This window comes from Paenibacillus sp. ISL-20 (assembly GCF_018613005.1).
Taxonomy (GTDB): domain Bacteria; phylum Bacillota; class Bacilli; order Paenibacillales; family Paenibacillaceae; genus Paenibacillus_AQ.
In genome coordinates, this window is the sequence record NZ_JAGGRD010000018.1 from 173,014 (window position 1) to 217,964 (window position 44,951).

Here is a 44,951-nt window from a genome sequence, read left to right on the forward strand (position 1 = left end):
AGTGAAAGCGGGGGATTTGTTCATTTGTCTGCCGGGCCATACGGTAGATGGACACCAGTTTGCAGCCCAGGCCGCCGACCAAGGCGCTGCGGCATTGGTCGTTGAGCGTAAGCTTGAGGTAGACCTTCCGCAAGTCATCGTGAAGGACAGCCGCTTTGCGATGGCGGGTTTGGCGAATGCCTTTTTTAATCAGCCAAGCTCCCGCATGAAGATGATCGGTGTAACCGGAACGAACGGCAAGACCACGATAACGTATTTGATTGAGTCGATCATGAACGATTACGGTCTGAAGACCGGACTCATCGGCACGATTCAGCTGAAATATGACGGCCGGTCGTTCCCGATGCCGAGAACAACACCCGAGGCGTTGGAGCTTCAGCGTTACTTGAACGATATGGCGAACGCAGGCACTGAGTGCTGCGTGATGGAGGTATCCTCGCATGCGCTCGAACAGGGGCGGGTGAAGGGAACGGATTTCCGGACGGCCATATTCACAAACCTGACGCAGGATCATCTGGACTATCATCATACGATGGAAGAATACCGCGGGGCAAAAGGGTTATTTTTCTCCCGGCTGGGCAACGCTTTTGCCAAGGATGAATCATCGCGCAAATATGCTGTCCTGAATGCGGATGATGAGGCTTCAGCTTATTTTGCCAAGCAGACGGCAGCGGAAGTGATTACCTATGGTTTGGGAGACAATGCGGATATACGGGCAAGCAACATCTCAATCACCGCTCAAGGCACCTCGTTCCATGTGGATACATTCCGCGGCAGTGCAGATATTTCAATTCGAATGGTAGGGAAATTCAACGTGTATAACGCCATGGCCGCGATTGCTGCCGCGCTTCTTGAGGGAATCCCGCTCGAGGATATCAAGAACAGCCTGGAGTCCGTACCCGGAGTCGACGGCCGCGTTGAGGTCGTGGATGAGGGGCAGCTGTACGCCGTGATTGTGGATTATGCACATACGCCGGACGGACTCGAAAATGTGCTGCGTACCGTTAATGAATTTGCTGAAGGCCGGGTGCTCACGGTATTCGGCTGCGGCGGCGACCGGGATCGGACCAAACGGCCGATCATGGGTAAAATTGCCGCGAAATATAGCGATGTTGTATTGGTGACTTCCGATAATCCCCGTACCGAAGATCCGGATTTGATCCTGAAGGATATCGAAGCCGGCTTGATTGAGGACGGAGTGGCAACAGAAAGCTACAAACTCATCGTTGATCGCCGGAAAGCGATCGAAAAGGCTATTGAAATGGCAAGCCCGGGCGATGTAGTATTGATTGCGGGGAAAGGTCATGAGACCTACCAGCTGATTGCGGGCGAAGTGCTAGATTTTGACGACCGCATCGTAGCCAAAGACGCGATAAGGGGCAGACAATAGTGATCCATAAATCATTAAAGAGCATCGCCGACATGTGCGGCGGGACGCTCTCACGTAACCAAGATGACAGCATTATCATTCAAGGGGTCGGTACCGACTCCCGAACCATACAGCCGGGTAATCTGTTTGTTCCGATTGTCGGCGAGAAATTTGACGGGCATGCGTTCGCCGAGAGTGTGCTCGCCAGCGGAGCTGGTGCAGTGCTCTGGCAGAGAGATCATCAACCGATTCCCGATGACCTGCCACTCATTCTCGTTGAGGATACGTTAACGGCACTCCAGTCGCTTGCTGCGGCCTATTTGTCCGAGAGCCGAGCAAAGGTGATCGGCATTACCGGCAGCAACGGGAAAACGACAGTGAAGGACATGGTGTCCGCACTGCTTGAAACCACGTTTAAGGTTCACAAGACGCAAGGCAATTACAACAATCATATCGGTCTTCCGTTAACCGTACTCGCGATGAAGGAAGATACCGATGTGATCGTGCTTGAGATGGGCATGAGCGGACGTCGCGAGATTGAACTGCTTTCGACCATTGCGCGTCCGGATATGACGGTGATTACTAACGTAGGGGAAGCGCATATGCTTCAGCTCGGTTCGCGCGAAGAAATCGCCCGCGCCAAGCTTGAAATTATCAGTGGCATGAAGCCAGGCGGCTTGCTGATCTATCACGGGGACGAACCGTTGATCCGTCAGGTGCTTGCTGAAGAAGCTACGGTGAAACCCGAGGGACTGCGAACGTTTACGTTCGGCAATCAAGAAACCAATGATGATTATCCGACGGGACTCATGTTCCATGCAAGAGGTATCATATTCACTTCGAACCGGCATGCGGGCGAAGGCTTCAGCTTGCCGCTTCTCGGTCGTCATAATGTAGTCAACGCGCTGGCGGCGATGGCAGCAGCGGCCCATTTGGGAATCGGCGATGAAGCCATTCGCAGTGGCTTTGCCAATCTGAAGCTGTCGAGTATGCGGATCGAAGCCGTGGAGACTGCGTTCGGGGTCACCGTGCTGAATGATGCTTACAATTCCAGTCCTACCGCGGTTAAGGCGGCAGTGGACGTGCTTGGAGATATGAAAGGCTACCACCGACGGATTGCCGTTCTCGGGGACATGCTGGAACTTGGTCAGCGGGAAGAGGAATTCCATGCCGAGATTGGAGATTATTTATCTCCGGACAATGCGGATCTTGTGTTCACCTTCGGCCCATTGTCGCTTCATACGGCGAAGAAAGCGAAAGATCGCTTCCCTGAAGGGGCTGTGCTTCCGTTTACGGATAAAGAGCAGCTGATCGAGGCTCTGCTGGAGCGGGTAACGGAGAAGGATATCGTAATGGTGAAAGCCTCGCGCGGCATGAGGCTGGAACAGGTTGTTGACGCCTTGAAGGCCCTGCCTGGCGGCAACAATGGAGTGAGGGGGTGAGCTGATGGACTTTCAATTGCTGTTATTGACAATCGGTGTAGCGTTTGTGCTTGCGGTGATATCGGCTCCGCTGCTCATTCCGCTGCTGCGGCGGATGAAGTTCGGCCAGCAGGTCAGGAGTGACGGTCCGCAGAGCCACTTGAAAAAAGCCGGGACGCCAACGATGGGCGGCGTTGTAATTCTGCTTGCTTTTACACTGACTTATATTAAATTTTCACCTGTCGATACTGATTTCTATGTAATGATCGTAGCCACGCTCGGTTTCGGGTTGATCGGCTTTCTTGACGACTATATTAAGATCGTATTTCGCAGATCATTAGGACTCACGGCTAGACAGAAGCTGTTTGGACAGCTTCTGTTTTCCGGTATTATGTGCTGGCTGTTGATCTCCAACGGGCATAGCACGGCGATAAGCGTTCCAGGGATGGATTGGTCCTTTGATTGGGGGCCTTGGTTCTATTATCCGTTCATCGTGGTCATGATGCTTGCGATCAGCAACGCGGTCAATTTCACCGATGGAGTGGATGGTCTTCTGTCCGGTGTCAGCGCGATTGCCTTTGGTGCTTATGCCATTGTGGCGATCCAGTCTACCTCGTTCGCGGCGGCATTCTGCGCAGCGGCGATGATCGGTGCGGTTCTCGGTTTTCTGGTATTTAACGCTCACCCTGCCAAGGTATTCATGGGAGACACGGGATCATTAGGAATCGGGGGCGCTATTGGTGCCATTGCGATCGTTACCAAGAGTGAGCTGCTGTTCCTCATTATTGGCGGGGTATTCGTCATTGAGATGCTATCCGTAGTGCTTCAGGTGGCCTCCTTCAAAACCCGGGGCAAACGAATATTCAAAATGAGCCCGATCCATCACCATTATGAATTATCCGGGTGGTCGGAGTGGCGCGTTGTCTTTACATTTTGGGCCGTGGGACTGATACTTGCGGGACTCGGACTTTATATCAACAAGGGGTTGTAACATATGAAGCAGCTAGATGATTATCGGGATAAGCATATCGTAGTATTGGGTCTTGCCAAAAGTGGGGTACAGGTAGCAAAAGTGCTGCATCAAGCTGGGGCCTTCGTCATTGTAAATGATAGAAAGGAAAGAGAACAGTGTCCTGAAGCTTCGGAGCTCGAGGCTTTGGGTATTTCTGTTATTTGCGGTGGACATCCCGATGATCTTATTCATCCCGGTGTGACGCTTCTTGTCAAAAATCCCGGAATTCCGTATTCCGTCCCGCCTGTTCAAAAAGCGCTTGAGCTTGAGATTCCTGTCGTGACCGAAGTTGAAATTGCCTATCACCTGTGTGAAGCTCCGATAATCGGCATTACGGGCTCGAATGGCAAAACAACGACGACAACCTGGGTGGGCAAGCTGCTGGATAGCGCAGGTCTTTCCCCGATTGTAGCCGGTAATATCGGCACGCCTCTATCCGAGGCTGCAGCAGAAGCAACTGAAAACGACTGGATGGTCGTTGAGCTGAGCAGCTTTCAGTTAAAAGGAACACAGGCGTTCAGACCGCGTATTGCCTGCCTTCTCAACGTTGCGGAAACCCATCTTGATTACCATGGCGGAATGGATGATTATATTGCATCCAAAGCCAAGCTGTTCGCCAACCAGACTGCGGATGATACCGCTGTGCTCAATTGGGATGATCCCGTGTGCAGAAACCTTGTTCCATATATCAAGGCGCGCATCGTGCCTTTTTCGATGAGTGAGAGCCTTCGTGAGGGGGTTCACGTCATGCCGCCGTATGCTGCCGGTGCCCAGGACTCGGACGAAGACGATCAAGGGCGTACCGTGATTTATACAGATGGCGAAGGGTTTACGCATGAGATCATCCGTGTGGAGAACATCGGACTGCCCGGAAGATTTAATGTAGCGAATGCATTGGCAGCCTGTGCAATTGCCATAGCGGCCGGCGTTGCCCCCGATAAGCTGGAAGAAGCTTTGTCCAGCTTCCGCAGCGTTGAGCACCGCCTGGAATACGTTGCCGAACTTAAGGGCGTATCCTATTACAATAACTCGAAGGCAACGAACTCCAAGGCGACGCATATGGCGTTGACTTCGTTTAAGAAGCCTATCGTATTAATCGCTGGCGGGCTTGATCGTGGGTCGGATTACGAGGATTTGATTCCTTCCATGCAAGGAAGGGTAAAAGCCATCGTGCTTCTTGGCGAAACCAAGGAGAAAATCGCGAATGCTGCTGCCAAAGCCGGATTAAAGGACATCTTCCTCGTCGATAATGGAAAGGACGCCGCCGCGACTTTGACCTCGGCTGTCCAAAAGGCTGCCGGGCTGGCAGAGAGTGGGGATATTGTTCTACTATCTCCCGCATGTGCGAGCTGGGACATGTTTCCTTCCTTTGAGGTACGAGGACGCATTTTTAAAGAGGCGGTGCATAACCTTTAAGTAGGGGGGTGGATAAGCCCCTACTTAGGATGTACGAGGTGGCCTTTCCATGAACAAGAACCGCCAGGCGCCCGATCTGTGGCTGCTTATCTGTATTTTGGCCCTACTGGCCATCGGAATCGTCATGGTATACAGTGCAGGATCTGTCCTCGCATTTCATGACTATGGCGATAAGTTTTATTTTGTGAAGCGTCAGCTGTTTTTTGCCTGTCTGGGGCTTGCCGCAATGTATTTCACATCGAAGACCGACTATCGGGTTTGGAAGAAATACAGCAAGCTTGCACTGCTGGTCTGCTTTTTTATGCTGATTATCGTACTTATTCCAGGGGTTGGCGTTGTTCGCGGCGGGGCCAGAAGCTGGCTCGGCATCAGCTCGTTCGGTATTCAGCCCTCCGAGTTTATGAAGCTGGGGATGATTCTGTTTCTATCACGCTGGCTTAGTAAGCAAGATTATGATATTACGTCTTTTACGAGGGGGCTTTTGCCGCCGCTTGGTTTGATTGGACTGGCATTCGGATTGATTATGTTACAGCCTGATTTGGGTACGGGAGCCGTTATGCTGGGTGCTGCGATGATGATCGTTTTTACCGCAGGGGCACAGATGAAGCATCTGGGCTTTCTCGCATTAGGCGGGGTAGCCGGTTTCATTGGCTTGATTCTAACGGCCCCCTACCGGCTGAAGCGGATAACTGGATTTCTCGATCCATGGTCCGACCCGCTTGGCGCAGGCTATCAGATCATCCAATCCCTCTATGCTATAGGGCCGGGGGGACTTGGCGGACTCGGACTCGGCATGAGCCGTCAGAAGTACGCTTATGTACCTGAACCGCAGACAGATTTTATTTTTTCGATTTTGGCCGAAGAGCTTGGGTTCATTGGCGGTTTGATTGTCCTGCTCTTGTTCGCTGCCTTGGTGTGGCGGGGCATGAGAGTGGCCATGACCGTATCCGATGGCTTTGGAAGTCTGCTGGCTGTTGGTATCGTAGGCATGGTCGCCATACAGGTCGTTATCAATATCGGTGTCGTTATCGGTTTAATGCCGGTGACAGGGATTACGCTGCCGCTCATCAGTTACGGAGGCAGCTCACTGACGCTGATGCTGACGGCGCTGGGCATTCTATTAAATATTTCCCGTTATGCGAGGTGAAGGGTATGCGTGTCGTATTGACCGGCGGCGGAACGGGGGGGCATATTTACCCCGCCGTTGCCATTGCAAGACAATGTGAAAAAGAAGATCCGAAAACGGAGTTTTTATATATCGGAGGTAAGCGGGGTCTCGAAAGCAAGCTGGTACCCCAAGAGAAGCTGCCGTTTGAGAGCATCGATATCACAGGGTTCCGGCGCAAGCTGTCGCTGGATAACGTGAAAACGATCATGCGTTTTTTCAAAGGCGTGAAGCGATCGAAGGCCCTCCTGAAGGAGTTTAAACCCGATGTCGTGATCGGTACCGGAGGTTACGTGTGCGGTCCGGTGGTTTATGCAGCGGCCAAGCTTGGAATACCGACGATGATTCATGAGCAGAATGCGATCCCGGGCCTCACCAACCAGTTCCTCAGCCGATATGCGGATACGGTTGCCGTCAGCTTTGAGGGATCGGAGTCCTCTTTTCCTAAAGCCAAAAGAACGGTTTATACAGGAAATCCACGTGCGACAACGGTATTATCCGCCAATCGTGAACGTGGATTTGCTACGCTCGGCATTCCGATGGACAGCCAGGTCGTACTGATCGTCGGCGGAAGCCGGGGGGCCAAGGCGATCAATAACGCGATGATCGGGATGGCGCCGTTCATACAGAAGCACTCAGGCGTACATTTTGTGTTTGTTACGGGCGATACTTATTTTGAGAACACACGGGAATCCATCCTGTCGCAGCTCGGTACTATGCCGAATCATCTTCATATCGTACCTTACGTTCATAATATGCCGGAAGTGCTTGCGGCTACTTCGTTGATTGTAAATCGTGCTGGAGCTTCATTCCTGGCGGAGATTACATCGCTGGGCATTCCATCCGTACTTATACCTTCACCTAACGTCACCAATAACCATCAGGAGGCGAATGCGAGGCAATTGGAGGAAGCAGGCGCATCCAGCATGATTCTTGAAAAGGATTTGACGGCTGAAACGCTGTTTCGAAAGCTTGAGGAGATCATGACCAGTCGCTCTACCAGAGAGGCGATGTCTGCGGCTTCGAAAAAACTCGGCAAACCGGATTCGGCTACCGTCATTGTTCAAGAAATCCGCCGGTTAACCGGTAAACGCTAAAACGGCAGGGCGATTGTCACACACCTATGGAGCCTGACATAAGATACTCTATAATCGTGACACACCCATGAGGCCGGCATTACTGACAGCGGCCATCTCTTCATCTTGTTGAAGGAATGGCCTTTTGGTTTTGAAAGTCAAGGGGAGGTTTATTTAAAATGCAGCAGTGGAAATCGCTACTATCAGAGGCCAATGTCGGAACCGTATTATGGAACGAACCGCTGGCAAAATACACGACGTGGAAAATAGGCGGACCAGCCGATTGCCTGATTATTCCTGAGAACAAGGAGCAGCTCAGGGAACTGGTCACTCTTCTCCATGCCCATCACATACCATGGACACAATTGGGCCGCGGTTCAAACATGTTGGTTGCCGATAAAGGCATTCGGGGAGCGGTCATCAAGCTGGGCCAGGGATTTGAGGAGCTTCATTTTGACGGAGAGACGGTAACTGCAGGCGGCAGTCTGTCTTTTGTCAAGCTCAGTGTTCTGGCCGGAAAAGAAGGATTATCCGGTCTTGAATTTGCCGGAGGCATTCCTGGATCGGTCGGAGGGGCCGTCTACATGAATGCAGGTGCCCATGGGTCAGATGTGTCACGCATATTCAAGTCCGCTGACATTGTACTGGAAACAGGGGAATTGGTTACGTATGCTGCGAAAGATATGGCGTTTGATTACCGACACTCCATTCTGCATGAACGAAAAGGGATTGTGACTGAAGCGGTATTTGGGCTCCGTCAAGGAGACCGCAAAGAAATTTCAGCTGTTATGGCCTCCTACAAGGACCGTCGCCGACGTACACAGCCGCTCCAATCCGCAACGGCAGGCAGTGTATTTCGCAACCCGCCCGGCGACCATGCCGCGAGGTTGATCGAGGCTGCCGGTCTTAAGGGCCTACGGATCGGGGGAGCAGAAGTTTCTTTACAGCATGCCAATTTCATTGAGAACACCGGTCAAGCGACAGCAGAGGACGTGCTCGCTTTGATGGAACGCATCAAGGAAACCATCTCGGAAAAGAACGGAATTCATATGGTGCCTGAGGTGTACGTTCTGGGCGAGCGGTAAACTCGGAGGTGATACATTGGACAAATTGGTGATTGAGGGTGGAAGGCCCCTATCAGGAACCATTCGTATCCATGGCGCAAAAAATGCAGCTTTACCTATTCTAGCAGCAAGTCTTCTGGCAGAAGGGACGGTAAGATTAAGCAATGTCCCGCATCTGCTGGATATTGAAGTGATGCTCAGCATTCTCAGCCGTCTTGGCTCCAAATGCAAGCATGAGCTGGAGACGGTTACTGTGGATACCTCGTCTGCCAATTCGTTTCATGTCCCGGAAGATTTAATGAAGCAGATGCGATCCTCCATCTTTTTGATGGGACCTCTGCTGGCCCGTTTTGGTGAAGTGACGATCTATCAGCCCGGAGGCTGCGCGATCGGAGAACGTAAGATCGACCTCCATCTTCAGGGATTGCAGGCGCTTGGTGCGGAAATCGAAGAGAGTAATGATAAGATCCATTGCAGGGCAAGCCGGCTGGTCGGAACGGATATTCATCTGGATTTTGCCAGCGTAGGGGCAACGGAGAATATCATGATGGCAGCAGCAACAGCGCTTGGCACAACGGTGCTCACCAATGCCGCCAGAGAGCCTGAAATTCAGGACCTTCAGCATTTCCTGAACAAGATGGGAGCGAACATTATCGGCGCAGGAACGGATACCATCACGATCCATGGCGTGGAGCGTCTGGAGTCTTGCGAATACGAGATCATACCGGACCGGATCGTAGCGGGCACCGTCATGATCGCAGCGGCCGTCACCCGCGGTAGTGTAACGCTTACAAAGACCAATCCATCTCATTTAACTTCCCTTATACATGTGCTAAAGCGCGCCGGTGTTCAAACCAGTATATGCAATGATATAATAAACATAAGCTGTATGAGCCGTCCTAAAGCGGTGGAACGTATTGTGACTTCACCGTATCCTTCGTTCCCGACTGATTTGCAATCCCAGGTCATGGTCTTGTTGTCCTTGGCGGACGGATTTAGCGTGATGAAAGAGACGGTATTCGAAGGACGGTTCAAGCATGTGGAGGAACTCTCCCGTATGGGGGCGGACATTTCCACAGATCTGAACTATGCGTTTATACGCGGTGTTCAGAGAATTTATGGAGCTACTGTGGAGGCAACCGATCTTCGGGCTGGAGCGGCGCTCGTCATTGCCGGTTTGGCCGCGCAGGGAACAACCGTGGTGGAGCAAGTTCACCATATTGATCGCGGTTATGATCGTATTGAAAACATGTTCCAAGGTTTAGGCGCACGGATCTATCGTCAATCTCCGGTGCCAAAACCGCTTGATTTAGCCAATTGAGGTCCTGTGCTTCCCCTCCGCGCAAAGGAGGGGATAACAGGTCTTTATGGAGAGAGTGGATATGTCCAAGACACATATGCCTGTCCTTAAGCAGGACAAGCCCAAACCGAAAACAGCCAAAAAAATCATAGGGATACTTTTGCTGCTATTCGTAGCCCTGCTGACGATTCTATTTTTCCGGTCGTCAGTCAGCCAAGTTACCGAGATTCATTTTACAGGCAATACGTTTAATACAAATGAGCAGCTTATCAAGCAAAGCGGACTCCACATCGGAGACCAGTACTTTGGCGTTGAGCCGAAAGATGTGCAGGAACGCCTGATGAAGCTGGGAACGATTAAGTCGGCTGAAGTGGTCAAGAGCTTTCCGGGCGAAGTCAGCATCGTGGTGACGGAGCATCCTACGGTGGCCTACGAGCTATCCCAAAGCGGGGAACTTCAAGCCATACTGGCCAGCGGTACCTCAGTTCCTGTTACAGCGAGCGGTATTGCCGTTGAGAAGCCGATTTTGACCAATTGGGCTCCAGACGATCCCAACAAAGCCGAGCTTAGCGAAGTGCTTGCGGAGATTTCGGGCAGCCTGACCTCCGATATCTCGGAAATCATGCCGTCACCGACGCTATCTTTTCCGGATCGGATCAAGATGTATACACGTTCCAAGTTCGAAGTCATTACTTCGGTTTCCTTGCTCCGCGACAAAGTAGAGTACCTGAACCAGGTGACCGAAATGGAGCGGCCGGGTGTGATTACGATGCTGGAAGCGGACGCTTATGTGCCGTTTGTAGAAGAAGTTGGAGAAGACGCTGAAGAAGGGCAATAACCCCCTACTCAGGGATTGGAATAAATGGTACAATTGAATGTATTGACAACTTGGTTCGGCTCTTCTTTTTTGAATGACTTTTACGGCCTGTCATAGCAAATGTTGGCAGTAAAAAAAATGTTGAAAAAAGAGGGAAAGACCTGCGAGTGTTGAATAAGTAGAAATGTATTCTTTATTATCAAAATTAATTTGCTAAAAACAGGAGGTGCCAGGGCTTGAGCAACAATGACATCATTGTTAGTTTGGACATCGGTACATCCAAAGTTCGTGCTATTATTGGGGAAGTTAATAATGGAACCTTTAATATTATTGGAGTTGGATCTGCCGACTCGGAGGGAATTCGCAAAGGTGCAATTGTAGATATCGACCAGACCGTACAATCCATTCGCAGCGCTGTTGATCATGCGGAGCGTATGGTCGGTATTCAAATATCCGAAGTATATGTCGGCATTTCTGGAAATCATATCGGACTTCAATCCAGCCATGGAGTTGTGGCAGTATCGAACGAGGATCGCGAAATTGGTGAAGAGGACATCGACCGCGTGCTGAAAGCAGCGGAAGTCGTGGCGCTTCCTCCGGATCGTGAAATTATCGATGTGGTTGCTAAACAGTTTGTAGTTGACGGTTTGGAAGGAATCTCTGATCCGCGAGGAATGATCGGCGTAAGGCTAGAAGTTGAAGCGACGATTATTACTGGCGCCAAAACGGCAATACATAACCTGTTACGTTGTGTGGAGAAATCAGGTCTGAAAGTGAAGGATCTGGTGCTGATTCCGCTTGGTGCCGGACAGCTAGCCTTATCCAAGGATGAGAAAACGATGGGTTCGGTGCTGGTTGACGTCGGGGCGGGCTCAACCACGTTGGCTGTGTTCGAGGGAGGCAGTATTGCCGCAACTTCGACGCTCCCGGTTGGTGGAGATTTCGTTACGAATGATATCGCTTATGGCCTGCGAACGCTAACGGATCAAGCAGAGAAGGTTAAGCTGAAGTACGGATGCGCGCTGATCGAGAGTGCCGCACACGAAGTAACGTTTAAAGTAACGAGAATTGGAAGCAATGTGGACAAGGAGTTCACCCAAGAAGATCTGGCAGCTATAATAGAACCTCGCGTTCAGGAAATTTTCCAATTGGTGCGCCAAGAAATTAAGCGCTTGGGTTACAGTGAGCTTCCTGGTGGTTATATACTTACTGGGGGCACTATGTCCATGCCTGGTGTGCTGCAGGTGGCACAAAATGAGCTGGCGACTTCCGTACGGATTGCGGTTCCCGATTTCATCGGTGTTCGTGATCCGGGATACTGCAGCGGAGTCGGCATCCTCCATAATGCAATCCGGAACGTACGTGTACGCAATACAGGAGGAAGCAACAACAGCAGCGGAAATAGCAAGAAACCGGTGAACCGCGCTAAGCAGCAAAATCCTGTCGCAGCAACTCAGGAGACCAGCCAGAAGCCGGGATTTATTGAACGCTTGAAAAAGATGTTCAGCGAGTTTATATAGCGGATTCATTCGACTGTGGACGTGCCATCCACGCACATTGAGGGGGAGATGGATTAGATGTTGGAATTTGATTTTGAAATGGAGAGCTTAGCTCAAATAAAAGTAATCGGAGTAGGTGGCGGCGGAAGCAACGCCGTTAACCGAATGATTGAGAATGGTGTGCAGGGTGTTGAATTTATTACAGTCAATACGGATGCTCAGGCACTCCACCTTGCCAAATCCGAACATAAACTGCAAATCGGGGACAAGCTGACTCGCGGTCTTGGTGCCGGCGCCAATCCTGACGTAGGCAAGAAGGCTGCGGAAGAATCCCGCGATTTGATCATGAACACCCTGAAGGGTGCCGATATGGTATTCGTTACGGCCGGTATGGGTGGCGGAACCGGAACGGGTGCTGCACCTGTCATTGCTGAAATCGCAAAGGAATGCGGCGCACTGACCGTAGGCGTGGTGACTCGACCGTTTACCTTCGAAGGCCGCAAGCGTGCTTCCCAAGCGGAGCTTGGCATTGAAGCATTGAAAGAGAAAGTGGATACACTCATCGTCATTCCGAATGATCGCTTGCTGGAGATCGTGGATAAGAAGACACCGATGCTGGAAGCGTTCCGAGAAGCTGATAACGTATTGCGCCAGGCCGTTCAGGGCATTTCTGATCTGATCCAAGTGCCGGGTCTGATCAACCTTGACTTTGCCGACGTGAAAACGATCATGACAGAACGTGGCTCGGCCCTGATGGGTATTGGACTGGCTACTGGTGAGAACCGTGCCTCCGAGGCTGCCCGCAAGGCCATCATGAGCCCACTGCTGGAAACCTCTATCGAAGGTGCGCGTGGTGTGATCATGAACATTACGGGAGGAACCAATCTCTCCTTGTATGAAGTAAATGAAGCGGCCGAGATCGTAACTTCAGCTTCCGATCCGGAAGTGAACATGATCTTCGGTGCGATTATTGAGGAAAACATGAAGGATGAAATCAAAGTAACGGTTATCGCTACCGGCTTTGAAGGCAAGCCTGCTCCAATCCCTCCTGGACGTCGTCCTGTGCCTCAAGAGGAACAGCAGCAACAACAACAGCAGTCGGCAACGGACAAGAGTAATGTGAATCTAAAGCCATTTGGCAACCAGAACAGCAATGATCAGCTTGATATTCCTACTTTCCTCCGCAATCGTTCCCGCAATAATGATTAATATAAATAAGCCTGGGCTTCGTCATCATGATGAAGACAGGCTTATTTTTGTATTCAAACCTCGCCATTTTCCCTTTGCTTCATTTGCAGGACTATTCAGCTAATGCTGTCACACTTTCACGAATAAGAACCCGCCAATGGGTAAATATCGTAGAATTTAAGGATATTCTCCAAGCTTTCCTTCCAAGATAGAGATTGCTGATAACGCCAAGTGGCTGCTCTTGGTTCGGGTCTTTTAAAAACTGCCCTTCATCGACAAAAAAAGTCTATAAACCGCCCACAGGTTTAGACAGACTTTGAATTCTATTCTTCTTATACTAGTAACATCTCCCATTGCCCAGCAAACAACAGAAGGATAACCGAAGTGATTCTTCGACTAGGCAGGTGAACAACCTGGTTGTTTATATTGATCTCATATTTTTGGCAAACCTCGTCATTGACGGCATTTTGCTGGCTTTGACCGCCTGGATGCGCAGGGTTAGGCCAAGGTGGTGGAGACTTGCATTATCCTCTGTGGTAGGCGCACTGTATGTCGTCATGATGTTTGTCCCGCAGCTGTCATTTTTGTTTACCTTTCTCATCAAATTTGGACTTTCGTTGATCATGTTATGGATAGCTTTCGGCTTTGCAAGTTTACAGAGTTATCTGCGGAATTTGGGAGCATTTTATATGGTGAATTTTGCCGCGGCCGGAGGCATTATCGGTGTTCATTACTTGGTCCAAAATTCGGGAGAACTGTTCAGCGGGATATGGTATACGACATCGGGAGGGCTATCGTTTGAATTGAAGGTAGGATTCTGGTTTGCGTGCATTACCTTTTTTGTAGTTGTATTCGCGTTTAAAGCCGTTCAGACCACGAAACGTAAAACCGAGAACCGGGAAGCCTTATTGGGAGAGGTGTCCGTATGGATCGGCAGCGCCAAAATATCCTGTGTGGGACTCCTGGATACAGGCAACCAATTGAGTGATCCCTTAACGCGCACACCGGTTATGGTGATGGAAGCAGCATTGTGGGAAGCCCACCTGCCCCAGGGATGGAGTAAACAGTTGATGGAGGGGGAACCGGACAAATTAATCATGGGGCTGGCGGCAGAGGAATTTGAATGGCAAGACCGTCTGCGGCTTGTTCCGTATCGCGGCGTTAACCGGGGGGCTGCCTTCATGCTTGCGCTAAAGCCCGACATGGTACGGATCGAACTGGGAGGATTTGAATATTCGGCATCCAAGGTGTGGATTGGTCTTGATGGCGGGACGCTCTCGGGTGACAGGGCATACAGAGCCATCATTCATCCGGCGTTGACAGAAGGAGAAGGTATGCCGAAGATGAATGCACATTCTACCGAAAAGGGCGCTTCATCGCTCAATGGGGGAACCGGTACGGAATCAGGTGAAGCCGAGAATGCAGGATGATAACGGTGAAGCCATTTTCATAGTGCTCGCGTGCTCCCGTCCTTGCGGCGAACCGCATGGATAAGTCTTTGAAAACCCTTATGACATTTCCAAAGCATGCCGAACTAGAAGAATGCAAATTACGCTATGAAGTCAGTTATCCCTACGGGAAAACGTTTAGGAGGATAAGAGATGCCCGTTAAATGGAGATTAGCCTTGCAGCTGCAGTATTATCGCGTACTTTTTTTGCTAGGTCTGAAGAGTCAGGAAATCTACTATATCGGAGGAAGCGAGGCGCTCCCGCCGCCGCTTACAAAAGAGGAAGAGGAGTTCTTGCTCAAGAAGCTGCCTACGGGCGATGCGGCCACCCGTGCCATGCTGATCGAACGCAACCTGCGTCTGGTTGTTTACATTGCCCGCAAATTCGAGAACACCGGCATTAACATCGAGGATTTGGTATCGATAGGTGCCATCGGTTTGATTAAAGCGGTGAATACCTTTGATCCGGAGAAAAAAATCAAGCTGGCTACATATGCCTCGCGCTGCATTGAGAACGAAATTTTGATGTATTTGCGCCGGAATAACAAAACCCGCAGCGAGGTTTCTTTTGACGAACCGCTGAATATCGATTGGGACGGCAATGAATTGCTCTTGTCCGACGTATTGGGTACTGAGAATGACACCATCTACCGTAACATCGAGGAGCAGGTCGACCGGAAGCTGCTGCAAAAAGCACTCGATAAATTAAGCGACCGGGAACGCATGATTATGGAGCTTCGTTTTGGCCTTCAGGACGGCGAGGAAAAGACGCAAAAAGACGTGGCAGATCTGCTTGGAATCTCACAATCCTACATTTCCCGATTGGAGAAGAGAATTATTAAACGGCTCCGTAAAGAATTCAACAAGATGGTGTAACTGGAAATCGTAAGGAATAAAATAGCCCCCCTCGGAGATAATGTACAGTAATGTTTCTCCTTGGGAGGTTAGTCATCATGACGCGAAACAAAGTTGAAATTTGTGGTGTGGATACGTCAAAACTGCCTGTTCTGACGAATGTGGAAATGAGGGAACTGTTTCATAATCTGCAGCAGAACAATGAACGATCGGCTCGAGAAAAACTGGTGAATGGCAACCTGAGACTGGTGCTCAGCGTCATCCAAAGGTTTAACAATCGGGGAGAGTTTGTTGATGATCTGTTTCAGGTAGGCTGCATCGGATTGATGAAAGCCATCGACAATTTTGATTTATCGCAAAATGTTAAATTTTCCACTTATGCCGTACCGATGATTATCGGAGAAATACGTCGATACTTAAGGGATAATAACCCGATTCGCGTCTCCCGATCACTGCGTGATATTGCTTACAAGGCGCTTCAGGTCAGGGATCAGCTGACAAATGCGAACTCGCGTGAACCGACGATTTTTGAAATTTCCGAAGCGCTGAACGTGCCCAAGGAAGACGTTGTTTTTGCACTTGATGCTATCCAAGATCCCGTTTCGCTGTTTGAGCCGATTTATCATGATGGTGGCGATCCGATTTATGTGATGGATCAAATCAGTGATGATAAGAACAAAGATGTGTCCTGGATTGAGGAAATTGCCCTCCGGGAAGCGATGCACAAGCTCGGACAACGCGAGAAAATGATTTTATCCATGCGCTTTTATGAAGGCAAGACCCAGATGGAAGTTGCGGATGAAATTGGCATCTCCCAAGCTCAAGTGTCCCGCCTGGAGAAGTCAGCGATCAAGCAGATGCAGAAGCACGTCAAAACTTAAGAAGACCAGCCATCAATCGAACAGATAACGATCCCGTTTATGGGATCGTTTTTTTAATTTAAAATAAGCTATTTTACCCAAGCGGCTCATATATTGAACAGAGGGATATGGATTAAAAACGGATGGACGGCTAACCTTCAAATACATCTAAGGTGTGATATGCATGATACCTGATAATCAAATGGTGGGGAAAAAGATGAAAATTTCCGATTTTCAAACGAAGGATGTTATTAATATCATTGATGGCAAGCGGCTCGGACAGATCAGCGATCTGGAGCTGGACTTGCGGCAGGGCCGGATTGAAGCGATTGTGGTGCCGAGCTACGGCAAATTTATGGGGCTGTTCGGCGGCGGGAGCGACCTGATCATTCCGTGGCGGAATATCGTCAAGATTGGTTCGGATGTCGTCCTTGTCAAAGTGGAGGAATTGCGGAGAACGCCCGATGATCAGGAATCGGTGGAATACCTGGACAGACCGGATCGACGATCCTTCTAAACAGACGGATGGGTTAATGTGTCTCCGGCGTAGGTTTTCTGTTACACTGGTCATAGAGGTGGGATGCGCATGGAACCGTTTGTTAGGCAGAATCAGCAGACACCGAGTCTGTTTGTGCTCGAAAAATGGAGAGGGGAATCGGGAAGCGTTGCACTCACGGCCGGTTTCACAGGCCGAGATGGCGGTGTTAGCCAGGCCCCCTATGACAGTTTGAATTTAGCCTTTCATGTCGGAGACGAGCCGGGTGTCATTGTAGAGAACCGGAAACGGACCGCTGCGGCGCTTGGCTTTTCTCTGGAAGACTGGACTTGCGGTGAACAGGTCCATGATGTTCAGATTGGCGTGGTTCATGATAAGGACAGGGGCAGAGGGAGCTTGGACCGGGCTTCGGCTTTTCAAGATACGGACGGACTTGTAACCAATGTTCCCGGCGTTTTATTGACGTCCTTTTACGCGGACTGCGTGCCGCTTTATTTTTGGGATCCGGTTACGGGTGCTGTCGGTTTGGCACACGCTGGGTGGAAGGGGACCGTGGGAAGCATCGCTGAGAAAATGGTCAACAGGATGGCTGTGGAATACGGAAGCTTGCCTCAGCACATTCACGCAGCGATTGGTCCATCCATAGGCGAGTGCTGTTACGAGGTAGATGATCGGGTCATGGATCGGGTCCGCGATATTGGAATCGGTGAGTTTATATCCGAGGAAGTTACAAATTCAGCTGTTTATATCGACAAGGGACACGGGAAATACATGCTGAACTTGAAAGAAATAAACAGACACATTATGATTAAAGCAGGAATATTGGCGGAACATATCGAATGTACATCATGGTGTACAAGCTGCAATCACGATCTGTTCTTCTCCTATCGTAAAGATGGAGGCACGACGGGTCGTATGGCAAGTTGGATCGGGATGAGAAAGAGGTGAGTCGTCCCTTGAGTTTGAAGGAACGTATCGATCAAGTGGAACAGCGAATAACGGAGGCTTGCGCAAGAAATGGCAGGGATCGGAATGATGTAAATATCATTGCGGTTACTAAATATGTCTCCTTGGATATGACAGCTTCGGTACTGGATCAGGGACTGCAGCATATCGGCGAGAATCGCTGGCAGGACGCCCAGGCGAAGTGGGAAGCTCTTGGGGATCGCGGCACATGGCATTTCATCGGCCATCTTCAGACCAATAAGGTCCGGGATGTCATTGATAAATTTCAATATATTCATTCGCTCGACCGCTTGTCCTTGGCCCATGAGCTGGAGAAGAGGGCTGCTGCGCTGAATCTGCAGGTATCCGCCTTTATGCAGGTCAATATCTCGGGCGAGGAATCCAAGTATGGCTTGCCTCCTGAGCAAGCAGCCGAGTTTTTGAAGGAAATCAACAGTCTTTCATACGTAAAGGTGACCGGACTCATGACCATGGCTCCATACGAATCGTTGGCGGAGCAGACGCGTCCTGTATTTCGTGGTTTAAGACAACTAAGAGATGAGCTGAATGCACAGGCGCTTACGGCGGAGCCATTGACCGAATTGTCCATGGGCATGTCCAATGACTTTGAAGTAGCCATAGAGGAAGGGGCGACCTGGGTGCGTCTCGGCTCGATTTTAGTAGGGAAAGAGGAGGATTGACGATGGGCGTGATGAACCGGTTTATGAATTTCTTGGGACTGCAAGAGGAAGAAGAAGTTGTGGAACGCGAGGTTCTGGCCTCGCAGGAAGAGCCGGTGGAGGCAACGCCGTTTGATCATCGGAAGAACCAAAAGAGTGGCAATATCGTTAGCATTCATTCACAGAAGAACGTTAAGGTGGTATTAGTGGAGCCTCGTTCATATGATGAAGCACAGGAGATTGCAGATCATCTGCGCTCCTTCCGAACCGTTGTGGTCAATCTGCAGCGTGTAAGGAATGATCAAGCGCTGCGCATTATTGATTTTCTCAGCGGAACCGTGTATGCGCTTAGCGGCGGAATCTCAAAGGTGGGCGGGAATATCTTCCTATGCACGCCGGACACCGTGGAGATCCAAGGTTCGATCTCGGAGATTCTAGCGGACGAGCATGAATATAACAGAATGAGGTGATTTAGGCTTTGACCTACGAAATTTACAGTATCGTCGGAACGCTGTTCCAAATTTATTTTTATATGATCTTGGTCTACGTTTTAATGTCATGGCTTCCGAACGTGAGAGAAAGCTTTATCGGTGAACTGCTTGGCAAGTTAGTGGAGCCGTATCTATCACCTTTTCGCCGCTTCATTCCGCCGATCATGGGTATGATCGATATTTCCCCGATCGTCGCACTGTTTGTGCTTCAACTGGCTCAGCGCGGCGTGTACGCTATTCTCGGATATTTCCTGTAAGCAGGTGAATCAGCGATGAAACTGGACATCTACGATCATTTTCACAAGGATGAACGGGAATTTGTGGACCGGGCTTGGGAGTGGGTTGTCAATGCCGGACAATACCATGAAGCGAAACTGACGGATTTTCTGGATCCTCGGCAGCGATTCATTCTGGAATCGCTCGTGAATCGTCATCCGGACGTGCAGGCTATGTTTGATGGTGGACATGCTGATGCAGAACGCGTGCGAGCGTTGATCGCTCCGGATTACCGAGCGCTTGAAGGCGAGGATTTCAAGATGAAGGTGCTCAGCATCTCTTCCGGAGATCAGAAGTTTCTGGAGCTGGAGCATGGCGATTATATGGGTTCGATTTTGGGTCTTGGCATTAAGAGATCCAAGATCGGTGACATCCATGTGCTCGCGGACGGCTGCCATGCGGTCGTTGCCGACGACATTAGCGCGTTCCTCCATCTGAATCTCAGCCAGGTCCACCGGGTGCATGTGATGACGGAACTGCTGCCGCTGGACAAGCTTCAGGTTGCCCACACGAATTTTGAAACGATGGATATAACGGTATCTTCCATGAGACTCGACGGAATCGCCAGTGATGCATACCGAATCAGCCGTACGAAAATCGTGGTGCCAATCAAGGCTGGCCGATGCCGCGTGAACTGGAGATTGGAAGAGGATCCCTCCACGAATTTAAAAGAAGGCGATGTCGTTTCCATCCAAGGGTTTGGGCGGTTTAAAGTTTTGGAGACAGGAAGCCTGACGAAAAAAGGGCGGTACCGTATCAAGGTTGGGAAATATGCCTGACCTTTGAAGGAATTGCCGTTTTTTTGTCGAATGAGTACAAAGTAACATTCAAAATTACAATGGATTTACCGATAAATCGTAAATGACCGCTATTGTCTTCACGGACGGGTGGTTTGGCTAACACAGCGGATGAACCGTCCTGTAAGGCCCATATATTTAGGAGGTGCACACCATGCCATTGACGCCGCTTGATATACATAACAAGGAATTTGCCCGTCGAATTCGGGGTTATGATGAGGACGAGGTCAACGAGTTTTTGGATCAGATTATTAAGGATTATGAAAGTGTGATCCGGGAGAATAAAGAGTTGGGTAACCAGCTTATGACGATGCAAGAAAGACTGGATCATTTTTCGAATATTGAGGAAACCTTGTCTAAGACCATCATTGTCGCTCAGGAGGCGGCGGATGAGCTGAAGAACAACGCGAAGAAGGAAGCTCAGCTGATCATTAAGGAATCCGAGAAGAATGCGGACCGGATCATTAACGATGCGCTAGGTAAATCCCGCAAAATCGCGCTTGAGGTTGAAGAGCTGAAGAAGCAGGCTTCCATCTACCGCGCCCGCTTCCGTTCCTTGGTTGAGGCGCAGCTGGAGCTGTTGAAACAAGAAGGCTGGGAGACGCTGGAGAACCGTGAACCGAGTCTTGAACCAAAAGAGGTATACTAGGCGGGTATCCGGTTGACTTTTCTCGCGAAAGAGTCTATAACTAATAACATATTGTTGAATTATACAAGAATTCGTTGATGGGAATAGTACGCGAAGGATCTGTCCCTCAGAGAGCCGGCAGTTGCTGAAAGCCCGGCGTTCAGACCAAGCAGAAGATCATCCCGGAGAAGTGAAGCTGAAGCGTTTAACCGCGTGCGTAAGCTGAACCGTCAGCCGAACGTTACATCGGACCTTGCCTATTACATACAGGCATGGACATTGAGGTGTCGCTTGCGCAGGCTTTTTAGCGAAAAGTCGGTTAAGCGAAATTAGGGTGGTAACGCGAGAACAGGTTCTCGTCCCTTGGGGGATGAGGCCTTTTTTTATTTTCACAGAACATTTACGAAAAAGGGCGAGTTCAAAAAGGTCGGTTTTCAGCACCGAAGCTTATGCTTCCGATGTGCGTTTTTTCAAACGCTTCAGTTGGATGAAGCTAGGGAGTGAGGAGCGGAGCGTACGTAGTTTGTACGTGAGCACCGGAAGGCCCGGCTGAATTCAAGATTCGATGCCGAGTTGCTTCTTGATTCACTTCGTGTTAGATATAGAATTTATTAGTTATCAGCGGAGGCTGATGAAATTCTATATCGCAAGAAAACCTACCTATCATCGCGGTCGCTCATCCTTGAAGTGGCATCGATTAGGTTTTCTTATCAAAATCGGACTTTTTGAACAACCTCGAAAAAGAGTGAAAGGAAGATCTGCATGAACAGAGTAGATGTCAAGGAGAAGGCGCGGGCAAGAGAACTGCGCATCTTGAACAAATGGAACGAGGAGAATACGTTCAAGAAATCAATCGAGCTGCGGGCCGGCAAGCCGAACTATGTATTCTACGAAGGTCCCCCAACCGCAAACGGCGCGCCCCATATCGGTCATGTGCTCGGCCGGGTTATCAAGGATTTTGTGGGCCGTTATCAGACGATGAAAGGCTTCCATGTCGTTCGGAAAGCGGGCTGGGATACGCACGGACTTCCGGTGGAGCTTGGCGTAGAGAAGCAGCTTGGCATTTCCGGCAAGCAGGAGATCGAGAATTATGGCGTTGAAGCTTTTATCAAAAAGTGTAAATCCAGCGTATTTGAATATGAGCATAAATGGCGCGAGCTGACTGAAGCGATCGCTTATTGGACCGATCTGGATCATCCGTACATCACGCTCGAGAACAACTATATCGAGAGCGTATGGAACATTTTGGCGACGATTCATGATAAAGGCCTTCTGTATCGTGGTCACCGCGTAAGCCCATACTGCCCTTGCTGTCAGACCACGCTCAGCTCCCACGAAGTGGCTCAGGGTTATGAGGATGTTAAAGACCTTAGTGCAACGGCGAAGTTTAAGCTGCATGACAGCGGAGAGTATGTACTGGCATGGACGACGACGCCTTGGACGCTTCCGTCCCACGTAGCGCTGGCCGTTAATCCGGATATGGATTATGCCCGCGTCGAGCAGGAGGATGGCATCTATATCGTTGCTAAGAATCTGGTAGAGGATGTCATGAAGGGCGACTTTACCGTTCTATCGACGCTGAAAGGTTCTGAACTGGTCGGCAAGACTTACGATCCTCCGTTCCCGTATGTACAAGCGGAGAAAGCAAATCTCATCGTCGGCGCATCCTTTGTTACCGATGCAAGCGGTACGGGGATTGTACACATGGCGCCTGCACACGGTGAAGATGACTATCGCGTGTGCCGCGAGAATGGCATCAGCTTCGTGAGTGTCGTGAACGGCCAAGGCCGTTACACCGATGAAGTGACGGATTTTGCCGGACGCTTTGTCAAGGATTGCGATCTGGACATTGTGAAGGCATTGTCTGAAAAAGGACTGCTGTACAGCAAGGAGAAGTACGAGCACAGCTATCCATTCTGCTGGCGCTGTAAGTCTCCGCTGCTCTATTATGCAATGGAGAGCTGGTTTATCGAAACGACAGCGGTTAAGGATCAACTAATCGCGAACAACAATGAGGTAACCTGGTATCCGGGCCATGTGCGCGACGGCCGCTTCGGCAAATTCCTTGAAGATCTGGTCGATTGGAACATCAGCCGGAACCGTTATTGGGGAACGCCGCTCAATGTATGGGTCTGCGATTCTTGTGAAGGACAATTCTCGCCGCACAGCATTGCGGAGCTTCGCGCAAACGCGGTAGGTGAGGTAGCGGAGGATCTGGAGCTGCATAAACCTTATGTGGATGAAGTGAAAGTGAAATGCCCTCACTGTGAAGGCGGCGTGATGGAACGGACCTCGGAAGTCATCGACGTATGGTTTGACAGCGGATCGATGCCGTATGCGCAATACCATTATCCGTTCGAGGACAAGGAGAAATTCGAACAGCAGTATCCTGCCGATATGATCTGCGAAGGGATCGACCAGACGCGTGGCTGGTTCTACAGCTTGCTGGCTGTATCGACGCTCTTCACAGGCAAAGCCCCTTATAAAGCGGTGATGGCTACAGGCCATATTCTTGATGAGAATGGACAGAAGATGTCCAAATCCAAAGGCAACGTCATCGATCCTTGGGAAATCATCGAAGAGTACGGCACGGATGCGTTCCGTTGGGCGCTGCTGGCTGACAGTGCGCCATGGAACAGCAAACGCTTCTCGAAGGGAATTGTAGGCGAAGCCAAATCCAAGGTTGTGGATACGCTGGTCAATACTCATGCATTCCTGACGCTGTATGCCGGTATTGACGGTTATGATCCGAAGGAGCATGAGTTCAAGGGATCGAACCATAAGCTGGACCGCTGGATTCTGTCCCGCCTGAACAGCTTGATTCAAGTCGTTGATAAAGGATTGGCCGTGAATGATTTCCTGAATGCGGCAAAAGCAATCGAAGCTTATGTGGATGAGTTGAGCAACTGGTATATCCGCCGTTCGCGTGACCGTTTCTGGGGCAGCGGACTCGGGGAAGATAAGCTGGAGGCTTACGGAACGCTTACACATGTGCTGCTGACCCTCTCCAAGCTGATGGCTCCATTCACGCCGATGCTGTCTGAAGATATTTTCGTGAATTTGGGCGGAGGAGAAAGCGTGCATCTGGCCGACTTCCCGCAAGCCGACGAAGCATTGATCGACAAGGCGCTTGAGCAGGACATGGAGACCGCAAGACAGATCGTAGAGCTCGCGCGCAACGTCCGTAACGAGACAGGGATCAAAACGCGTCAGCCGCTGTCTGAGCTGATTGTGTCCATGGATCGTGAGTTTGATCTCTCCGGTTATCAAGACATCATCAAGGATGAGATCAATGTTAAAGTGATTGAGGTGGAGACCAGCGATAGTGGTTTCGTCGATTTTACACTGAAAATGAACCTGAAGGTCGCAGGCAAGAAATACGGTAAAAATATCGGTTTCCTGCAAGGGTTCCTGAAAGGCATGAGCAGTGACGAGACCCGCAAGGTGGTGCAAACGGGCGGCGTGAACGTTACTTCGCCGGAAGGTGAAGAATTACAGATCACGTCCGAAGAGCTGCTGGTGGAGAAGAAGGCGAAGGAAGGTTTCGCATCTGCTTCAGGTTATGGTTTAACCGTGGCGCTTAATACGGACATCACGCCAGAGCTGGAGCAAGAAGGCTGGGTTCGCGAAGTTGTGCGTGCCGTACAGGATACACGGAAGAAGCTGGACCTTCCGATCGAGAAGCGGGTCAATCTGACCCTGGATACAGATGATGAGCTTAAAGTTGCGATCACTGCATTTGAAGATGTGCTGCGCGAGAATGTCCTGGTTAACGAATTGCAATTCGGACAAAGCGAAGGCATGGAGCGGGTTGAGCTTGGTGGCAAAACCATTGGCATCCAAATCGCATAAGTAATAAATTGGTTATACAACACTGCCCTTATCTACAAGGGGCAGTGTTTTTTTTCGTATTCAAAAAAGTATCGGCTTTCGACAGGGATTCTCACATACGAATGAGATTCTTCCAATAGATGCATAATAATCAGCGAAATCAAAAGTAATGATAAACAGGCTGCGAGCACACATGGTGATGGAGCTGGAGCTGCTCTTGATCTCATTTATTTGATGTTGATTAGTTTAGGCAAAGGGGCGGTGGACATGGCGGAGAAGCCGGAAGCTGGGGTGTCAACTGAACAAAAAAAGCCGTTGGAGAATGAGCGGGACCAATTGAGCGCTATACACCGTATGACCACGGACATTGCAGAGCAGCTGGAGAAGGCCCGAATCGCAGAATACACCCAGCTGCTGAACCGCCCATGGAAATTGATATGGACCAATCTGCTGGCCGGGTCGGCCCGGGGTGTGGGAATCGCGATTGGCTTTACCTTTTTTGCGGCGACCATTATATACGCCCTGCAGGCGCTTGGCGCGTTGAACTTGCCAATTATCGGCGACTACATTGCGGATATTGTTCGGATCGTTCAGCGTCAGCTTGAACTAACGTGAGTTTTTATGTAATGCCCGGCAGCAATGCATCCAATTTTATGCTGCCGGTCATAAAGACTTATTTAACTTAAAGATTCATCATCTGGGTCGGCATGGGGATCCAGCAGGTAACTTCCTTCGCCCCGGTTTAGGTAATCGACATATTGCGGACTTCGAACGATAAACACTTCGGAGCCATCGATATTGGTTGCAACGAAATTTTCATACACTTCAACAAATCCGCCTTGATCATCGCCATTCTCGATATCCATCTCGTTATAGCTGTCAATTTCGTTGCCTTCCGCCAGAGCAGGGGAATTGGAGCTACCCCAGCTTTCGACGATCTGCCAGGCGTCCTCGCCGTCAAACGCAGCATACTCGTGCTCATCCATACTGGATTTTCCAAAAGCGGGAGCAAGGACTTCCTCCTCAACCGGACGATCACGGGAGACTCGTTCACGAGGCGTGTCTTTTATACAATATTGCGTATCCGGGAGAACCTCCAACCGCTCGTACGGAATCGGCTGGCCGCAGGTAAGGCACACGCCGTAACGGCCGTGATGAATCGCTTCAAGCGAAAAAATAACTCGCTGCAGCTCCTGATCCACCCTATCCTGAAGGGCGAGGTCTTTTCCTCTTTCAAACATCTCGCTTGCCAAGTCCCCAGGGTGATTATCAATATGGGACAGCTCGCCGGTCATATCTCTCTCCGATTCCCCCAGCCCATGTTGGTCGTTATATACCATGCGCCGTTCAAGCTCAACCTTTCGATCCATCAGCTTTTGTTGCAAATTATTGAGTTGCTCCTGAGTTAGATGCGACATGTCAGGCTCCTTTCATGGTCCGAAATTGACCTTCTGGTTCATATGTATATAGTGCACCCATTGAGATGGTTTTACTGACGGAAAATGTTCTCGCCACTGGACAGGAATGGACGGTTTCTGAGCCGCTGTGCTACAATAAGACGAGTTACTGACCGATCAGCGAAGTGATCGCCTGATTGGAGAAGACAAGAACGGAGTGACATAAACAAGTGGTGTATTATTTGATTGCATTTGTTTTATTTCTTATCGATCAGGGAACCAAGTACTTGATTGCCACGAAGCTTGAGCTTTATGAACAGATCCCTGTGATCGGAGATTTCTTCCTGATTACGTCCAGTCGAAACCGGGGAGCCGCGTTTGGCATACTGCAGGATCAATTATGGTTCTTCATTGTGGTGACGCTAATCGTTGTGGGCGGGATTGTCTGGTACCTGCGGAAGGTATCGAAAGAAGGACGTAAGCTGCTGCCTACGGCTCTTGCGCTTGTACTTGGCGGGGCAGTTGGAAACTTCATCGATCGCCTGGTGATGGGAGAGGTTGTCGATTTCCTGCAATTTAATTTTGGCAGCTACACATTCCCGATTTTTAATATTGCCGATTCTTGTATCGTCATCGGTGTGGGATTGATCATATTGGATACGCTTCTGGAAGGAAGACGCGAGAAGATCAAGACAACAAGTGAAGTTTCTGGCACAGAAGGGAATGAATAATGTTGCAAGAAGGTATGGATACAGATACGGAATGGACAGGCGAAACGGGGCACGAATCCGAAACCTATGAGTGGACGGTGGATGCAGAATCTGCCAAAACCCGTATAGATAAATACATAACAGAGAACCTCGGTGAGAATGTGTCACGCTCCCAGGTGCAGTTATGGATTACCGATGGACATGTCATCGTTAATGAAGGCCCAGTTAAGTCTAATTACAAAGTGAGTCAGGGTGACCGCATCCTGCTGAAGGTTCCTGAGCCATCGGCAGTAGAGATTATTCCGGAGGACATCCCGCTAGAGATCGCGTTTGAAGATGCAGACGTCATTGTTGTGAACAAGCCAAGAGGGATGGTTGTTCATCCCGCTCCTGGTCATTCCTCGGGCACTCTTGTGAACGCATTAATGTTTCACTGCAAGGATTTGTCAGGTATCAACGGTGAACTCCGGCCTGGCATCGTGCATCGGATTGATAAAGATACAACCGGTCTTATTATGGCAGCGAAGAATGATAAAGCTCATGCTTCTCTTGCGGCTCAGTTGAAGGATCACAGCGTGAACCGTCGTTATCTGGCTTTGGTTCATGGCAATATGAGTCATGATCAAGGGACCGTTGACGCGCCAATCGGACGGGATGCACATGATCGTAAATTGTATACGGTCACGGACCGGAACAGCAAGCATGCGGTAACCCATTTTACCGTTATAGAACGCTTCGGTGATTACACTCTTCTTGAGCTGAAGCTGGAGACTGGGCGTACGCATCAAATCCGCGTGCATATGAAGTATATCGGCCATCCTCTCGTGGGGGATCCCGTATACGGCAAGAGCAAGGGCATAAAATTGGACGGCCAAGCCCTTCACGCAGCCGTTTTGGGTTTTGTCCATCCTTCGAGTGGTGAGTATATGGAGTATTCGGCGCCGATGCCGAATGATATGGAAGAACTTTTGACGATTCTAAGGGGCCGCTAGCGGTTCCTTTTCGCATTTATATGTTTTGGGGTCCCCGCAAAGTATTTGGAGTAAGCATCGAAGCAATCCACTTTGTGGGGCTATTTTTCTTGCCATTCCATCCCGGGATATGTTATAGTGACGATAACTTTGATGAAGGAGGTGAGCAGGATGAATATCGAGATGGTTAACAACCGTATTAGCCAGCTGCCTTTAGCTATGGCTGGCATTGTTCATGCATTTCTCTACAACGGGAGAGGTCTGTCCAATTTTACCGATACGGTTTGTACCATCGCGAGAAGTCACCTGCCTGCCTGCACGGATTAAGCCTATTTAGGCTTACCATTCTTGAAGGGTCCGCGGAGCTTGCTCTGTGGGCCCTTTTTGCGTTGCAGTCCGGGTCTTCTCCCTAATCTATACGCTTTTGCGAACAGGTTGAATGTTCGCAGCATACAGGAGGAAACCTAGAATGAATATAATCAATGTACAGAAAATGACGCAATACCACGGTGCTCATCTGGTACTGGACCAGATATCGTTTGAAATACAGGAAGGCGAGAAGGTTGCGCTTATTGGAAGGAACGGCAGCGGGAAGTCGACGCTGATGCGCCTGCTTGCCGGTTTGGATCAGCCAAACGAAGGGCAGCTGGCTATAAAGAAGGGGGCGAAAATCGGATATTTAGAGCAGATTCCGAGCCATATGGATACCTGGACGGTGCTGGATGTATTGTCACAGGGATTGAGTCACTTGAAGGATTACCGGGCGGAAATGACAGAGCTTGAGGGGAAAATGAGTGACCCGGACATCGCTGGAAATGCGGAGCTGCTCGATCGAGTGCTGCGGAAATACTCAGCGCTTCAGGAACGCTTTGAGACAGAGGGTGGTTATGAACTGGAAGCGAGCATCGACAAAATCGCTTCCGGGCTGCAAATACCCAAGAGCGAGTACGGACTGGCCTTTGGCTCGTTGTCCGGTGGAGAACAAACCCGTGTCGCGCTGGCATCGCAGCTGATCGTACAGCCGGATTTGCTCTTGCTTGATGAACCGACCAACCATCTGGATTTGGCACGTACGGAATGGCTGGAGGAATTCTTACGTGAATATCCGGGAACCTGTGTGATAATCTCCCACGACCGATATTTTCTGGATCGGGTCGTGTCCAAAACGATTGAGCTTGAAGATGGCGAAGCTTTTACTGCCCATGGTGGCTACACCGCGTTCATGAAAGATAAGGAAGAGCGTTTGCTGCAGCAGTTTGCCGACTACCAGGAGCAGCAGAAAGTAATCAAGAAGATGAAGGAATCCATCAAGCAGCTTGAAGAGTTCGGCCGGATTGGCGGCAATGAGAAGTTTTTCAAGCGCGCGGCTTCCATGAGACGGGCACTGGAGCGGATGGAACGGGTAAAGAGACCCGTGCTGGAACGAAGACAGGCTGATTTTGAACTGAATCCTCAGGATCGTTCCGGTCGCCGCGTGGCATACTTTGAGCAAGTTGAGGTTTCCTATGGGAATCAGGCAGTGCTGAGGGGAGCATCCGGTCTAATCGAATTTGGCGAGAAAATTGCACTGATGGGCTCGAACGGCAGCGGGAAAACAACGCTATTCAAAGTGCTGTTGCGCGAGCTTACGCCTGATTCCGGTTCGCTTGAATGGGGTTCGCGTGTCGATGTAGGCTACCTCGCTCAGCAGGAGGAGCCAGACAATCCGAAGGAAACGGTGCTTCAATATTTCCGGGAGAAGGCTGGAGTAGAAGAGGGAGAAGCTCGAGGAATATTGGCAAGGTATTTGTTCTATGGTGCGGCCGTGTTCAGATCGGTGGGGCAGTTGTCCGGAGGGGAATGGACACGATTGAGACTAGCCCTGCTAATCCATCAGAAGCCGAACCTGCTGCTTCTGGATGAACCCACGAACCATCTGGATATTGCCTCCCGCGAAGCGTTGGAGGATGCACTGCAGGATTATGCTGGGACCGTTCTTGCCATTTCGCATGACCGTTATTTTGTGAATCAAGTGTCTCGTAAAGTATGGGATTTGAATCAAGGGAAGCTGACCGTCTATCATGGCAATTATGACGAATTCCGGGATAAGAAAGACCGGCTTGAAGCGGCATTGCAGGCAGGGGAGCTATCAGCGGGCGTTGATGTTATTCCGAAACAGAAACTGGCCCAGCAGCTCCAAGTGAAGGATAGCCCTTCTCCGCTTTCCAAACGCGTAAAAGCGGATCGTTCTACCGCCGAAAGGTCCAAATGGTTGGAGGAGGAGATTGCTCGTATAGAGTTCCGCATCCGGCAGCTTGACAGCTGGCTTGAGACGGAAGGCGACGATTTACACGAGGATACGGATCTGTCGCTGCTTGAGCAGCGCTGGAACGAGCGGGAGTCGCTATCTGCCAGTCGTGACGAGTTCCTTGCGGAATGGCTGGAGCTGACTTAAGCTCCGACCAGCCGAAAAAGTACAAATCATTTGATATATAATGCATGGCTCCAGTTGTGATTTTCCTGCATATTTAGGATGAGTATGAAAGCTAGAGTAGGAGATGAATACAAATCATGAGCATGGATAAATATCAGGAAACGTACATTCAACAGAGCTTCGCCAACCGGATCGGCGGTGCTAATTATGGCAAAGATACAGCCATTTATAAATTCGAGAAGATCAAAAGAGCGAAGGCAGCTGCGAAGCAGGAACATCCTGGCACGGAGCTGATCGATATGGGGGTTGGCGAGCCGGATGAGATGGCGGATGCAGGCATCGTGGCGAAGCTGGCAGAAGAAGCGGCGAAGCAGGAAAACCGCGGCTATGCGGATAACGGAATTCCGGAGTTCAAGGAAGCAGCTGTTCGCTACTTGAAGAATGTATTTGGTGTCGAAGGCATTGATGCCGCTACAGAAGTTCTGCACTCCATCGGTTCCAAGCCGGCCCTGGCCATGCTGCCGTCCTGCTTCATTAACCCTGGGGACATCACCATCATGACGGTTCCCGGATACCCTGTACTCGGTACGCATACCAAGTACTTGGGCGGCGAAGTTTACAATGTGGAGCTGAAAAAAGAGAATGGATTTCTGCCGGATCTCAGCTCGATCCCTGAGGACATTGCACGCCGTGCCAAACTGCTCTACCTGAACTATCCGAACAACCCGACGGGTGCCAGCGCAACGGCCGAGTTTTTCACCGAGGTTGTCGAGTGGGCCCGCAAGTATGGCGTTGTTGTTGTCCATGACGCTCCTTATGCAGCGCTCACTTACGATGGTTTGAAGCCGCTCAGCTTTCTCTCCGTCCCCGGCGCGAAAGATGTTGGCGTAGAGCTTCACTCCCTGTCCAAATCTTATAACATGACAGGATGGCGCATTGGTTTCATCGCCGGTAACCCGCTAGTGGTTAAAGCCTTTGGTGATGTGAAGGACAACAACGATTCCGGACAATTCATCGCCATTCAAAAAGCTGCCGCATACGGTCTGGACAATCCGCAAATTACGGAGAAGATTGCTGAGAAGTATTCCCGTCGCCACAATATGCTGGTAGACGTGTTGAACGGGCTTGGTTTTACGGCCGAGAAGCCGAAGGGTTCCTTCTTCCTCTATGTTGAGGCTCCAAAAGGCGTTAAAGGCGGACGCCGTTTTGAATCCGGCGAAGATTTCTCCCAATATCTGATTCGCGAGAAATTGATCTCTACCGTACCATGGGATGATGCGGGACACTTCGTACGTTTCTCCGTAACCTTTATTGCTGACGGCGAGGAAGAAGAGAAACGCGTCATTTCCGAAATTCGCAGAAGACTTAGCGATGTAGAATTTGAATTCTAATGAACACCATATAAATTCCGCTTGGCACACGACATTATTCGACATGATCGCTGTTGACATCTCCTGTAGGGTCTGTCATAATGAGATCAATCGAATAGCACCTTTAAATCAGTCCCGTGAGGCTGGCAAGGTAACGTGAACCGAGGTTCATTAACAGGAGGCATGGCTCTGTCTGCGGATAGATGCTGCGCTTTCGACACTATCTCTATGAGATCAACTCCTTGTCCAGCCGGGCAAGGAGTTTTTTTGTGTGTAATGAACTCACGGATCGTCTGAACTAAAGAGGGCTGATCAAACGTTTAGAAGGAGGACTTAAGGATGAGCAACGAACAGCATGTGATTATGGACGAGACGGCCATCCGCCGCGCACTAACGAGAATTGCCCATGAAATATTGGAAAAGAATAAAGGGATTGAGGACTGTGTCCTGGTCGGCATTCGCACACGCGGCGTGTTCCTGGCTCAGCGAATCGCTGAGCGAATGAATGAGATTGAAGGTACACCGATTCCATGGGGAGAGATCGACGTGACTTCCTACCGCGATGACAGAGACAGCAAGGAAGCCACTGCAGAACGGGTAGAGGGAGCGAAGCACAGTCTGGAACACCTGAATATTCATGATAAGAAAGTCATTTTGTTTGATGACGTGTTGTACACCGGACGGACGATTCGGGCTGCGATGGATGCCCTCATGGACTGCGGGCGGCCTAGAATGATACAGCTGGCGGTTCTGGCAGATCGCGGACATCGCGAACTGCCCATCCGGCCGGATTATATCGGTAAGAACGTTCCTACCTCCAAACATGAGGAAATTACGGTTGCATTGACCGAATTCGACGGCAAGGACGAAGTGACCATTAGCCAAAGAGAGGAACGATAATCATGACAACAGCCATTTCATTGAAAGAACGTAGCCTCTTAGGTTTGAAGGATATTAGCAGAGACGAGATTGGATCGATCCTGAGTCGGGCGTCATATTGGGAAGCACAGTCCGAGAAAGTGGTGCCGGTACTTAAATCGAAATTTGCGGTTAATATGTTCTTCGAGAACAGCACCAGAACGAGATTTTCGTTTGAAATGGCTGAGAAAAGACTCGGCGCCGAGGTGATGAACTTTGCAGCGGCAGCCTCCAGCGTCGAGAAGGGCGAGTCCATCTACGATACCGTAAGAACACTGGAATCCATGGGGATCGATGCCGGCGTCATCCGGCTGAAACCCTCCGGAGTGCTTCAGGAGCTTGGGGAGCGGATCTCGATCCCGCTAGTCAATGCGGGTGATGGCAACAACGAGCATCCTACCCAGGCGCTACTCGATCTGTATACGATGAAGAAAAGCTTCGGAGAGCTTAAAGGATTGACGGTATCCATTATCGGAGACATCAAGCATAGCCGGGTTGCGCGTTCGGACCTGTGGGCACTGCAGAAGTTCGGAGCCCATGTGCAATTCTGCGCACCGGAAACGATGCAGGCTCCAGAGCTAGCTCAGTATGCGCCCTATGTATCAATGGAGAAGGCACTAAAGGCAGATGTGGTGATGATGCTGAGGGTTCAGCTGGAACGCCATAGCGAAGGTGCATTCAAATCCAGCGCGGAATACCGGCAGCAGTATGGTTTAACGGAAGAACGGGCGGCCAAGCTGTCAGAGCACACGATGATTATGCACCCGGCACCGGTGAATCGCAATGTTGAAATCGACGATGCGGTCGTGGAAAGTCCTAAATCGATGATATTCAAGCAGATGGCGAACGGAGTGCCCATTCGCATGGCGGTTATGGAACGGGCGATGGGCTGATTCGAAAACGTGATATACGGTGTATAGAATGAATATGCGCTAATATTTATACACAAAAGTGAATTTTTATTATACAATATACAAAGAAGCGAATGGTGCTTCTGCTGCGGAGGGAATCAAGATGCAAATGCAAGTGATAAAGAATGCCAAAGTGATCAATGAACGAGGACAGCTCGAAGATAAACATATCGTCATTGCAGACGGATTGATTCAGTTGGTTGCAAGTGATATCGCAGCTATGCCGGAAATGGACGATAACGTTCAACTAATCGATGCCGAGGGCAAACTGGTCACACCGGGATTCATCGATATGCATGTGCACTTGAGAGAGCCCGGTTATGAGCACAAGGAAACGATCGAGAGCGGCAGCCGCTCGGCAGTGAAAGGCGGCTTTACAACCATCGCCTGCATGCCGAACACAAGACCAGTGACCGATTCGCCGGAAACGGTGAAGCTTGTGCTGGATAAGGCTAGTGAAACGGGTCTGGCCAAGATGCTGCCTTACGCAGCCATTACCAAAAACGAGCTGGGCCGCGAACTGACGGATTTTGAGGCCTTAAAGGCAGCAGGTGCGATCGGGTTTACGGATGACGGCGTTGGTGTGCAGAACGCACAGATGATGAAAGATGCCATGAACAAAGCGAAAGCGCTGGGCATGCCGGTCATTGCTCACTGTGAGGATGACTCGCTGGTAAAAGGGGCTTGCGTGACGGAAGGCAAGTTCGCTCAAAAGCACGGCCTGAAAGGTATACCCAATGAGTCGGAAGCGATCCATGTCGGACGGGACATTCTGCTTACCGAAGCCACCGGCGTACATTACCACGTATGCCATGTGAGCACAGAGCAGTCCGTACGCTTGATCCGCCAAGCAAAAGCGATTGGCATCTCGGTAACGGCCGAGGTATGCCCGCACCATCTGGTTCTCTCTGACGAAGATATTCCCGGCCTGGATGCCAACTGGAAGATGAACCCGCCGCTGCGCACCCCGCGTGATGTGGAGGCTTGTATAGAAGGTCTGCTGGATGGAACGCTCGATATGATCGTAACGGATCATGCGCCGCACAGCGCGGAAGAGAAGGCGAAAGGCATGGAGCTTGCACCATTCGGTATTGTAGGATTCGAAACAGCATTCCCGCTGCTCTATACCAAATTCGTCGCCACTGGCAAATGGGATCTCGGCTTGCTGGTAAAGAGGATGACCAGCGATCCGGCAAGAGTATTCGGTCTTGCAACGGGTGTGCTGGAAGTCGGTAAAGCAGCGGATCTGACCATGATAGATCTCGAAGCAGAGAAAGAAGTGAATCCGGAAGAGTTCGCAACGAAAGGACGCAACACGCCATTTACAGGCTGGAAGCTGAAAGGCTGGCCTGTGATGACTTGGGTGGACGGCGAAGTGAAATGGTCGGAGCAGCACGGATTTTAAGTAACACTTAGGCAAAAGACTTATAAAATAAATTACACATAGATGACAGGAGTGATCGGGATGCAGGCAAGATTGTTACTGGAGGACGGAACGCTGTTCAGTGGAAAATCCTTCGGCGCGGATGCTGAAATGACCGGAGAGGTTGTTTTCAATACAGGGATTACAGGATATCAAGAGGTGCTGAGCGACCCGTCTTACTGTGGACAGATCGTGACCATGACGTACCCTTTGATCGGAAACTACGGCATCACGCGGGATGACTTTGAATCCATTCGGCCGTTCGTCCACGGATTCGTTGTTCGTCGTCATGAGCCTGTTCCTAGCAACTGGCGTGCAGAATATAGCGTTGACAGCTTATTGAAGGAATACGGTATTCCAGGGATCAGCGAGATTGATACCCGGATGTTGACCCGGATCATTCGTCACTACGGTACGATGAAGGGGATTCTGACCACTTCCAACAAGCCAGTGGAAGAGCTTAAGGAGATGCTCGGTGATACGACGATCGCCGAACTCCGCAATCAGGTCGCAAAAACCTCTACGCCGCAAATGTTTACAAGCCCAGGCTCCAAGGAGCGGATCGTTCTGGTTGACTTCGGTGCAAAAAGCGGAATTCTGCGCGAACTTACTTCCCGTGGCTGCGATGTGATGGTCGTTCCGCATGACACGACGGCTGATGAAATCCGCAGACTTCACCCGGACGGCATTCAGTTGTCCAACGGCCCTGGGGACCCGAAAGACGTTCCATACGCGGTCGATATGGTCAAAGAACTGCTTGGCGAATATCCGATCTTCGGCATCTGCCTTGGCCACCAATTGTTTGCACTGGCTGCGGGCGCTGATACCGAGAAGCTGAAGTTCGGCCACCGCGGTGGGAACCATCCGGTAAAAGAGCTTGCCAGCGGACGCTGCTACATCACTTCCCAGAATCACGGCTATACGGTAAATGAAGATTCCGTCAAAGGGACGGATCTGGAAGTTACACATATCAACAATAACGATAAATCGATTGAAGGCTTGAAGCACTCGAAAGTCCCGGCCTTCTCCGTGCAATATCATCCTGAAGCTGCACCTGGTCCGCAAGACAGCAGTTATCTGTTCGATCAATTTCTTGAAATGATAAGAGACCATAAACAGAATGAAATCCGGAAACCGCGCCAAGCGGTTCTGGCCGCAGCCGTGAAAGGAGCTCATTAATATGCCTAAAAATGATTCATTGAAAAAAATTCTCGTCATCGGCTCCGGTCCGATTGTCATCGGGCAAGCAGCGGAATTTGACTACGCTGGAACCCAAGCCTGCCAAGCATTGAAAGAAGAAGGTATCGAGGTTGTGCTGATTAACAGCAACCCGGCGACCATCATGACGGACACGAACATGGCGGATAAAGTATATATCGAGCCAATTACGCTCGAATTTGTTACACAGATCATCCGTCAAGAGCGTCCGGACGGATTGCTCCCGACGCTTGGAGGGCAAACGGGTCTGAATATGGCCGTTGAGCTTGCACGCGCAGGTATTTTGGAGCAGGAAAATGTGAAGCTGCTCGGAACGCAGCTGGAGTCCATCGAGAAAGCGGAAGACCGCGACTTGTTCCGTGAGCTGATGCGTGAACTCGATCAGCCTGTACCGGAAAGCACGATTGTAACGACTCTGGAAGAGGCGCTTGACTTCGCAAATGAGATTGGTTATCCGCTGATCGTGCGCCCGGCATACACTTTGGGCGGCACCGGCGGCGGTATCTGCGCAACCGAAGAGGAACTGCGTGAAACGGTAAGTTCCGGACTTCGTTACAGCCCGATCACGCAATGTTTGGTCGAGAAGAGCATCGCAGGTATGAAAGAAGTCGAGTATGAGGTTATGCGCGACGCGAACGACAACTGCATCGTGGTATGTAACATGGAAAACTTTGATCCAGTCGGCGTTCATACCGGCGACAGTATCGTCGTGGCACCAAGCCAGACCCTGTCCGATCGCGAGTATCAAATGCTCAGATCCGCATCGCTGAAAATCATCCGCGCCCTGAACATTGAGGGCGGTTGTAACGTGCAATTCGCGCTGGATCCAAACAGCTATCAATATTATGTCATCGAGGTAAACCCTCGGGTCAGCCGCTCTTCTGCCCTTGCTTCCAAGGCAACAGGCTACCCGATCGCGAAGATGGCAGCAAAAATTGCGATGGGTTACACCTTGGACGAGATCGTCAACCCTGTAACGGGACAGACTTATGCTTGCTTTGAGCCTACGCTGGACTATATCGTCAGCAAAATTCCACGCTGGCCGTTCGACAAGTTCATCCACGCAAACCGGAAGCTGGGAACTCAGATGAAGGCAACCGGCGAAGTGATGGCGATTGGCCGCACCTTCGAAGAATCGATCCATAAAGCGGTTCGCTCTCTGGAGATCGGTGTGCACCGCCTTTACTTGAAGGGGGCTAATGAGCTGAGCGATGAAGTGCTCCAGCAGCGTCTGATCAAAGCCGACGATGAGCGGATGTTCCTAATCGCGGAAGCGTTCCGCCGCGGGTATGGACTTCAGCAGATTCAGGACCTGACGAATATCGACTGGTGGTTCCTGGACAAAATCGAGCGCCTGATCCAATACGAGGATCATATTCGCAGCGAAGCGTCACTGACTTACGAAACGCTGTACGAAGCGAAGCGACTCGGCTTTACGGATCGTGCGATAGCCGAGCTGCGCGCAGAAGGCAATGCCAGCACGCACACAACCGAGGAGTCGATCGGATTCCTGCGTCGCGAGCATGGATTGCGCCCGGTTTACAAAATGGTGGATACTTGCGCCGCGGAGTTTGAGGCAACGACGCCGTACTACTACTCGACGTACGAAACGGAGAATGAAGTCATCGAATCAGCCAAGGAGAAGGTCATCGTACTGGGCTCCGGACCGATTCGGATCGGTCAAGGGATCGAGTTCGACTACTCCACGGTGCACGCTGTATGGGCGATCCAGAAGGCGGGATACGAAGCGGTTATCATTAACAACAACCCGGAGACCGTCTCCACTGACTTTAATACGTCGGACCGACTCTACTTCGAACCGCTCTTCCTCGAAGATGTCATGAACGTCATCGAGCAGGAGAAACCGATCGGTGTCATCGTACAGTTTGGCGGGCAGACAGCAATTAACCTCGCTGACCCGCTCAGCAAAGCGGGCGTGAAGATTCTGGGTACCAGCTTGGAAAGCATTGACGAAGCCGAGGACCGTAAAAAATTCGAAGCGCTTCTGTCCAGACTCGAGATTGCCCAACCGAAAGGAAAAACTGTAATTTCGGTTGATGATGCTGTAGAAACTGCGCAATCACTGGGTTATCCTGTTCTGGTAAGACCATCTTATGTACTCGGTGGACGCGCGATGGAGATTGTATACTCCGACAGCGAGCTGCTGAGCTACATGAAAGAGGCGGTTAAGATTAACCCGGATCATCCGGTTCTGATCGACCGTTACATGATGGGTAAAGAAGTGGAAGTAGACGCGATCTGCGATGGCGATACGGTGCTGATTCCAGGCATCATGGAACATGTAGAGCGCGCGGGCGTTCACTCCGGTGACTCGATTGCGGTATATCCTCCACAGTACTTGTCCCAGGACCTGAAAGACAAGATTGCCGAAATTACGATCAAAATTGCCAAAGAGCTGAATACACGCGGACTTGTTAACATCCAGTTCGTTATCTATAAAAATGAAGTGTACGTGATCGAAGTGAATCCGCGTTCTTCCCGGACGGTTCCGTTCCTGAGCAAGGTAACAGGCATCCCGATGGCGAACCTGGCAACACAGGCTATCATGGGCAGCAAGCTGAAGGATCTTGGATACGAGGAAGGCATGTGGCCGGAAAGCGAACATGTATCGGTTAAAGTACCGGTCTTCTCCTTTGCTAAACTTCGCCGCGTTGAGCCTACACTTGGACCGGAAATGAAATCCACCGGTGAGGTTATGGGCCGGGACGTGAAGTATGCCAAAGCGCTGTACAAAGGTCTGATCGGTGCAGGCATGAAAATTCCTTCAACGGGTGCGATTATCGCTACCATCGCAGATAAAGATAAAGCTGAAGCTACAGCACTGCTGAAAGGCTTCCATAAGCTTGGTTATAAAATCATCGCCACAGGCGGCACAGCTGCTGCATTGAAAGAGGCGGGTCTTAACGTGACCACCATTAATAAGCTGTCCGAGGGAACACCGAATATTCTGGATATGATCCGTACAGGCGAAGCAAATTTCGTGTTCAACACATTGACCAAGGGTAAAACGCCGCAGCGTGACGGATTCAGAATTCGCCGTGAAGCGGTAGAAAACGGTGTGGTATGTATGACCTCGCTCGATACGGTTCGTGAGCTTCTGACGATGCTGGAGACCATCAACTTCTCCTCTGAAGCGATGCCGGTTTAATCGAGAAGGAGGGATATAGATGAACGCCAGCTACAATGAAATGGCGGGCCGCCTGATGGTGGCCCTGGATTACCCGGATGCCGAGCGCGCGAAAGCATTAGTGCAGCAGCTGGAGGGTATTCCGTGTTATATGAAGGTCGGTATGCAGCTGTTCTACGCTGCCGGTCCAGATTTTGTTAAAGAATTAAAAGCAAAAGGCTATTCCGTGTTCCTGGATGTGAAGATGCATGATATTCCGAACACGGTAAAAGGCGGGTCGGATAGCGTAACGCGGCTGGGTGTGGACATGTTTAATGTCCATGCCAGCGGCGGCGCTCTCATGATGCAGGCGGCAAAAGCCGGGGCGGAGGCCGCAGTGGCGGACACCCCGGGTCTTGCCATGCCTACGATCATTGCGGTAACCCAGTTGACTAGTACGAGTCAGAATGTCATGAATAACGAAATTGGTATCCCGGGTTTGGTGGAGGATGCGGTCGTACGTTATGCGAAGCTGGCTCAGCAAGCGGGGCTGCATGGCGTTGTCGCTTCATCGCTTGAAGTGGAGGCCATTCGGTCCGCATGCGGCCAAGCGTTTCAGACCGTTATACCGGGTATCCGTCCAGCCGGTGCGGATATCGGAGACCAGGCTCGGGTCCTTACACCAGGGGAAGCCATCCGCAAGGGCAGTCATTATCTGGTTGTTGGCCGTCCCATTACGGAATCCCCGAGCCCGAGACAAGCTGCAGAACAGATTATTGAGGAGATGATTCAAGCATGAGTACACTCGCGAATATTCCACATCAGATCGCATCTTATTTGCTGAAGATTGAGGCCGTTTCTCTTAGACCTCACCAGCCGTTTACATGGACGTCGGGAATTAAGTCCCCGATCTACTGTGACAATCGCTTGACGATGTCCTATCCCGAGATTCGCGACTACATTGCTGAATCGTTCGCAGCCGTCATCCGGGAGCAATATCCGGAGGCCGAGGCCATTGCCGGAACGGCTACAGCCGGGATTCCGCATGCGGCCTTTGTATCCCAGAAGTTGAACCTGCCCATGTCCTATATCCGGGACAAAGCAAAGGGTCATGGCAAGGAAAACCTAATCGAAGGCTTGATCAAGCCAGGTCAGAAGGTGGTTGTGATCGAGGATTTGATCTCCACGGGCGGCAGCTCGCTCAAAGCGGCGCAAGCGGTCAAGGATGCAGGGGCAGAGCCGCTGGCGGTACTGGCCATATTCAGCTATCAGCTGGATAAAGCGGTACAAGCCTTCGCCGAAGCTGGGATTCCGCTGCAAAGCTTGTCCAACTACGGTGCGCTGATTGATGTAGCGTTATCCGAGAATCGGATTCAGGAACAGGATGTGGAGCTTCTTCAATCCTGGAGATCGAATCCAACTTCCTTTGGCGTGTAAACAACTTATTCCAGCTAAAATTATCAGGCTGTCGTCTTTGTGAGTTATCGCAGAGCGACAGCTTTTTTTATTATAATGAGGCGAAGACAATCCATGGTGGGTGCCGGGTTGACAGCGGCAGGCTGGATCGTTACATTAGGACTGTACGCGGCTGGTAGCCAGCCATCGCTGTCCTTATGCTGATATAGAAGGGATATAGTCTAACAGATGAATGCTAAGAAAGAAGCAGTGCTTGAAGCCGGGAAGCGGTTGTTCTTGGAGCAAGGGATTTTACAGACAAGTATGGAGCAGATTGCCGAAGCGGTCCCCGTTTCCAAGATGACGATTTATAACTACTATCAGAGCAAAGAGGGCTTGCTGGATCATGTCGTGGACCGGATGGTCGACGAGCTCATGGCGATTTACCGCGATATGATGGACCAGGCAAAAGATCCGCTTGAGGCGTTAACCGTCTTCTGCAGGGATCAGCACAAATTTTCGGCGTTTGTATCGCAGAAATTTGTGGCGGATCTGGCCAAATTCCCGGAGCAGATGGACAAGCTGCTCCAATTCAACCAGAAATTCGTTGTTCCGGAATTTGAAATGTTGATCTTTAAAGGCCAGCAGCTTGGACAGATACGGAAAGACATCTCTCCGCAGGTATTGGTCGCGTTCCTTACTTTTATCAAGGAATTTACAGCCCGGAACGAATGGTACCATGGTCTGGGGAGCCTGAACATGATCAGTGAACAGCTAATGACGATTCTTTATCACGGTATAATCCAGCAGAAAGATCCGTCTAATCTAACATGAGGTACAAGAACATTCCAGAGGTGATTTCGACCCGGGAATGTTTTTTTATGAAAAATCACCGAAGGATTGTAAATGGGGGTCGAGAAGGTAGGTTCTACGATAGCCGGATGGTTCAAATAAGGGGAGTGTCAAGATGAGCACAAAGATTTCAGAGGAAGAACAGTTTCATTTCCGGCTAATCCCTGCCGAGCAGATACGGGGCGGCATTGTATGTTTTTTGTTTATTATGCTGATCCCTGCACTGGTTACGCTGGCGGTCACTTGTGAGATCGCTATACTCAAAATGATGTATGACATGGCCGGAGTTGAATCCATCGGGTATGGGCTAAGCTCGGCAGCGGTGATGCTTCTGCTGCTCCTCGTTTTTTATGTGTTGCATTTCAGAGCACTGCAGTAAAGGACCTACCAGTCCATCGAGCGCAAAGGCGGCGTTGGAAAAGCGGGCAAAGCGGCCCTGCTGTTTGCAGCTATTGGTTACACTGGGTATTACGTGGTGGTTGCGGTAACCGGCGATCTTGGCGGATTTGTGATGGGTATGGCGGCCTTTTCTGTTCTGTTAATTCTCGGTCTGTACATGGCCGTTGTTTTCATTCATCGGTATAAGTTCATCCAAAACAATATGGATAAGCTGAAAGCTCATTATCCCGTACTGGGATTGCCGAAGGAGCAGCGGAACGCCGCGTTTCTGAACAAACTGAATCAGGGCCGTACGCCTGCGGCACCGCACCGGAGGAGCAAGAAAAGGAGAGGATAATTATGACGCAACAACAGCAGTTGCTGCCAAATGGATCGATTGTCATTTTGAAAGAAGGCGAGAAGAAGCTGGTAATCTACGGTCGCAAGCAAATTCTGGCGCTTGAGCAGCCGCAATTGTTCGACTATTTGGCTTGTCCGTATCCGGAAGGGTATGTCAGCCCGGAGTTTACCTACGTCTTTAATCATGAGGATATCCAGGAGATTATATTTACCGGTTACCAGGATGAAGAGGAAGAACAGTTTCAGGCCATATTGGCTGAGACGAAGCCTACATAACATGCGAGAGCATATTCATAAAGGGAGGAGCGTGAGGTAGACCCATGTCAGGACGTATAGAGGTATCCCCCGAGGAGCTGCGCCGCGCTGCGGCAGACATTCGAAGCGGGAGTGACTACGGCGGAGAATTGGTCGCGCGATTGTCCCAGGTTATTGAAACGTTGAATGCCGAATGGGAAGATGTTTCCCAGCAGCGGTTTCGTACTGAGGCGGAGGAGACGAAGGTGGAGCTGATGAATTTTATCCAGATGATGAATTCCATGGAGCAAGAGCTTATGAGCATTGCCGCCCGGTTTGCGGAGGCTGACGGTCAATAGGCGCGGCTTATACCTAAGGTGACAATCAATCGTATCCGTATCATGATGTGGTACGGGGTATGGCTGATTGTTTTTTTGGGAGATCTTGAAGAAGTTTGTTGGACTTCGGTTTTTTTGTGGAAGTTTGGATATAATATGACAGCATTACATTATCATTCGGGTAAGGAGTCGCATAGGATGAACTGGGTATATTACGGAAAGCTGTATACAAGCAAATTTCAGGCGGGCTGCTTCGCTAAACGTTTGGAGCAGGATGGCTGGCTGTTCGGGTACCATGATCCGCGGATGGTGGAGGTTTACCGTTCCAAAAAGGGTCGCTATGGCGTGCGGTTTATGCCTTGAGAAAATTCCATTAAAACAGCACTTGACTTGTTGTAGGGAAATGGTGTATATTTATTCTTGTCGCTGTTTAATACAGCATTGACGCGGGGTGGAGCAGTTCGGTAGCTCGTCGGGCTCATAACCCGAAGGCCGCAGGTTCAAATCCTGCCCCCGCAACCAATTTTTAATCGATGTATGTATGACGTCCTTATGTTTATGTGTACATGTATGTTCAGGGCCCTTAGCTCAGTTGGTTAGAGCGGTCGGCTCATAACCGACTGGTCGGGGGTTCGAGTCCCTCAGGGCCCACTTTATCGAAAACCCTTGCGATGCAAGGGTTTTTTGCTGTTTATTGGGCTGTTTAGTTGAGTGAAAAACTATGGTGAAAAACGCATTTGCTAACGGCAGCTATTGATCCACAGTATCGTTCATTGAACATTGCTGTGGTCATTCCAAGGCGTTCAACTGCGACTTTCAACACCCATGCGGTATCCCCAATTCGGTAAACGGGGACGGCCACTTTCCGTCCCCGTTTTTGATTAAGTTCATTGTACATAAACTGAACATAAAACAACGAGGAGATCAGTGCTGTAGTTAAAGGAACTGAAAAAGATTTTTATGAAGAAGGCGCCCGATCAGGTATTTATTTCAAATGACAAAATTTAAGTTGTCTAAGGCGTGTTTATTTGTCTGCGAACATGATATCGTGACAAGGGCAGAAAATAGTAGAGAAGGGGCACAGCGTTGGCGTGTGCCCCTTATTTGTCGTGCATCCATAGATAGAAATCAACAGGACATCAACGGTATAAGATCATGGTTCATGAGTTAGGGCTATCAGAGTTGGAGGTGTCAGTTGTTGACCTGGACGATCGGCAAGAACTCTATGTAGCAGGTTTGATTCTATGGTCACCAAGCAAAATGTGAGACCGATCTCCGTTTTTACGGGGGGCTATTTTCATTTGAGGAAATTGAGCAATTTGACTAATCATTTGTCCATATCCATTAAATCCACGGAGTCATATATATGTTAAAGATTCGTTGATAAAAAAGGAGGAAGCATAAAATGCACAAAAGAACAGTACTAGGAAAGGCAAATAGTACGGCCAAACAACTACAAGCGCCTAGAAGACGTAACGGAATCCGGGCGAGTAGCGTTGCAAAGGTAATGAGAACGATGATTGCCGCACAAAGATCATTGAATGCACAAAATCCGGTTGTTATTAGTCAAAGAACTAGGAGAATAAGTACAAATCGAAATTGGGTAAACGCACTTGAAATCGAGCGAAATCCGGCATGGGTAGCACCGCAATCTGGTGAATCGTACGTTTGGGGAAGAAATGACCCTAACGGTCCTGCTGCTGTGGTCGCCAGAAGATTTACGATTAGAGACGATATTGAGAGAGCTAGCTTATTCCTGTCCGTTGATAACTTTGCCATCGTTTTAATAAATGGACGGCCGGTAGTTATCGACAATCCGCAGGGCAATGTTTCATTCTTTAATCCGGGAAGATCGTTTAATATTAGGCGTTTCCTTCGGAGAGGTACAAATGATATTGTGATCGCCGCTTTTAACTTCCCGTCAAATGCAAACAGAAGCGGAGATAATCCAGCAGGTGTCCTTGCACGTATCGAAATTGAACTAGAAGATTAGTCCGGTAGTAGCTCTAAGTTCAATCGGTTGCGAACGCTTAACGTTGCCGATGTCGTAATCATCGCCATGTTCGACTTTAATTCGCCGCAACCGGTATGTTGAACATAAAAGATAGGAGTAGACGACTTTTTTTGATGACCGAGTTTTTTTAAATGATGTGCTCCTCATCGACGTACTAAGCTGACTAAGCTAACGGAACTATAGTTTTGAACAAACCGCCTAATGATTGGGCGGTTTTTCTTAGTACGCCCAGCATGGGCGTCATCTCTAGGGTGAAAGTCCCGAACGGGGGCTGGCGAGCGCCTACCG

43 protein-coding genes, 2 tRNA genes and 1 other annotated feature (1 of these 46 running past the window's edge) are annotated in these 44,951 nt (G+C 50.2%); of the genes, 44 read left to right on the plus strand and 1 reads right to left on the minus strand.

The window, feature by feature from the left end:
* The 23 genes from J7E85_RS10835 to J7E85_RS10945 all read left to right on the plus strand — a co-directional run.
* Nucleotides 1-1,390, plus strand: the 3' portion of a protein-coding gene (locus tag J7E85_RS10835; RefSeq protein WP_215157650.1) for a UDP-N-acetylmuramoyl-L-alanyl-D-glutamate--2,6-diaminopimelate ligase. Its footprint begins 95 nt before the window's first position; only the last 1,390 of its 1,485 coding nucleotides appear in the window; its start codon lies beyond the left edge, outside the window; it ends in the stop codon at nt 1,388-1,390.
* The gene (locus J7E85_RS10840) at nt 1,390-2,811 is read left to right on the plus strand and encodes a UDP-N-acetylmuramoyl-tripeptide--D-alanyl-D-alanine ligase (RefSeq protein WP_215157652.1); all 1,422 of its coding nucleotides are present in this window, start codon (nt 1,390-1,392) and stop codon (nt 2,809-2,811) included. Before J7E85_RS10835 ends, J7E85_RS10840 begins: the two co-directional genes overlap by 1 nt.
* A gap of 4 nt (nt 2,812-2,815) precedes the next feature.
* Complete coding sequence (gene mraY, locus J7E85_RS10845) at nt 2,816-3,781, plus strand: phospho-N-acetylmuramoyl-pentapeptide-transferase (RefSeq protein WP_215157654.1); 966 nt, start codon at nt 2,816-2,818, stop codon at nt 3,779-3,781.
* Nucleotides 3,782-3,784: 3 nt separating this feature from the next.
* Nucleotides 3,785-5,218, plus strand: a complete 1,434-nt coding sequence (murD, locus tag J7E85_RS10850; RefSeq protein ID WP_215157656.1) for a UDP-N-acetylmuramoyl-L-alanine--D-glutamate ligase — start codon at nt 3,785-3,787, stop codon at nt 5,216-5,218.
* 49 nt (nt 5,219-5,267) lie between these two features.
* Nucleotides 5,268-6,365: a stage V sporulation protein E gene (gene spoVE / locus J7E85_RS10855; protein WP_076320637.1), complete on the plus strand. Its 1,098-nt coding sequence runs from the start codon at nt 5,268-5,270 to the stop codon at nt 6,363-6,365.
* Between the two features lie 5 nt (nt 6,366-6,370).
* Nucleotides 6,371-7,480, plus strand: a complete 1,110-nt coding sequence (murG, locus tag J7E85_RS10860; RefSeq protein ID WP_215157658.1) for an undecaprenyldiphospho-muramoylpentapeptide beta-N-acetylglucosaminyltransferase — start codon at nt 6,371-6,373, stop codon at nt 7,478-7,480.
* A 158-nt stretch (nt 7,481-7,638) separates the two neighbouring features.
* Complete coding sequence (gene murB / locus J7E85_RS10865) at nt 7,639-8,544, plus strand: UDP-N-acetylmuramate dehydrogenase (protein WP_215157660.1); 906 nt, start codon at nt 7,639-7,641, stop codon at nt 8,542-8,544.
* 16 nt (nt 8,545-8,560) lie between these two features.
* Entirely contained in the window at nt 8,561-9,844 is a 1,284-nt protein-coding gene (gene murA, locus J7E85_RS10870) for a UDP-N-acetylglucosamine 1-carboxyvinyltransferase (RefSeq protein ID WP_215157662.1), read from the plus strand.
* 61 nt (nt 9,845-9,905) lie between these two features.
* Nucleotides 9,906-10,661, plus strand: a complete 756-nt coding sequence (locus J7E85_RS10875) for a cell division protein FtsQ/DivIB (protein ID WP_215157664.1) — start codon at nt 9,906-9,908, stop codon at nt 10,659-10,661.
* Between the two features lie 215 nt (nt 10,662-10,876).
* Complete coding sequence (gene ftsA, locus J7E85_RS10880; protein WP_009589690.1) at nt 10,877-12,160, plus strand: cell division protein FtsA; 1,284 nt, start codon at nt 10,877-10,879, stop codon at nt 12,158-12,160.
* 57 nt (nt 12,161-12,217) lie between these two features.
* Nucleotides 12,218-13,348 (plus strand): cell division protein FtsZ, encoded by a 1,131-nt coding sequence (gene ftsZ / locus J7E85_RS10885; RefSeq protein ID WP_215157666.1) that lies wholly within the window; start codon nt 12,218-12,220, stop codon nt 13,346-13,348.
* A gap of 392 nt (nt 13,349-13,740) precedes the next feature.
* On the plus strand, nt 13,741-14,757 hold the full coding sequence (gene spoIIGA / locus J7E85_RS10890) for a sigma-E processing peptidase SpoIIGA (protein ID WP_215157741.1): 1,017 nt from the start codon (nt 13,741-13,743) through the stop codon (nt 14,755-14,757).
* A 171-nt stretch (nt 14,758-14,928) separates the two neighbouring features.
* Nucleotides 14,929-15,651 (plus strand): RNA polymerase sporulation sigma factor SigE, encoded by a 723-nt coding sequence (gene sigE, locus J7E85_RS10895; RefSeq protein WP_071222992.1) that lies wholly within the window; start codon nt 14,929-14,931, stop codon nt 15,649-15,651.
* A gap of 77 nt (nt 15,652-15,728) precedes the next feature.
* Nucleotides 15,729-16,511, plus strand: coding sequence for an RNA polymerase sporulation sigma factor SigG (gene sigG / locus J7E85_RS10900; protein ID WP_006209087.1), 783 nt, complete (start codon nt 15,729-15,731; stop codon nt 16,509-16,511).
* A 196-nt stretch (nt 16,512-16,707) separates the two neighbouring features.
* Nucleotides 16,708-17,007 (plus strand): YlmC/YmxH family sporulation protein, encoded by a 300-nt coding sequence (locus J7E85_RS10905; protein ID WP_251035631.1) that lies wholly within the window; start codon nt 16,708-16,710, stop codon nt 17,005-17,007.
* A gap of 69 nt (nt 17,008-17,076) precedes the next feature.
* Nucleotides 17,077-17,934 (plus strand): peptidoglycan editing factor PgeF, encoded by an 858-nt coding sequence (gene pgeF / locus J7E85_RS10910; RefSeq protein WP_215157670.1) that lies wholly within the window; start codon nt 17,077-17,079, stop codon nt 17,932-17,934.
* An 8-nt stretch (nt 17,935-17,942) separates the two neighbouring features.
* Nucleotides 17,943-18,632 carry a YggS family pyridoxal phosphate-dependent enzyme gene (locus tag J7E85_RS10915; RefSeq protein ID WP_215157671.1) on the plus strand — a complete coding sequence of 230 codons (690 nt, stop codon included), beginning with the start codon at nt 17,943-17,945 and terminating at the stop codon, nt 18,630-18,632.
* A 2-nt stretch (nt 18,633-18,634) separates the two neighbouring features.
* Nucleotides 18,635-19,081 carry a cell division protein SepF gene (locus J7E85_RS10920; RefSeq protein WP_009589651.1) on the plus strand — a complete coding sequence of 149 codons (447 nt, stop codon included), beginning with the start codon at nt 18,635-18,637 and terminating at the stop codon, nt 19,079-19,081.
* A gap of 8 nt (nt 19,082-19,089) precedes the next feature.
* Nucleotides 19,090-19,359 (plus strand): YggT family protein, encoded by a 270-nt coding sequence (locus tag J7E85_RS10925; protein WP_076320646.1) that lies wholly within the window; start codon nt 19,090-19,092, stop codon nt 19,357-19,359.
* Nucleotides 19,360-19,374: 15 nt separating this feature from the next.
* Nucleotides 19,375-20,157: a YlmH family RNA-binding protein gene (locus J7E85_RS10930; protein WP_215157673.1), complete on the plus strand. Its 783-nt coding sequence runs from the start codon at nt 19,375-19,377 to the stop codon at nt 20,155-20,157.
* Nucleotides 20,158-20,329: 172 nt separating this feature from the next.
* Nucleotides 20,330-20,824 carry a DivIVA domain-containing protein gene (locus J7E85_RS10935; protein ID WP_215157675.1) on the plus strand — a complete coding sequence of 165 codons (495 nt, stop codon included), beginning with the start codon at nt 20,330-20,332 and terminating at the stop codon, nt 20,822-20,824.
* A gap of 65 nt (nt 20,825-20,889) precedes the next feature.
* Nucleotides 20,890-21,170: a binding site (T-box leader), on the plus strand.
* A 395-nt stretch (nt 21,171-21,565) separates the two neighbouring features.
* Nucleotides 21,566-24,655: an isoleucine--tRNA ligase gene (gene ileS, locus J7E85_RS10940; protein ID WP_215157677.1), complete on the plus strand. Its 3,090-nt coding sequence runs from the start codon at nt 21,566-21,568 to the stop codon at nt 24,653-24,655.
* Between the two features lie 246 nt (nt 24,656-24,901).
* Nucleotides 24,902-25,249, plus strand: coding sequence for a DUF5665 domain-containing protein (locus tag J7E85_RS10945; RefSeq protein ID WP_215157743.1), 348 nt, complete (start codon nt 24,902-24,904; stop codon nt 25,247-25,249).
* 62 nt (nt 25,250-25,311) lie between these two features.
* Here J7E85_RS10945 and J7E85_RS10950 read toward each other — a convergent pair whose 3' ends face one another.
* The gene (locus tag J7E85_RS10950) at nt 25,312-26,052 is read right to left on the minus strand and encodes a TraR/DksA C4-type zinc finger protein (RefSeq protein ID WP_076320651.1); all 741 of its coding nucleotides are present in this window, start codon (nt 26,050-26,052) and stop codon (nt 25,312-25,314) included.
* A 209-nt stretch (nt 26,053-26,261) separates the two neighbouring features.
* Here J7E85_RS10950 and lspA point away from each other — a divergent pair, with 209 nt between their 5' ends.
* The 21 genes from lspA to J7E85_RS11050 all read left to right on the plus strand — a co-directional run bounded on the left by lspA (nt 26,262) and on the right by J7E85_RS11050 (nt 44,642).
* A complete protein-coding gene (lspA, locus tag J7E85_RS10955) occupies nt 26,262-26,762 on the plus strand; it encodes a signal peptidase II (protein WP_215157679.1) in 501 nt (166 codons plus the stop codon).
* Nucleotides 26,762-27,733, plus strand: a complete 972-nt coding sequence (locus tag J7E85_RS10960; protein ID WP_215157681.1) for an RluA family pseudouridine synthase — start codon at nt 26,762-26,764, stop codon at nt 27,731-27,733. The genes lspA and J7E85_RS10960 overlap by 1 nt, the downstream gene beginning before the upstream one ends.
* A gap of 150 nt (nt 27,734-27,883) precedes the next feature.
* Nucleotides 27,884-28,039 (plus strand): hypothetical protein, encoded by a 156-nt coding sequence (locus tag J7E85_RS10965; protein WP_215157684.1) that lies wholly within the window; start codon nt 27,884-27,886, stop codon nt 28,037-28,039.
* A 142-nt stretch (nt 28,040-28,181) separates the two neighbouring features.
* Nucleotides 28,182-30,146 carry a ribosomal protection-like ABC-F family protein gene (gene abc-f / locus J7E85_RS10970; RefSeq protein WP_215157686.1) on the plus strand — a complete coding sequence of 655 codons (1,965 nt, stop codon included), beginning with the start codon at nt 28,182-28,184 and terminating at the stop codon, nt 30,144-30,146.
* A gap of 116 nt (nt 30,147-30,262) precedes the next feature.
* Nucleotides 30,263-31,516, plus strand: a complete 1,254-nt coding sequence (locus J7E85_RS10975) for an LL-diaminopimelate aminotransferase (RefSeq protein ID WP_215157688.1) — start codon at nt 30,263-30,265, stop codon at nt 31,514-31,516.
* A 318-nt stretch (nt 31,517-31,834) separates the two neighbouring features.
* On the plus strand, nt 31,835-32,395 hold the full coding sequence (gene pyrR, locus J7E85_RS10980; RefSeq protein ID WP_215157690.1) for a bifunctional pyr operon transcriptional regulator/uracil phosphoribosyltransferase PyrR: 561 nt from the start codon (nt 31,835-31,837) through the stop codon (nt 32,393-32,395).
* Complete coding sequence (locus tag J7E85_RS10985; RefSeq protein WP_179090579.1) at nt 32,395-33,306, plus strand: aspartate carbamoyltransferase catalytic subunit; 912 nt, start codon at nt 32,395-32,397, stop codon at nt 33,304-33,306. Before pyrR ends, J7E85_RS10985 begins: the two co-directional genes overlap by 1 nt.
* A gap of 121 nt (nt 33,307-33,427) precedes the next feature.
* Nucleotides 33,428-34,729, plus strand: a complete 1,302-nt coding sequence (locus tag J7E85_RS10990) for a dihydroorotase (RefSeq protein WP_215157692.1) — start codon at nt 33,428-33,430, stop codon at nt 34,727-34,729.
* A 60-nt stretch (nt 34,730-34,789) separates the two neighbouring features.
* Entirely contained in the window at nt 34,790-35,926 is a 1,137-nt protein-coding gene (locus J7E85_RS10995) for a carbamoyl phosphate synthase small subunit (RefSeq protein ID WP_215157694.1), read from the plus strand.
* A 1-nt stretch (nt 35,927) separates the two neighbouring features.
* Nucleotides 35,928-39,134, plus strand: coding sequence for a carbamoyl-phosphate synthase large subunit (gene carB / locus J7E85_RS11000; protein ID WP_215157702.1), 3,207 nt, complete (start codon nt 35,928-35,930; stop codon nt 39,132-39,134).
* Between the two features lie 19 nt (nt 39,135-39,153).
* The gene (gene pyrF, locus J7E85_RS11005; protein ID WP_215157704.1) at nt 39,154-39,891 is read left to right on the plus strand and encodes an orotidine-5'-phosphate decarboxylase; all 738 of its coding nucleotides are present in this window, start codon (nt 39,154-39,156) and stop codon (nt 39,889-39,891) included.
* On the plus strand, nt 39,888-40,529 hold the full coding sequence (pyrE, locus tag J7E85_RS11010) for an orotate phosphoribosyltransferase (protein ID WP_215157706.1): 642 nt from the start codon (nt 39,888-39,890) through the stop codon (nt 40,527-40,529). Before pyrF ends, pyrE begins: the two co-directional genes overlap by 4 nt.
* Before the next feature lie 207 nt (nt 40,530-40,736).
* Nucleotides 40,737-41,321 carry a TetR/AcrR family transcriptional regulator gene (locus J7E85_RS11015; protein WP_215157708.1) on the plus strand — a complete coding sequence of 195 codons (585 nt, stop codon included), beginning with the start codon at nt 40,737-40,739 and terminating at the stop codon, nt 41,319-41,321.
* Between the two features lie 133 nt (nt 41,322-41,454).
* Nucleotides 41,455-41,718 (plus strand): hypothetical protein, encoded by a 264-nt coding sequence (locus J7E85_RS33990; RefSeq protein WP_251035633.1) that lies wholly within the window; start codon nt 41,455-41,457, stop codon nt 41,716-41,718.
* 93 nt (nt 41,719-41,811) lie between these two features.
* On the plus strand, nt 41,812-42,075 hold the full coding sequence (locus J7E85_RS33995) for a hypothetical protein (RefSeq protein WP_251035634.1): 264 nt from the start codon (nt 41,812-41,814) through the stop codon (nt 42,073-42,075).
* A gap of 2 nt (nt 42,076-42,077) precedes the next feature.
* Complete coding sequence (locus tag J7E85_RS11025) at nt 42,078-42,353, plus strand: DUF4176 domain-containing protein (RefSeq protein ID WP_215157710.1); 276 nt, start codon at nt 42,078-42,080, stop codon at nt 42,351-42,353.
* Nucleotides 42,354-42,397: 44 nt separating this feature from the next.
* Entirely contained in the window at nt 42,398-42,670 is a 273-nt protein-coding gene (locus J7E85_RS11030) for a WXG100 family type VII secretion target (RefSeq protein ID WP_215157712.1), read from the plus strand.
* A gap of 177 nt (nt 42,671-42,847) precedes the next feature.
* Nucleotides 42,848-43,012, plus strand: a complete 165-nt coding sequence (locus J7E85_RS11035; RefSeq protein WP_164817394.1) for a hypothetical protein — start codon at nt 42,848-42,850, stop codon at nt 43,010-43,012.
* Nucleotides 43,013-43,094: 82 nt separating this feature from the next.
* Nucleotides 43,095-43,171, plus strand: a tRNA-Met gene (locus J7E85_RS11040).
* 55 nt (nt 43,172-43,226) lie between these two features.
* Nucleotides 43,227-43,300, plus strand: a tRNA-Ile gene (locus J7E85_RS11045).
* Between the two features lie 754 nt (nt 43,301-44,054).
* Entirely contained in the window at nt 44,055-44,642 is a 588-nt protein-coding gene (locus tag J7E85_RS11050) for a hypothetical protein (RefSeq protein ID WP_215157714.1), read from the plus strand.
* The last annotated feature ends 309 nt before the right edge of the window (nt 44,643-44,951 follow it).

Bases quoted from the DNA above. Each gene is read 5' to 3' on its own strand.
- J7E85_RS11025 (WP_215157710.1), top strand. From the start codon at position 42,078: ATGACGCAACAACAGCAGTTGCTGCCAAATGGATCGATTGTCATTTTG.
- J7E85_RS10945 (WP_215157743.1), top strand. From the start codon at position 24,902: ATGGCGGAGAAGCCGGAAGCTGGGGTGTCAACTGAACAAAAAAAGCCG.
- J7E85_RS10965 (WP_215157684.1), top strand. From the start codon at position 27,884: ATGAATATCGAGATGGTTAACAACCGTATTAGCCAGCTGCCTTTAGCT.
- sigE (WP_071222992.1), top strand. From the start codon at position 14,929: ATGCCCGTTAAATGGAGATTAGCCTTGCAGCTGCAGTATTATCGCGTA.
- spoVE (WP_076320637.1), top strand. From the start codon at position 5,268: ATGAACAAGAACCGCCAGGCGCCCGATCTGTGGCTGCTTATCTGTATT.
- J7E85_RS10990 (WP_215157692.1), top strand. From the start codon at position 33,428: ATGCAAATGCAAGTGATAAAGAATGCCAAAGTGATCAATGAACGAGGA.
- J7E85_RS10905 (WP_251035631.1), top strand. From the start codon at position 16,708: ATGAAAATTTCCGATTTTCAAACGAAGGATGTTATTAATATCATTGAT.
- murD (WP_215157656.1), top strand. From the start codon at position 3,785: ATGAAGCAGCTAGATGATTATCGGGATAAGCATATCGTAGTATTGGGT.
- J7E85_RS10950 (WP_076320651.1), bottom strand. From the start codon at position 26,052: ATGTCGCATCTAACTCAGGAGCAACTCAATAATTTGCAACAAAAGCTG.
- pyrR (WP_215157690.1), top strand. From the start codon at position 31,835: ATGAGCAACGAACAGCATGTGATTATGGACGAGACGGCCATCCGCCGC.
- J7E85_RS11015 (WP_215157708.1), top strand. From the start codon at position 40,737: ATGAATGCTAAGAAAGAAGCAGTGCTTGAAGCCGGGAAGCGGTTGTTC.
- murG (WP_215157658.1), top strand. From the start codon at position 6,371: ATGCGTGTCGTATTGACCGGCGGCGGAACGGGGGGGCATATTTACCCC.
- pgeF (WP_215157670.1), top strand. From the start codon at position 17,077: ATGGAACCGTTTGTTAGGCAGAATCAGCAGACACCGAGTCTGTTTGTG.
- ileS (WP_215157677.1), top strand. From the start codon at position 21,566: ATGAACAGAGTAGATGTCAAGGAGAAGGCGCGGGCAAGAGAACTGCGC.
- J7E85_RS11035 (WP_164817394.1), top strand. From the start codon at position 42,848: ATGAACTGGGTATATTACGGAAAGCTGTATACAAGCAAATTTCAGGCG.
- mraY (WP_215157654.1), top strand. From the start codon at position 2,816: ATGGACTTTCAATTGCTGTTATTGACAATCGGTGTAGCGTTTGTGCTT.
- pyrF (WP_215157704.1), top strand. From the start codon at position 39,154: ATGAACGCCAGCTACAATGAAATGGCGGGCCGCCTGATGGTGGCCCTG.
- J7E85_RS11030 (WP_215157712.1), top strand. From the start codon at position 42,398: ATGTCAGGACGTATAGAGGTATCCCCCGAGGAGCTGCGCCGCGCTGCG.
- ftsZ (WP_215157666.1), top strand. From the start codon at position 12,218: ATGTTGGAATTTGATTTTGAAATGGAGAGCTTAGCTCAAATAAAAGTA.
- murB (WP_215157660.1), top strand. From the start codon at position 7,639: ATGCAGCAGTGGAAATCGCTACTATCAGAGGCCAATGTCGGAACCGTA.
- J7E85_RS10920 (WP_009589651.1), top strand. From the start codon at position 18,635: ATGGGCGTGATGAACCGGTTTATGAATTTCTTGGGACTGCAAGAGGAA.
- sigG (WP_006209087.1), top strand. From the start codon at position 15,729: ATGACGCGAAACAAAGTTGAAATTTGTGGTGTGGATACGTCAAAACTG.
- pyrE (WP_215157706.1), top strand. From the start codon at position 39,888: ATGAGTACACTCGCGAATATTCCACATCAGATCGCATCTTATTTGCTG.
- J7E85_RS10875 (WP_215157664.1), top strand. From the start codon at position 9,906: ATGTCCAAGACACATATGCCTGTCCTTAAGCAGGACAAGCCCAAACCG.
- J7E85_RS10930 (WP_215157673.1), top strand. From the start codon at position 19,375: ATGAAACTGGACATCTACGATCATTTTCACAAGGATGAACGGGAATTT.
- J7E85_RS11050 (WP_215157714.1), top strand. From the start codon at position 44,055: ATGCACAAAAGAACAGTACTAGGAAAGGCAAATAGTACGGCCAAACAA.
- J7E85_RS10960 (WP_215157681.1), top strand. From the start codon at position 26,762: ATGTTGCAAGAAGGTATGGATACAGATACGGAATGGACAGGCGAAACG.
- carB (WP_215157702.1), top strand. From the start codon at position 35,928: ATGCCTAAAAATGATTCATTGAAAAAAATTCTCGTCATCGGCTCCGGT.
- J7E85_RS33990 (WP_251035633.1), top strand. From the start codon at position 41,455: ATGAGCACAAAGATTTCAGAGGAAGAACAGTTTCATTTCCGGCTAATC.
- abc-f (WP_215157686.1), top strand. From the start codon at position 28,182: ATGAATATAATCAATGTACAGAAAATGACGCAATACCACGGTGCTCAT.
- J7E85_RS10975 (WP_215157688.1), top strand. From the start codon at position 30,263: ATGAGCATGGATAAATATCAGGAAACGTACATTCAACAGAGCTTCGCC.
- J7E85_RS10935 (WP_215157675.1), top strand. From the start codon at position 20,330: ATGCCATTGACGCCGCTTGATATACATAACAAGGAATTTGCCCGTCGA.
- J7E85_RS10995 (WP_215157694.1), top strand. From the start codon at position 34,790: ATGCAGGCAAGATTGTTACTGGAGGACGGAACGCTGTTCAGTGGAAAA.